At 71.0% G+C, this 55,967-nt stretch carries 51 protein-coding genes, 1 tRNA gene and 2 pseudogenes (1 of these 54 cut by a window edge); 26 read left to right on the top strand and 28 right to left on the bottom strand.

Features of this window, described 5'->3' with window-relative positions; all coding sequences use genetic code 11:
- A protein-coding gene (locus ACZ4MF_RS05690; protein ID WP_467490099.1) for a cutinase family protein crosses the window boundary here: on the top strand, nt 1-685 show its 3' portion. Its footprint begins 128 nt before the window's first position; the window shows 685 of its 813 coding nt (coding positions 129-813); its start codon lies beyond the left edge, outside the window; it ends in the stop codon at nt 683-685.
- A 124-nt stretch (nt 686-809) separates the two neighbouring features.
- Here ACZ4MF_RS05690 and ACZ4MF_RS05695 read toward each other — a convergent pair whose 3' ends face one another.
- From ACZ4MF_RS05695 to ACZ4MF_RS05715, 5 genes and pseudogenes are all read right to left on the bottom strand, one after another.
- On the bottom strand, nt 810-3,815 hold the full coding sequence (locus tag ACZ4MF_RS05695; protein WP_467490101.1) for an AfsR/SARP family transcriptional regulator: 3,006 nt from the start codon (nt 3,813-3,815) through the stop codon (nt 810-812).
- Between the two features lie 164 nt (nt 3,816-3,979).
- Nucleotides 3,980-5,797: a glycoside hydrolase family 15 protein gene (locus tag ACZ4MF_RS05700; protein ID WP_467490103.1), complete on the bottom strand. Its 1,818-nt coding sequence runs from the start codon at nt 5,795-5,797 to the stop codon at nt 3,980-3,982.
- A gap of 202 nt (nt 5,798-5,999) precedes the next feature.
- Nucleotides 6,000-6,293 (bottom strand): hypothetical protein, encoded by a 294-nt coding sequence (locus ACZ4MF_RS05705; RefSeq protein WP_467490105.1) that lies wholly within the window; start codon nt 6,291-6,293, stop codon nt 6,000-6,002.
- Between the two features lie 254 nt (nt 6,294-6,547).
- A pseudogene (locus ACZ4MF_RS05710) lies at nt 6,548-6,658 on the bottom strand (arsenite S-adenosylmethyltransferase); the annotation flags it as partial.
- A gap of 71 nt (nt 6,659-6,729) precedes the next feature.
- Nucleotides 6,730-8,811, bottom strand: a complete 2,082-nt coding sequence (locus ACZ4MF_RS05715) for a protein kinase domain-containing protein (protein WP_467490107.1) — start codon at nt 8,809-8,811, stop codon at nt 6,730-6,732.
- 178 nt (nt 8,812-8,989) lie between these two features.
- Here ACZ4MF_RS05715 and ACZ4MF_RS05720 point away from each other — a divergent pair.
- Together ACZ4MF_RS05720 and ACZ4MF_RS05725 are read left to right on the top strand one after the other, a co-directional pair.
- Nucleotides 8,990-9,154, top strand: a pseudogene (locus tag ACZ4MF_RS05720) (hypothetical protein); the annotation flags it as partial.
- Nucleotides 9,155-9,273: 119 nt separating this feature from the next.
- Nucleotides 9,274-9,558, top strand: a complete 285-nt coding sequence (locus tag ACZ4MF_RS05725; protein WP_467490109.1) for a CopG family transcriptional regulator — start codon at nt 9,274-9,276, stop codon at nt 9,556-9,558.
- 36 nt (nt 9,559-9,594) lie between these two features.
- Here the strand turns inward: ACZ4MF_RS05725 and ACZ4MF_RS05730 are convergent, their stop codons facing one another.
- Nucleotides 9,595-10,176 (bottom strand): KUP/HAK/KT family potassium transporter, encoded by a 582-nt coding sequence (locus tag ACZ4MF_RS05730; RefSeq protein ID WP_467490111.1) that lies wholly within the window; start codon nt 10,174-10,176, stop codon nt 9,595-9,597.
- On the opposite strand from ACZ4MF_RS05730, the gene ACZ4MF_RS05735 reads away from it, so the two are divergent.
- Complete coding sequence (locus ACZ4MF_RS05735; RefSeq protein ID WP_467490113.1) at nt 10,142-10,504, top strand: DUF1304 domain-containing protein; 363 nt, start codon at nt 10,142-10,144, stop codon at nt 10,502-10,504. The genes ACZ4MF_RS05730 and ACZ4MF_RS05735 overlap by 35 nt on opposite strands.
- A gap of 36 nt (nt 10,505-10,540) precedes the next feature.
- Here ACZ4MF_RS05735 and ACZ4MF_RS05740 read toward each other — a convergent pair whose 3' ends face one another.
- The 3 genes from ACZ4MF_RS05740 to ACZ4MF_RS05750 form a co-directional block, all read right to left on the bottom strand.
- Nucleotides 10,541-10,774, bottom strand: a complete 234-nt coding sequence (locus tag ACZ4MF_RS05740; protein ID WP_467490115.1) for a hypothetical protein — start codon at nt 10,772-10,774, stop codon at nt 10,541-10,543.
- 207 nt (nt 10,775-10,981) lie between these two features.
- Entirely contained in the window at nt 10,982-11,335 is a 354-nt protein-coding gene (locus ACZ4MF_RS05745) for a methyltransferase domain-containing protein (RefSeq protein WP_467490117.1), read from the bottom strand.
- Between the two features lie 62 nt (nt 11,336-11,397).
- Nucleotides 11,398-12,759: a S53 family peptidase gene (locus ACZ4MF_RS05750; protein WP_467490119.1), complete on the bottom strand. Its 1,362-nt coding sequence runs from the start codon at nt 12,757-12,759 to the stop codon at nt 11,398-11,400.
- Between the two features lie 489 nt (nt 12,760-13,248).
- On the opposite strand from ACZ4MF_RS05750, the gene ACZ4MF_RS05755 reads away from it, so the two are divergent.
- Entirely contained in the window at nt 13,249-13,779 is a 531-nt protein-coding gene (locus ACZ4MF_RS05755) for a hypothetical protein (protein ID WP_467490121.1), read from the top strand.
- A 223-nt stretch (nt 13,780-14,002) separates the two neighbouring features.
- Here ACZ4MF_RS05755 and ACZ4MF_RS05760 read toward each other — a convergent pair whose 3' ends face one another.
- The gene (locus tag ACZ4MF_RS05760; RefSeq protein ID WP_467490123.1) at nt 14,003-14,365 is read right to left on the bottom strand and encodes an AbfB domain-containing protein; all 363 of its coding nucleotides are present in this window, start codon (nt 14,363-14,365) and stop codon (nt 14,003-14,005) included.
- A gap of 308 nt (nt 14,366-14,673) precedes the next feature.
- Here ACZ4MF_RS05760 and ACZ4MF_RS05765 point away from each other — a divergent pair, with 308 nt between their 5' ends.
- From ACZ4MF_RS05765 to ACZ4MF_RS05775, 3 genes are all read left to right on the top strand, one after another.
- The gene (locus ACZ4MF_RS05765) at nt 14,674-15,204 is read left to right on the top strand and encodes a SigE family RNA polymerase sigma factor (RefSeq protein ID WP_467490125.1); all 531 of its coding nucleotides are present in this window, start codon (nt 14,674-14,676) and stop codon (nt 15,202-15,204) included.
- Nucleotides 15,201-15,986, top strand: a complete 786-nt coding sequence (locus ACZ4MF_RS05770; protein ID WP_467490127.1) for a hypothetical protein — start codon at nt 15,201-15,203, stop codon at nt 15,984-15,986. Before ACZ4MF_RS05765 ends, ACZ4MF_RS05770 begins: the two co-directional genes overlap by 4 nt.
- Before the next feature lie 147 nt (nt 15,987-16,133).
- On the top strand, nt 16,134-18,557 hold the full coding sequence (locus tag ACZ4MF_RS05775; protein ID WP_467490129.1) for a non-reducing end alpha-L-arabinofuranosidase family hydrolase: 2,424 nt from the start codon (nt 16,134-16,136) through the stop codon (nt 18,555-18,557).
- Nucleotides 18,558-18,736: 179 nt separating this feature from the next.
- On the opposite strand, the gene ACZ4MF_RS05780 is transcribed toward ACZ4MF_RS05775, so the two are convergent.
- The 11 genes from ACZ4MF_RS05780 to ACZ4MF_RS05830 form a co-directional block, all read right to left on the bottom strand.
- The gene (locus ACZ4MF_RS05780) at nt 18,737-20,581 is read right to left on the bottom strand and encodes an RICIN domain-containing protein (protein ID WP_467490131.1); all 1,845 of its coding nucleotides are present in this window, start codon (nt 20,579-20,581) and stop codon (nt 18,737-18,739) included.
- Between the two features lie 765 nt (nt 20,582-21,346).
- Nucleotides 21,347-21,634 carry an SCO5918 family protein gene (locus ACZ4MF_RS05785; RefSeq protein ID WP_467490133.1) on the bottom strand — a complete coding sequence of 96 codons (288 nt, stop codon included), beginning with the start codon at nt 21,632-21,634 and terminating at the stop codon, nt 21,347-21,349.
- Nucleotides 21,635-21,668: 34 nt separating this feature from the next.
- On the bottom strand, nt 21,669-22,004 hold the full coding sequence (locus ACZ4MF_RS05790; RefSeq protein WP_467490662.1) for a CBS domain-containing protein: 336 nt from the start codon (nt 22,002-22,004) through the stop codon (nt 21,669-21,671).
- Nucleotides 22,005-22,155: 151 nt separating this feature from the next.
- Entirely contained in the window at nt 22,156-23,661 is a 1,506-nt protein-coding gene (locus ACZ4MF_RS05795) for a DEAD/DEAH box helicase (protein ID WP_467490135.1), read from the bottom strand.
- A gap of 218 nt (nt 23,662-23,879) precedes the next feature.
- Nucleotides 23,880-24,086 (bottom strand): cold-shock protein, encoded by a 207-nt coding sequence (locus ACZ4MF_RS05800; protein WP_020943091.1) that lies wholly within the window; start codon nt 24,084-24,086, stop codon nt 23,880-23,882.
- A 231-nt stretch (nt 24,087-24,317) separates the two neighbouring features.
- A complete protein-coding gene (locus tag ACZ4MF_RS05805) occupies nt 24,318-24,656 on the bottom strand; it encodes a MerR family transcriptional regulator (RefSeq protein WP_467490137.1) in 339 nt (112 codons plus the stop codon).
- Between the two features lie 173 nt (nt 24,657-24,829).
- On the bottom strand, nt 24,830-25,204 hold the full coding sequence (locus tag ACZ4MF_RS05810) for a DUF5994 family protein (protein WP_467490664.1): 375 nt from the start codon (nt 25,202-25,204) through the stop codon (nt 24,830-24,832).
- Nucleotides 25,205-25,358: 154 nt separating this feature from the next.
- Nucleotides 25,359-25,730 carry an STAS domain-containing protein gene (locus ACZ4MF_RS05815; RefSeq protein ID WP_467490139.1) on the bottom strand — a complete coding sequence of 124 codons (372 nt, stop codon included), beginning with the start codon at nt 25,728-25,730 and terminating at the stop codon, nt 25,359-25,361.
- 88 nt (nt 25,731-25,818) lie between these two features.
- A complete protein-coding gene (locus tag ACZ4MF_RS05820) occupies nt 25,819-26,313 on the bottom strand; it encodes a DUF5994 family protein (protein WP_467490141.1) in 495 nt (164 codons plus the stop codon).
- Between the two features lie 44 nt (nt 26,314-26,357).
- Nucleotides 26,358-26,729 carry a hypothetical protein gene (locus ACZ4MF_RS05825; RefSeq protein WP_467490143.1) on the bottom strand — a complete coding sequence of 124 codons (372 nt, stop codon included), beginning with the start codon at nt 26,727-26,729 and terminating at the stop codon, nt 26,358-26,360.
- Nucleotides 26,730-26,807: 78 nt separating this feature from the next.
- Nucleotides 26,808-27,068 carry a hypothetical protein gene (locus ACZ4MF_RS05830; RefSeq protein WP_467490145.1) on the bottom strand — a complete coding sequence of 87 codons (261 nt, stop codon included), beginning with the start codon at nt 27,066-27,068 and terminating at the stop codon, nt 26,808-26,810.
- Between the two features lie 290 nt (nt 27,069-27,358).
- Between ACZ4MF_RS05830 and ACZ4MF_RS05835 the strand changes: the two genes are divergently transcribed.
- From ACZ4MF_RS05835 to ACZ4MF_RS05845, 3 genes are all read left to right on the top strand, one after another.
- Nucleotides 27,359-28,060 carry a hypothetical protein gene (locus ACZ4MF_RS05835; RefSeq protein ID WP_467490147.1) on the top strand — a complete coding sequence of 234 codons (702 nt, stop codon included), beginning with the start codon at nt 27,359-27,361 and terminating at the stop codon, nt 28,058-28,060.
- 753 nt (nt 28,061-28,813) lie between these two features.
- Entirely contained in the window at nt 28,814-30,325 is a 1,512-nt protein-coding gene (locus ACZ4MF_RS05840; RefSeq protein WP_467490666.1) for an SDR family oxidoreductase, read from the top strand.
- 15 nt (nt 30,326-30,340) lie between these two features.
- Nucleotides 30,341-31,708 (top strand): cryptochrome/photolyase family protein, encoded by a 1,368-nt coding sequence (locus tag ACZ4MF_RS05845; RefSeq protein ID WP_467490149.1) that lies wholly within the window; start codon nt 30,341-30,343, stop codon nt 31,706-31,708.
- 45 nt (nt 31,709-31,753) lie between these two features.
- Here the strand turns inward: ACZ4MF_RS05845 and ACZ4MF_RS05850 are convergent.
- Nucleotides 31,754-31,827: transfer RNA gene (locus tag ACZ4MF_RS05850), tRNA-Gly, on the bottom strand.
- A gap of 561 nt (nt 31,828-32,388) precedes the next feature.
- Between ACZ4MF_RS05850 and dcd the strand changes: the two genes are divergently transcribed.
- The 3 genes from dcd to ACZ4MF_RS05865 all read left to right on the top strand — a co-directional run bounded on the left by dcd (nt 32,389) and on the right by ACZ4MF_RS05865 (nt 34,917).
- Nucleotides 32,389-32,964 carry a dCTP deaminase gene (gene dcd, locus ACZ4MF_RS05855; RefSeq protein WP_071375215.1) on the top strand — a complete coding sequence of 192 codons (576 nt, stop codon included), beginning with the start codon at nt 32,389-32,391 and terminating at the stop codon, nt 32,962-32,964.
- Between the two features lie 13 nt (nt 32,965-32,977).
- Complete coding sequence (locus ACZ4MF_RS05860; protein WP_467490152.1) at nt 32,978-33,511, top strand: phosphoribosyltransferase; 534 nt, start codon at nt 32,978-32,980, stop codon at nt 33,509-33,511.
- Between the two features lie 365 nt (nt 33,512-33,876).
- On the top strand, nt 33,877-34,917 hold the full coding sequence (locus ACZ4MF_RS05865) for a GAF domain-containing protein (protein WP_467490153.1): 1,041 nt from the start codon (nt 33,877-33,879) through the stop codon (nt 34,915-34,917).
- Between the two features lie 315 nt (nt 34,918-35,232).
- Here the strand turns inward: ACZ4MF_RS05865 and ACZ4MF_RS05870 are convergent, their stop codons facing one another.
- Nucleotides 35,233-36,270 carry a Yip1 family protein gene (locus ACZ4MF_RS05870; protein ID WP_467490154.1) on the bottom strand — a complete coding sequence of 346 codons (1,038 nt, stop codon included), beginning with the start codon at nt 36,268-36,270 and terminating at the stop codon, nt 35,233-35,235.
- Nucleotides 36,271-36,420: 150 nt separating this feature from the next.
- On the opposite strand from ACZ4MF_RS05870, the gene ACZ4MF_RS05875 reads away from it, so the two are divergent.
- Entirely contained in the window at nt 36,421-36,747 is a 327-nt protein-coding gene (locus ACZ4MF_RS05875; RefSeq protein ID WP_467490156.1) for an antibiotic biosynthesis monooxygenase family protein, read from the top strand.
- Between the two features lie 54 nt (nt 36,748-36,801).
- On the opposite strand, the gene ACZ4MF_RS05880 is transcribed toward ACZ4MF_RS05875, so the two are convergent.
- Entirely contained in the window at nt 36,802-37,623 is an 822-nt protein-coding gene (locus ACZ4MF_RS05880) for an SDR family NAD(P)-dependent oxidoreductase (RefSeq protein ID WP_467490158.1), read from the bottom strand.
- On the bottom strand, nt 37,620-38,315 hold the full coding sequence (locus ACZ4MF_RS05885) for a VC0807 family protein (RefSeq protein WP_467490160.1): 696 nt from the start codon (nt 38,313-38,315) through the stop codon (nt 37,620-37,622). The genes ACZ4MF_RS05880 and ACZ4MF_RS05885 overlap by 4 nt, the downstream gene beginning before the upstream one ends.
- A 171-nt stretch (nt 38,316-38,486) precedes the next feature.
- Between ACZ4MF_RS05885 and ACZ4MF_RS05890 the strand changes: the two genes are divergently transcribed.
- Together ACZ4MF_RS05890 and ACZ4MF_RS05895 are read left to right on the top strand one after the other, a co-directional pair.
- Nucleotides 38,487-39,788: a sensor histidine kinase gene (locus ACZ4MF_RS05890; RefSeq protein WP_467490162.1), complete on the top strand. Its 1,302-nt coding sequence runs from the start codon at nt 38,487-38,489 to the stop codon at nt 39,786-39,788.
- Nucleotides 39,752-40,408 carry a response regulator transcription factor gene (locus ACZ4MF_RS05895; protein WP_467490164.1) on the top strand — a complete coding sequence of 219 codons (657 nt, stop codon included), beginning with the start codon at nt 39,752-39,754 and terminating at the stop codon, nt 40,406-40,408. The genes ACZ4MF_RS05890 and ACZ4MF_RS05895 overlap by 37 nt, the downstream gene beginning before the upstream one ends.
- 59 nt (nt 40,409-40,467) lie before the next feature.
- Here the strand turns inward: ACZ4MF_RS05895 and ACZ4MF_RS05900 are convergent, their stop codons facing one another.
- Nucleotides 40,468-42,750 (bottom strand): (Fe-S)-binding protein, encoded by a 2,283-nt coding sequence (locus ACZ4MF_RS05900; protein ID WP_467490166.1) that lies wholly within the window; start codon nt 42,748-42,750, stop codon nt 40,468-40,470.
- Between the two features lie 185 nt (nt 42,751-42,935).
- Here ACZ4MF_RS05900 and ACZ4MF_RS05905 point away from each other — a divergent pair, with 185 nt between their 5' ends.
- The 7 genes from ACZ4MF_RS05905 (at nt 42,936) to ACZ4MF_RS05935 (ending at nt 50,846) form a co-directional block, all read left to right on the top strand.
- Nucleotides 42,936-43,955: an MraY family glycosyltransferase gene (locus tag ACZ4MF_RS05905; RefSeq protein WP_467490168.1), complete on the top strand. Its 1,020-nt coding sequence runs from the start codon at nt 42,936-42,938 to the stop codon at nt 43,953-43,955.
- A 94-nt stretch (nt 43,956-44,049) separates the two neighbouring features.
- The gene (gene dnaK, locus ACZ4MF_RS05910; RefSeq protein WP_356029833.1) at nt 44,050-45,891 is read left to right on the top strand and encodes a molecular chaperone DnaK; all 1,842 of its coding nucleotides are present in this window, start codon (nt 44,050-44,052) and stop codon (nt 45,889-45,891) included.
- Entirely contained in the window at nt 45,891-46,562 is a 672-nt protein-coding gene (gene grpE, locus ACZ4MF_RS05915) for a nucleotide exchange factor GrpE (protein WP_467490170.1), read from the top strand. Before dnaK ends, grpE begins: the two co-directional genes overlap by 1 nt.
- Nucleotides 46,563-46,598: 36 nt before the next feature.
- Nucleotides 46,599-47,774: a molecular chaperone DnaJ gene (dnaJ, locus tag ACZ4MF_RS05920; protein ID WP_467490172.1), complete on the top strand. Its 1,176-nt coding sequence runs from the start codon at nt 46,599-46,601 to the stop codon at nt 47,772-47,774.
- Nucleotides 47,775-47,779: 5 nt separating this feature from the next.
- Nucleotides 47,780-48,229 (top strand): heat shock protein transcriptional repressor HspR, encoded by a 450-nt coding sequence (locus tag ACZ4MF_RS05925; protein ID WP_362822377.1) that lies wholly within the window; start codon nt 47,780-47,782, stop codon nt 48,227-48,229.
- 240 nt (nt 48,230-48,469) lie between these two features.
- A complete protein-coding gene (locus ACZ4MF_RS05930; RefSeq protein WP_467490174.1) occupies nt 48,470-49,576 on the top strand; it encodes a sugar ABC transporter substrate-binding protein in 1,107 nt (368 codons plus the stop codon).
- A 220-nt stretch (nt 49,577-49,796) separates the two neighbouring features.
- Nucleotides 49,797-50,846: a helix-turn-helix transcriptional regulator gene (locus tag ACZ4MF_RS05935; protein WP_467490176.1), complete on the top strand. Its 1,050-nt coding sequence runs from the start codon at nt 49,797-49,799 to the stop codon at nt 50,844-50,846.
- A 28-nt stretch (nt 50,847-50,874) separates the two neighbouring features.
- On the opposite strand, the gene ACZ4MF_RS05940 is transcribed toward ACZ4MF_RS05935, so the two are convergent.
- Nucleotides 50,875-51,885, bottom strand: coding sequence for a helix-turn-helix transcriptional regulator (locus ACZ4MF_RS05940; protein WP_467490178.1), 1,011 nt, complete (start codon nt 51,883-51,885; stop codon nt 50,875-50,877).
- Between the two features lie 321 nt (nt 51,886-52,206).
- Here ACZ4MF_RS05940 and ACZ4MF_RS05945 point away from each other — a divergent pair, with 321 nt between their 5' ends.
- The gene (locus ACZ4MF_RS05945; protein ID WP_079172852.1) at nt 52,207-52,542 is read left to right on the top strand and encodes a Rieske (2Fe-2S) protein; all 336 of its coding nucleotides are present in this window, start codon (nt 52,207-52,209) and stop codon (nt 52,540-52,542) included.
- Between the two features lie 216 nt (nt 52,543-52,758).
- Here the strand turns inward: ACZ4MF_RS05945 and ACZ4MF_RS05950 are convergent, their stop codons facing one another.
- Complete coding sequence (locus ACZ4MF_RS05950; protein ID WP_467490180.1) at nt 52,759-53,151, bottom strand: pyridoxamine 5'-phosphate oxidase family protein; 393 nt, start codon at nt 53,149-53,151, stop codon at nt 52,759-52,761.
- Nucleotides 53,152-53,269: 118 nt separating this feature from the next.
- On the opposite strand from ACZ4MF_RS05950, the gene clpB reads away from it, so the two are divergent.
- Nucleotides 53,270-55,867: an ATP-dependent chaperone ClpB gene (gene clpB, locus ACZ4MF_RS05955; protein ID WP_467490182.1), complete on the top strand. Its 2,598-nt coding sequence runs from the start codon at nt 53,270-53,272 to the stop codon at nt 55,865-55,867.
- The last annotated feature ends 100 nt before the right edge of the window (nt 55,868-55,967 follow it).

Raw genomic sequence — 55,967 nt, forward strand, 5'->3', positions numbered from 1 at the left:
GATCGGCGGCACCGGCCCCACGGACAACAAGGACGGCTGCCCCACCACCACGCGCTCCTACACCACCGCGAACGACCGTCTCGGCCTCGGCTCCTTCGCGATCGAGGTGTGCTACCCGGCCACCGCCGGCCCGGTCATCGGCCCCACCGGCGGACTCGTCGAGCTCCCCTTGAAGGTCAACCCCGAGGCCCTCACCGCACCGACCTACGACGCCAGCGTCGAACTCGGCTACCAGCGGGGGCTGCAGGCGGCGCAGGACACCCACCGGGCGCACCCCGGGGCCCGCATCACGATCACCGGCTACTCCCAGGGCGCACAGGCCGCGGACCGGGTGCTCCAGACGATCGCGAGCGGCAGCACCGGCATCCCGCTGTCCCAGGTCGACGGCATGCTCTACGCCGACCCGATGCAGCCCGACACCGGCTTCGGGGCGCACCTGCCCAAGGGGCTGGGCATCCCCGGGGTGGCCACCGCCCCCGGCGCCGGACCGGTGCAGTTCAACGGCATCCCGGTCAGGCGGTACTGCATCGTCGGCGACCCGGTCTGCGACCTGAGGTCCCTCACGAACGCGCCCGGCTACGTCAACCTGCACTGGAAGTACCCGGACTTCGTCATCCCCAAGAACCTCACCCAGGACGGCCGGGACGGCGTCCAGTGGCTGAACGAGAACGGAGACCCCGTGTAGGACCCCTGAGCGAACGGGGGCAACGGGGGCAGGGGAGGACACGGGGGAAGAAGGGCCCGGCCGGCACGTCCCGGCCGGGCCCGGCCCCGCTCGTACCCGGCCCCGCACGTGCCCACCCGGGCCGCTACGGCTCGTCCCCGTCCGGCCGGCGGCGTGCGCGGCGGCCGAGGTCGTCCAGCACCCGGGAGATGCGCGCGCGGTTGGCGTCGGTGGCGGGCAGGGCGGTGCCCCGCTCGAAGAAGTCGCGCGCCCCGGCCAGGTCTTCCGCCACGGGGCTCGGCCGGATCAGTCGATGTCGTACCGCGATCTCCGACGCGCTGCCGGTCTGTTCGTCCAGTAACTCCTGTGACCGGCGGCGGAGTTCGGCCGCCGCCCGCGGGTTGCCCAGGTCGGCCTCCGCCGCGGACAGCCGGCCGAGGACGGCGGAGTGCAGGGGAATGTCCCCGAGACGCCTCGCCAGGTCCTCGGCCTTGCCGAGCGTGCCCACGGCCTCGGCCGGCCGCCCGAGGTCGAGCTGGAGACCACCGAGGCGGAGCAGCGTCTTGCCGAGGAGCCGGGGGCTGCCCGCCCGCTCGGCAAGGGCGATCGCCTCCAGGTAGCGGTCGTACGCCTTGTCGTACTCCCCGAGTTGGTGGTGCACATCGCCGGCGCGCGTCATGACGGAGCCCATGAGCCAGTCGTCGTGCGTCAACTCCCCTACGAGACCCAGGACTTCGGCGAAATGGGCCATGGACTCGGCGATCCGTCCCTCCAGGTTGGCGAAGGTGCCCAGACCGGCCGCGGCCTTGGCCTGCTCATGCCGGTCACCGGCCCGGCGGCTGATGTCCAGCGCTTCCGTGAACCAGGTGCGGGCCTGCCGGTAACGGCCCTGGAGCCCGAACAGGATGCCCAGGCCCGTGCGCAGCGCGGAGTCCATCCGCCGGTCGCCGGCCCGGCCGACCAGCGGCAGCAGTGTCTCCAGCGCGGTGCGGCACTCGTGGAACCGGCCCTGCCGGGTGAGGTAGTCGACCAGGCCCTCGGCGATCCAGCAGGCCTCGTCCAGCCGGCCCGCGGCCGCCGCCCGGCCGATCACGTCGACCAGTTCACCGCCCGCCTCGTCCAGCCAGGCCGCGGCCTCCTCCCAGTCCGCGAAGGGGCCGATGCCCCGCGGGCCGGTCGGGAAGGACGTGGTGCCCCAGTCACCGGCACAGCGGGCGGCGACCACGTACAGCCGGAACACACCCTCCTGGGCCGTCGCGACCTCGTGGGGCGACGCGGCGGCGACGCGCCGGGCATATACCGCCACCAGGTCGTGCAGCCGGTAGCGGTCGGCGGTCACCCGCTGCACCAGACTCGCGTCGGCCAGGCTCTCCAGGGTGCGTGCCGCGTCGGGGGGCGGGCAGCCGAGCAGGGCCGCCAGCGTCAGCCGGTCCAGCCGTACGGTGGGCGACAGGCCCAGGGCGCGGAAGGCGCGCTGCTCGGCGGCCGGCAGCCGGTCGTAGGAGATCCGGAACGCGGCCTCGACGCTGCGGTCCTCCACCGTCAGCTCGTCGAGCCGGTGCTCGTCGTCGGTCAGCCGCGCCACCAGGGCTGCCACCGCCCACGACGGGCGGTCCTGGACGCGCGCCCCGACGATACGCAACGCCAGCGGAAGCCGGCCGCACAGCACGGCCAGTTCCCGGACGGACCGGGCCTCGCCCGGCCCGTCGGCGTCCTCGCCGCCGACGATACGGGTCAGCAGCCTCGCGGCCTCGTCGATGCCGAGCGGGGACAGCGAGACCCTGCGGTCCGCGTCCAGCCCGGTCAGGCGCCGGCGGCTGGTCACCATCACCATGCTGCCGGCACCGGCGGGTATCAGCGGGCGCACCTGCTCGGCGCGGGAGGCGTCGTCGAGCACGAGGAGCAGCCGGAGGGAGGCGGTCGCCGCCCGCCAGGACGCGGCCAGCTCGTCCAGGTCCTCGGAGTCCTCCCCCTCGCCGGCCCCCACCGCCCGCAGCAGCCGGCGCAGTACGCGCTGCCGCCCCGCCGTCTCACGGTCCGCGCGATGCCCGTGCAGCTCGATGAACAGGCAGCCGTCGGGGTACCGGTCCCGCAGCGCCCGCGCCGCGCGCACCACCAGGGCGGTCTTCCCGACCCCGGCCATGCCGTCGACCGCCCGGACGGTGACCACCCGCGCGTCGGCGGGCGCGACGAGCAGCCGGTGCTCCCGGTCCCGGCCCGTGAAGCTGCCTGTCTCGACGGGCAGTTCATGGCGTATCCGGCGGGTGGCGGCAGCGGGTTCCGGACGCCGGGGCCCGGTCGGCCGTCGCGTCGCCCGCCCTCGCCGTACGGCGGTGTCGGCGGCGTCGCCGAGCAGGAACGCGTCGTCGCCGCGGAGGACCGCCTCGTGCACCCGGCGCAGTTCGGCGCCGGGCTCCACCCCCTGCTCGTCCACCAGCCGGCGGCGCACCGCGGCGTAGACGTCCAGCGCGTCGGCCTGCCGGTTGGCGGCGTGCAGGGCGCGCATGAGCAGGGCGGCCAGCGCCTCGTTGTGGGGGTGGGCCGTCGTCAGGGAGAACAGTTCTCCCACGGCCTCGGCGTGCCGTCCCGACCGGAGCCGGCAGTCCACTTTGTCCTGCGTCAGCAGGAGCCGCTGCTCCGCCAGCCGCAGCCGCTCCCCTTCCGCGAAGGGCCCGGGAATCCCGGCCAGGGGCTCGCCGCGGAACAGGGCCAGCGCCCGGGACCACGTGTCCGCCGCGGCGTCCAGGTCCCCCGAGTCCCTCGCCGCACGCCCCTCGGCGGCGAGCTCCGCCCACCGCGCCACGTCCACACCCGTGGTCCCCGGGGCGAAGCGATAGCCGCCGCGAACGGTGTCGATCACGGAGGTCGCCGAGCCCTCGCCAGGAGCGCCCAGGCGCCGCCGTAACCGGTGCACATAGACCGGGATCACTCGGTCGCCCGTGCCGGGGGGCTCCGCACCCCACACCCCGTCGAGCAGCTGCCGCCGGCCGACCGTCCTGCCCGGTCGCAGCAACAGGGCCACGAGCAGGGCCTGTTCACGAACCGGCCCGAGCTCCAGACCCGCCTCGCCACGCCAGGCCTGGAGCGGCCCGAGCAGAGCGAATCGAAGTTGCTGATTTGCGTTCGTGGACAACTCGCGCGGAATCGGCACGCGGGGAGCCTATCCAGCCCCGGCCCACCCCACGGCGGCCCCCACAAGACCTGCCCCTATCGCGTACGACGGCACCACACCACCCCTGCGCACCGGACGGCCCACGGACCACGCATCGCAGACCTCAGACCGCATACCGCAGATCACTGCGCGTTCCGTGGTTCTCAGACGCGCTGCTGGTCGAGGGCGTCGTCCAGGGTGGTGGCGGCCATGATCAGCGACAGATGCGTGAAAGCCTGCGGGAAGTTGCCCAACTGCTCGCCGCTGGGGCCGATCTCCTCGGCGAACAGGCCGACGTGGTTGGCGTAGGTCTGCATCTTCTCGAACGCGTAGCGCGCCGGACGGATACGGCCGGCACGGGCGAGAGCGTCCACGTAAAGGAAGGTGCAGAGGCTGAACGTGCCCTCGGAGCCCCGCAGACCGTCCGGCGAGGCCGCGGGGTCGTAGCGGTAGACGAGGCTGTCCGACACCAGCGTGCGCTCCATCGCGTCCAGGGTCGACAGCCAGCTCACCGTCCTCGGCGCCAGGAACCCGACGCGCGGAATGAGCAGCAGCGAGGCGTCGAGGACGTCGCTGCCGTAGTGCTGGACGAGGGCCTGCTCCTGCGCGTTCCAGCCCCGCTCCATCACCTGTTCGAGGATGGCGTCGCGCGCCGCGGTCCACCGAGGAGCGTCCGCCGGACGGCTGTGCTCCCACGCCAGACGCAGCCCCCGGTCGAAGGCCACCCACGCCATCACCCGGCTGAAGGTGAAGTCCCGGCGCCCGCCGCGGGTCTCCCAGATGCCCTCGTCGGGGCGGTCCCAGGAGTCGGCGAGCCAGTCCAGCGTGCGCGCGACGTTCTTCCAGCCGTGGTAGCTGCCTCCCGTCGTGACCTCGCGCGCCTCCGACAGGGCGTAGAGCGCCTCCCCATAGATGTCCAGCTGCAACTGGCCGGCCGCCGCGTTCCCCAGCCGTACCGGATACGAGCCCCGATAGCCCTCGAAGTGCGAGAGCACCTCTTCCGGCACCTCGGGGTCGCCGTCGACGCGGTACATGATCTGCAACGGCTCGCCGCCGGCGCCCTCCCGGGCCTGGAGGCGGTCTCCCAGCCAGCGCGTGAACCGCGCCGCCTCCTCGGCGAACCCCAGGTCGAGCAGGGCACGCACGGACAGGGAGCCGTCGCGGACCCAGGTGTAGCGGTAGTCCCAGTTGCGCTCACCCCCGATCTGCTCGGGCAGCCCCATGGTCGCGGCGGCGACGGGCGCGCCGGTGGGCGCGTAGGTGAGCAGCTTGAGCGTGATGGCCGAGCGGTGCACCACCCCAGGCCACCGGCCGTGGTACCGCGAGGAGCGCACCCAGTCCTGCCAGAAGTCCACCACCTCCCAGAACCGCTCCATCGCCCGCTCCGCGGTGACGGGCGGCGGGGGATCGCCATCGGGCCCGCCGACGGTGAACACCGCCGCGGCCACCTCGTCCGTCCGCAGGGTCACCTCGCCCCGCACGTCCGTGCCGTCCTGTCGCAGCGGGAAGGTGCTCTGCAACCAGGCGGCGGCGTCGGGTGCCCGGAACGCGGCGGTGCCGTCCCGCAGGTCGAGCCGGTGGGCGGCCCTGCCGTAGTCGAAGCGCGGACGGCACTCCAGGGTGAAGCGCACCGTGCCGCGGACCGCCCGCACGCCGCGTATCAGAACGTGCCGGTCGGTGGGGGTTCCGGTGCGGTCCGGCGGCATGCAGTCGAAGACCTCGCCGACTCCGTCGGGCGACATGAACCGTGTCACCAGGACCGCGGTGTCGGGGTAGTAGAGCTGCTTGCAGGTGGTGTTCCGGCTCTCCGGGGCGAACAGGAAGGAGCCGCCGCGGTCGTGGTCGAGCAGGGAGGCGAAGACGCTGGGCGAGTCGAACCGGGGAGCCGTGAACCAGTCGACGACCCCCTGGGACGACACCAGGGCGGCGGTCTGGAGGTCACCGACGAGGCCGTGATCGGCGATGGGCGGGTAACGGTCCATGATCACCCCGATTTCCTGACGCCCCTGACGCCCCTGCCCCCTTTGATGCCCTGAGGCTCCCGTTTCCACTGTCCGCCCTGTGGGGCGAAGCCGCCACGGCATGCGGGACGGGGCGCGCGACCGCCGCACGGTGCGGAACACGGCCGGAGGGCCGAGGGCCGCGTGGAACGGCCCTCGGCCCTCGGCCCTCCGGCGGGGCGGGCTAGCGACGGCCGCGGTGGCTCTCGTGACCCCGGTACCGGTCGTCGTACCGGCCGTGGTCCCGGTGCCAGCCCCGGCCCCGGTCCCGGCCCCGGTCCCAGCCGTGGCCCCGGCCCCGGTCGCCGAATCGGCCGTCGTGGTCGTCGCCGCCCCTGTGACTGCGCGAGTAGTTCCTTCCGTGGTCGCGGTCATGGCCGCCCCCGGCGGCCAGGGCCGGCATGGCGGCCGCGCCGATGAGAGCGCCCGAGGCCAGACAGGTGGCGATCAGGCGGATCGTCGTACGAGAAACAGACATGAATCGGTCACCTCACGTTCGTGCGTACCGGCCCCTGGCCGGGGCCGGGCGTGCCATCCGAGATTCCCGGCTCTGCGCCGAGGCCCCACACTGTGGCCCGCCGGCACGGGACCGGATCGCCGCAAGGATGCGCGTTACAAAGAACGGATATATCCGTGACTGTCCCTTGTAGGGGCCATCCGTCGCGTTCTCGGTGGCGCCGCCGCCCCGCCTCCTCCGAAAGGCCCAATTGCCTCCGTAACGAGGGGAGGCCCCTGTTCGGGGCCGAGGGTGTCGTCGGCGACGATGTCCGAGACGCCGATCCGGCCGCCCGGCTCGATCACCCGGAAGGTCTCGAAGGTCTCGGCGAAGACGGCCCGCTCGTCGGACGACACCGCCGGGCAGGGCGTCGACGCCGTGCGCCCCATCCGTGACGCGACCGGGGACCGTGTCCGGGTCAGGTGGGCCCGTGCGGGCTTCGGGAGAAGGCCGTGTCTCCGGCCGTCGCCACGATCGCGTCCTCGACGAGCAGTACGCGCGGCGGACAGTCCTGCGCTTTGTCCCCGGGGTCGTCCAGCGCGGAGGTGCGCCAGACCTCCGCTCCGGTGCGGCTGTCCAGCGCCAGCAGACGGCCGAAGCGGTTGGAGAAATAGACCCGCCCGTACGTCGCTGACATCGCGGGCGCGGACAGACTCTCCACGTCCGTCACCTTCTGCCACAGCTGTTTGCCGCTGTCCGCCGACACCGCGGTGACCGACCCGTCGGACCGGACGAAGTAGACGACGCCGTCCACAAGGGTGGCCGCGCCGGTCAGCGGACGTGCCAGCGGTATCCGTCTGACCCGCCCGGTCGGGGCCACCCGCAGCAGCGCGTTGTACGGCCGTTCGTACCCGGCTTCGTACACGTCCTTCGCGGTCTGGGGGGCGAGGAACAGGGGTTGCCCGCCGACAGCGCCCAGCGCTTGCGCCTTCGTGGGCAGTGTGGCGGTTCCGGTCAGGCTGCCGGGGCCGGCCTTCATCAGCTCGACCGGGGCCCGGCCGGGCTCGGTGCCCTTCGAGCACAGGGCACGGGGGACGCCTCCCAGCGCCGACGGAGTGCAGTACTCGGCCGGCGAGGGCGCCCGCCACAGTTCCTTGCCGGAAGGCCCGTAGGCCACGAACGACGCGTGGTCGGGAGACAGGGTCAGCAACCCGCCGTCGTACAGGACCGCGTCCTCGGCCTTGTCGATGTCGCGTTGCCACCGCCGGTGCCCGGTGGCGGCGTCGAGGGCCACCACGCGCCGGGTTCTGTCGTCCGGATCCTCGTACACATAGACCAGCCCGTCGCGAACGCCGATCGGCTGCGCCCCCTGAGGGCGGGTGCCGGCCCGCCACAGCATGCGGCCGGAGGCCGCGTCGATCCTGGCGACCGTGAAGCCCGTACCGCCGCAGAACAGGGCGCTTCCCGCCGCCACGCATCCGGGGCTGTCGTAGTCGAGAGGGACACTCTTCACGTCGTACCGCAGCTCCGTGCGCCACGGCCGCCAGCCGTCGGGCAGTGACGCGGCACGGGCGGTGGCCGTGGCGGTGGCCCGGGAGGCGCCGGTGGTGTCCGGACCGGACACGAAGACCCCCACCCCGACACACAGCCCCGTGACGGCCAGCGCCGCGCCGAGGCCGGTGAGCAGCATCCGTGCCCGGCGCCGCCGGGGCCGCGCGGACCGCCCGGTCCTCGGGGACGCGGTGACGTCGGACTCCGGCAGCGCCCGGAGCATGCGGTGTATGTCCGTCAGTTCCGGCCGCGCGGCCGGGTCCTTGTCCAGACAGCGCTCGACGATGCCCAGGAGTGCTTCGGGCACCCCGTCGAGGTCCGGGGTCCCGTGCACCACCTGATAGCCGGTGATGTACGGGCTGTCGCTGTCGAACGGCCCCGTGCCGACGGCCGCGAACACCAGCAGGGACCCCAGCGAGAACACGTCCGAGGCCGGGGTGACGTCTCGGGGAGCGGACAGTTGTTCCGGCGACATGAAGGGCGGAGTGCCGATCATCCGGCCGGTCGTGGTGAGGCTCTGGTTGTCGGAGGCGCGCGATATGCCGAAGTCGATGACGCGCGGCCCGTCCTCGGTCATCAGGACGTTGCGCGGTTTGAGGTCCCGGTGCACCAGGCCCGCCCGGTGGATGTCGCGCAGCGCCTCGGTGAGCCCCAGCCCCAGCGCGCGCAGTTCCCGCTGGCTCAACGGGCCGTCCTGCTCCACGACTTCGGCGAGGTTGAGCCCCGGGACGTAGAGCGTCGCCATCCACGGCCGGTCGGCGTCCGGGTCGGCGTCCACGACAGGCGCGGTGAAGGCGCCGCTCACTCTGCGCGCTGCCGCGACCTCCTGCCGAAAGCGCGTCCGGAACTCCTCTTCCTGGGCATACGGCCCGTGCGCGAGCTTGACCGCGACCTGCCGTCCCGAGGCGGAGACTCCGAGGTAGACGACTCCCATACCGCCCGCCCCGAGCCGGCCGAGAAGGGTGTACCCGCCTATGGACTCCGGGTCCCCGGTGCTCAGGGGCGTCATCGCCGATCGTCCTTCCCAGCGCCTGCCTGCCTCACGGGGATCAGAGTAGGTCCTGCCGCCCCGGAGACGGAGCCGCTCACATCCCGCGTGGTGTCGGATACTTCGCCGGACGTGACATCCGTCCTCGCTCGACTCCACGTCCGTGGCCCGCACTTCGGGCGCGCCCACGGCCGTCGCCGTGCGGCCCTGTGTTCGCGAGGGCGAGGCAGGCCTGGACGACCTGGGCCCGGACCCCGCTCGGCGGTGCCGGTGCGGAAGCGCTGCGGGTCTTCGGCGACTGGCCTCCGGCCGCTGGCGGACCCGCTCCATCGGCCCCGACGGCGAGCGGTACACCGCGCCGGAGACGTCCGAGACCACGTCCGACGCCCAGGACCGGCTCAACCTCACCCGCGCTGACAACGAGCGCGACCACTGGCGCGCCCCGGACGCCGGTGCGGTCAACTTCGAGGCGTACGCACCGCGTTGGACGGAGGCGCGCGGCCCCGCCCACGATCGACCGTTACGACGGCCTGCTGCGCCTGCACATCCTGCCGACCTTCGGCGGCGAGGACTGGACGACAGCGGGGTGGCAAGCGGGGCGCCTCGGCGTACCTGGAGGCGGCGGCGCAGCGGCAGAACGAGCGGGACGACCTGGACGAGTTGATCGGCGACTTCGGCAAGGTGCACGGCTCGGCCGACCCGGAGGCGGTGGCGGCCAAGCGGGCTCGGCTCACCGGCGGGGCCTCGGATGCCGGGGCGGCCGTATGAGCGGAGTGGGGCATCTGTCCTCGGTGACCCACGCGTCTACACCTCGACGTGGGAGCCCATGATGACGGTGCGGTCGCGGGGCAGGCCGAAGTACTCGGCGGCGTCGGCGGTGATGTAGGAGGTGGCGATGAACAGCCGCTTGCGCCAGGGCGCCATCGTCGGTGACGTGCCGCGCCGTAGCTCGATCTTCGACAGGAAGTAGGACGCCTGGTCGGGGTCCAGCGGCCCCTCGGTCTGTGCCGGGGCGAGCATGGCCAGGGTGCCGGGCACGTCCGGTGTCTCCATGTAGCCGAACCTTGCGGTGACGTGGATGATCCCGTCGTCGGTGTGGCCGAGGTCGTCGACGACGATCCGCCGGTCGGCCGGTACGCGGGGCATGGGTTCGGTCGCCAGGGAGAGGATGACGACCTGGTCGTGGCGCACGTGGTTGTGCTCGACGTTGGCCCGCATGGCCAGGGGCGCGGTCTGCTTGCCCCGGTTGAGGAAAAAGGTTGTGGCCCGCGGCCTTGCCCGAGGGCAGCGCCGCGCAGCGACATGTCGGGTGCCGAGCTCAGTGCGGGAGCGTCGTGTGAACCTGTTCCTCATGTCGATCATTGCAACCGCCGTGGTACTGCTCATCGCCGCTCTGCACGTCTACATCCTGGTCCTGGAGATGTTCCTGTGGACCGGCCCCAGGGCTCGGGCAGCCTTCGGGACCAGTGCCGAGTTCGCCTCCGGGACGAAGGCACTCGCGGCCAATCAAGGGCTGTACAACGGCTTCCTCGCCGCCGGTCTGGTGTGGGGTGCGGTGGCATCCGGTCCGGTGGGTTTCCAGGTGAAGGTGTTCTTCCTGGTGTGCGTGGCCGTGGCCGGCGCGTACGGTGGCGCCACGGCCAGCCGAAAGATCGTCTTCGTGCAGACCGTTCCCGCGCTGATCGGACTGGCGCTGGTGCTGGCCGCCCGCTGAGCGTCGCCGGCAAGTCGAACGGGACCGACGGAACCGTCAGTGGTGGGAAGTCCTGCTGCGGCGTACGCGAAGTACCGGCACGCAGCCGGCGGCGGTGGCCGGCAGGGCGCCGGCGGCGCTGTAGGTGACAGCCCTGCTCATCCCGGTGGAAGCCAGGTCCTCCCGGTACTTCACGCCCTGGCCTTTGCCGGCGTTGGCGCACTTGACCCGGTCGGCGGCCTCCTGGGGTGTGCCGGAACCGTGGCGCAGCCGGTGGACTCCCGCGACCATGCGGCGGCGCGTTCGGCTACGGCGGTGCGTACGGTCCCGAGGCATCGGCTGCTCGGCGCTCGTCGGGACGTCAGGTGACACGTGGGGCTCCCGATCGGAGTGCGCGGATTCGGGTGGCGTGGCGCCGCTGACTGCGGCTCGCCGTGGTCGGTGCACCCCTGGGTGGCCGGGCGGAGCGGAAAGGTTGCCGCTTCAATCGATCTTCATTCAGATCTCGTGTGCATCGGAGATCACAGGGTTTCCGCCAGGACGCAAGAGCCGTGCGAACTCGACGACTACAGGGGCCAGGTCGGGAACCTGCGTCAGGGCGAGCACGCGAACAACGGTGTCGGCCGCGCCATCGGGAAGCGGCGGTCGGTGCCGGTCGTCTTCGCGGAAGCCGGCATCCGGCAGGCACAGCGCGATGGTGCCGCCCCATCTCCCGGCGGCCGGGAACTCCGCGCGATCAGCGTCCCTCAACCCGAGCCGAACCGAGGCAGAACAGGGAAAACGGGCCCCGGCCGGCTGCCGTGGCCCGTTTTCCTTCTCCGTGCCGCCGAGGGGACCCCACGTCCCCCTCACGCTGGCGGCTCCCCGTGACCCGACGGGGCGGTCCTCGCATGCGTGATGTGTGCCGGTGTCACTCAGCCAGCGCTGAAGGCGGACGTGCCTTCCGGGGTGCCCCAGCCGGTCGGGCCGTCGTAGCCGGGCCCTGCGGTGCAGAAGTACGACGTGGAGCAGGAGCCGTTGCTGCCGCTGGTCACGTCGTTGAGGGCGGCGGTGCCGGCCTTGGCGTACGGGTACTGCGCCGGGTAGTCGCTGCTGCCCGGGGTGCCGGCCAGCGCGTAGACGGACGCGATGATCGGTGCGGAGGCGCTGGTGCCGCCGTAGGTGTTCCAGCCGCTCGCCTGGTAGGTGTCGTAGACCGAGACGCCCGTGGCGGGGTCGGCCACGGCCGAGACGTCGGCGATCATGCGGGTGGAGCAGCCGCTGTCGGTCTGCCAGCTGGGCTTGGGGTCATTGGCCGAGCAGCCGGAGCCGGTGCCCTCGGTGCTGGAGGTGTGCCAGACGGACTCGGTCCAGCCGCGGCTGTTGGAGGCGGCCTTGAGGGCGGTGCCGCCGACGGCGGTCACGTACTGCGAGGCGGCCGGGTACTCGGCGCCGTAGGCGCTGTCGCCCGCGCTGGCGGTGATGGCGACGCCCGGGTGGTTGTAGTACTCGGAGTCGTACGTCGTGTCGGAGGAGGACTCCGAGCCGCCGTAGCTGTTGGAGACGAACTTCGCGCCGAGGTAGACGGCCTCGTTCACCGCGGTGCCGAGGTCGGCCTCGGACGCCGACTTGGCCTCGACGAGGAGGATGTTGCAGTTCGGGCAGGTCGCGCTGACCATGTCGAGGTCGAGGGACTCCTCACCGGCCCAGCCGCTGTCGGCGGTGGGGAGGTTGGACGACGAGCCGTCCTGGCCGACCTTGCTGAAGCAGCCGCTGTCGCTGGTGCAGGCCGGGAGGCCGTACTGCGAGCGGTAGGTCGCGAGGTCCGACTCGGCGTTCGGGTCGTCGAAGGCGTCGACGATGGCGACGGTCTCGCCCGAGCCGTTGGAGGAGGCCGCGGAGGTCAGGCCGTACGCCGACTGGAGGTCCGACGGACCGAATCCGGTGGGGGAATCGGAGGCGGCGTTCGGCCTGATGGTCTTGGGCGTGGTGCCCTTCAGGGCGGCCTGCTTCTCCATGAAGGCGGTGGTGCCGCCGGTGACACGGAGCGCGTTGCAGGCGGCGTAGCCCTTCTTCGGGGTGGCGCCGCACGCCCGTGCGTACTGCACGTGGGCCTTGGCGACCTGGGCGGCGATCGCCTTGGAGCTCACCTTGTGGCTCGTGATGGCGGTGGCCGCGCTGGCGTGGCCGGCGGTGCCGAGTCCGGCGAGGGCGAGCGCGGCGGTGGCCGCCGCTGCCGAGCCGACGCGGCGCCATCTGCCGCGTATGTGGGGGGAGCTGGGGGTGGTCGTACGCAAGGTACAGCCTCCTGGAAATGGTGGACAGAGGCCTGCGGGTGTGGGGGTCCACCGATGGGGTGACCGGTGGGGGCGGCGGCCCGCGACGACCCTCGCTTTGTTGAGTACGCAACAACAAGAAGTCTTGCGGAATCCTGACCGCCGCATTGCTCAAGGGGGTTGGGTGCTTACTGATCAATGGGTGGGGGATGGGTGTTGCCTGGCTGAAACTTGACCCTGCGCACGGCATGCGCGCGGGCCCGCGCTACGCGCGTTGACCAGCGTGCTCGAGTCCGTTTGTGTGACCGGGGGCCGAGGTGTGCCCGAGGGTGTCCGCGTGGCGAGTTCCTTTGCGTCTGCGGGGTGGTCGGGTGCCCCGGGGGAATCTCACCCCCGCGCCGCCCGACCAAATCCGCTGGTCTGGGCGGCGTCAGCGGGCGGAGGATGTCCGTCATGCGATATGCAGGGTCGCCCAGCTGGCAGGTCCGAAGCGGGACCTCGCAGGAGCTCGTGATCGGGTTGTTCGTGCGGGATGCGGCTGGTCTGCGTCCGCGCGCCGGCATCGACGTGCCGCCGCTGGTGCCGGCGGTCGAGACGCGGGCGAGCCTCGCGCCTCTTGCGGTTCCGGAGGCGTCGGCGCAGTGGGTTCGATGGTGGGATCGCGAACTGACGCGGCACGAGGGGCCCGATCGCGGGTTACCTGCGCCGGAGTCCGGGTTCGGGGACGGCGGGGAACTCGGGGTGCTGGTGCGCGAGTGCTTCGATGACGCCGTGCGGTGGAGTTCTGCCCGGGGCCGCGAGTACGCGGAGGCCATGATGCGCGGTGATCGCCGTGGCCATGAAGGAGACCTCGTTCGTGCGGTGGAGACGGAGTTGGGGCGCAAGGCCCGCCCGTTCGAGCTGCACGTGCTGGAGTTGCCAGTCGTCGGCGCGGTCGGCTGGCGTGTCTCGGAGAGGCATGTGGTGGTGAGCCGGGCTCTGCGGGAGGACACGGCGGCGTACCGCCGATGGCTTACCCCAGTGATCCGCAAGCTGGCCTGACGGGTGACGCACGGGGAACCGGCGTCGTGGGACAGCACGGCCCCCGTACCGGACTCCGGGGACGTCGTGTCTCCCGGGCCCGTGGGGTAGCCGGTCAGGACACGTCGGCGGTCCGCTGGAACCGAGATCATGAAAGAGACCCTCGGCGGTTTCTGCTTCGCCGACGCGCGGGCTGCCGGAAGACCGCGGTGCCATGGGCGGAGTATTCCGGTCCGACCTACGGTCAGGTACGGGGTGCGACGACGACGAAGGAGCGGCTGGCCGGGTACGCGGCGCTGCTCTCGGAAGGGTCGGGCCAGAGTTCGAGGTTGTCCCGGTGACGGAGGCAGCGGCCCGGGTAGTGGTACGACTCCAGGGAGAGCGACCCGTCGGCGGAGCCGGAGCGGGCGCAGAAGGTGGCGTCCTTCCGGAAGATGGCGGATCCGCCGTCGGCGTCCAGGCGGATACGGAAGGCGTCGGGGCGGCAACCTTCTCGTCTCCTGCGGCGACTGGGAGTCGGAAGGCCGAGTCGAACTACCGGATGGACGAGCATGAGGGCGACGAAGCACGCCGCGCCGCAACCGTGGCGCAGGCGCGAACTGGTCACGGGTATTGCCTTGGGGCTGCTGGTCGTCGGTGTGCTGGTGTGCCGTCCCCACCGGGAGCGGAACCGATGTCAGGATCACCGACATCCACGGGGAGCGGCTGACCGTCGACGGCATCGCCGTGCGGCCGGACGTCGCGCAGCCGACCGGAGTCCAGTTCGGCCGGCGTTGACCAGCCCGTCGGTCAGCCTTCACCGGCCCGCAGCCGAGCACGAGCGCTGTTCGAATCCCGGGCCGGGCACTGTTAGGCTGCGCCCCCATTGTTAAACGCGCAACTAATGCGCACATCATTGCCAGGAGAGGGCGGGGGATGCTCCTCGATGACGCGTCCGCGGAGTTCCACGAATTCTTCGAACGCCACTATGCCGAACTCGCCCGTCTGGCATACCTCCTGACCGGCGAGCCCGACGCGGCGGACGACCTCGCGGCAGATGCCCTGGTCGCCCTGTGGCAGCGCTGGGACCGGTTGCGGCAGGCCGACCACCCGCTCGCCTACGCCCGCGGTGTGGTGGCCAACCTGGCGCGCGGACGGATCCGCAGCGCGGTGCGCGAGCGACTCCGGATCACGCTGTTCTGGTCCCGCAGCCCCGAGAAGGTGGAGGGGCCGGACATGGCGGCCGTGCTGGACGTCCGCGCGGCGCTCGCCCGGCTGCCGTTCCGCAAGCGCGCCTGCGTGGTGCTGCGGCACGCCTTCGACCTGTCGGAGAAGGACACGGCGGTGGCGCTGGGCATATCGGTCGGTACGGTGAAGAGCCAGACCTCGAAGGCAATGGCCGAGCTGGAAAAGATTCTTGGCGCGCGAGCGGTCGGGGACCTGGTGGCAGGGAGGAGGAACCGGTGAACGAGGAGATCGCCCGTCGGCTGCGCGAGGCCGCCGAGGCCCACCGGCCCGACCGCGCGAGGATGCTGGCCCAGGTGCAACGCGGCATGGCCGGCCCCGCCGTCCGTCACCGCGCGCGGCCGTTCGCGAGGTCCGGGACCAGGGTCGCGCTCGCCGGGCTCGCCGCCACCGGCATCCTGGCGACCGGCGGCCTCGCCGTCGCCGCCATCGTCGCGCACTCGTCGCCGTCGGCCACCGTGACCACGCCTGCCACCCCGTCCCCGACCGCCGGCTCCCCGCACCCGACATCGGGCCGTCCCACCCCTGTCGCGCCGGCCCCGGTCACCACCCCGGGCGGCGCGCGATCGACTCCGCCGGCCACCAGTCCATCGCCGGCGGCCGGCGAGAGCCGGAACGGGCTGCTGTGGTCGGCCGGCTCGGTGGACCCGCGCAGCACCGTCTACTGGACGCAGAGCAACCTCGTCCTCAAGACGACCCGGCCGCTCACCTCGCTCACGGTCGAGATGCGGATCGTGCAGACCGGCGGGGTGAAGAACACCGGCACCTGGCAGACCCTGCCGAGTGCTGACTTCACCGTCACCGTCCAGGAGGCGGGCGGCACGCTGGTCTACCGCTGGGTCCTCAAGCCGGGCCTGACCGTGCCGGCCGGGAGCCATGAGTTCGCCGCCCAGTTCAACAACGGCACCGGCGTGCGCGGTGCCGCGGGCGACGGCTACCGCGTCGACGCGCAGGGTCCGGGCGGCTCCGCGTCGGTCCGGGGAGGGTTCGTCCCGACCCGGTGAACGCCGCTGTGCGGCAAGGCGACGAGTCCCCTTGCCGCACAGCTCGATGCCGTGAAAACTCTTCCCCCGATCGCGGCAACCTTTGTGTGCGTGGCGGCAACTGGCGGGTAACCGGGGCCGGATCAAGGCCCGTTGCTCCCAAAGGACATGCCGTTGTCAGATCAGAACCGCTCTCATCGCCGCCGTCCGGCTACCCGTCGCGTGCTCGCCGCCGCCGTGGTCCTCGCCGCCGCAGGTGCCGCCGTACCCCTGGTCGCCCAGGCCGCGCACACGCCGAATGCCCGCACGCCGACCCTGGCCGGTGCGGCGGCCGGCAGCGGCCGCTACTTCGGTACGGCCGTGGCTGCCGGAAGGCTCGGCGACTCGACGTACTCCACCGTTCTCGACCGGGAATTCAACATGATCACCCCGGAGAACGAGATGAAGTGGGACACCACCGAACCCTCCCGTGGAAACTTCAACTTCGCCCCCGCCGACTCGATCGTCAGCCACGCCACCGGGCAGGGGCAGCGGATGCGGGGCCACACGCTGGTCTGGCACTCGCAGCTGCCCGGCTGGGTCAAGTCCATCACCGACGCGAACACCCTGCGCAGCGTGATGGACAACCACATCACCACCGAGATGACCCACTACAAGGGCAAGATCTATGCCTGGGACGTGGTCAACGAGGCGTTCGCCGACGGCGGCAGCGGTCAGCACCGCAGCTCGGTGTTCCAGGACGTGCTGGGCAACGGCTTCATCGAGGAAGCCTTCCGCACCGCGCGGGCCGCCGATCCCTCGGCCAAGCTCTGCTACAACGACTACAACATCGAGAACTGGACCGACGCCAAGACGCAGGGTGTCTACGCGATGGTCAAGGACTTCAGGTCCGGCGGTGTACCGATCGACTGCGTCGGCTTCCAGAGCCACTTCGGCGCAGGCGGCCCGCCGGCCGGCTTCCAGACCACTCTGTCCAAGTTCGCCGCGCTCGGCGTGGACGTCCAGATCACCGAACTCGACATCGCCCAGGCGTCCCCGACCGCGTACGCAGGCGCCGTCCAGGCGTGCGTGAACGTCGCCCGCTGCACGGGCATCACGGTGTGGGGCATCCGCGACAGCGACTCGTGGCGCACCGGTGAGAACCCGCTGCTGTTCGACGCGGGCGGCGACAAGAAGCCCGCCTACAGCGCGGTGCTCACCGCCCTGGGCGGCAGCAGTGGCGGCACGCCGGGCGGGGGCATCACCTCCGGCACGGTCTACACGCTCTCCGACGTGGCCGCCGGACGCGTTCTCGACGAGCCCGCGGGATACAACGGAAACGGCACCCCGCTCCAGGTGTGGGACGCCAGCGGTGCCTCCAACCAGCAGTGGCGGGCCGGCCGGAACCGTGACGGCTCCTACACGCTGACCAACGTCGCCAGCGGCCGGGTACTGGACGAGCCCGGCAACCAGACCGGCAACGGGACGAGGGCGGAGGTCCGGGACTCGGGTGGCGGCGCCCACCAGCACTGGCGGGCCGGCCGGAACCGTGACGGCTCCTACACGCTGACCAACGTCGCCAGCGGCCGGGCACTGGAGATCCCCGGCGGTCGGACCGCCGACGGCACCCCCGTCCAGATCTCGGCCTCCAACGGCGGCGCCAACCAGCACTGGAACGTCAGGACTTCGGCGCCTGCTCCGGCGGGCAGCACGTGTGCTCTTCCGTCGACGTACCGGTGGACGTCGACGGGTGCGCTGGCGCAGCCGGCGAACGGGTGGGACGCGGTGAAGGACTTCACCGATGTGGTCTACAACGGCCAACACCTGGTCTACGCGTCGAGCGTGTCGGGATCGTCGTACGGCTCGATGATGTTCAAGCCCTTCACGAACTGGTCGGACATGGCGTCGGCCGGTCAGACCGGGATGAGCCAGTCCGCGGTGGCGCCCACGCTGTTCTACTTCGCGCCCAAGAAGATCTGGGTGCTGGCGTCCCAGTGGGGCACCTCGCCCTTCGTCTACCGCACGTCGAGCGACCCCACCAACCCCAAGGGCTGGTCCGCGCCGCAGCCGCTGTTCACCGGCAGCATCCCGGGCGCCGCCCCGATCGACCAGACCCTGATCGCCGACGACCAGAACATGTACCTGTTCTTCGCCGGTGACAACGGCAAGATCTACCGGGCGAGCATGCCGATCGGGAACTTCCCGGGCAACTTCGGCTCGTCGTACACGACGGTCATGAGCGACACGGTGAAGAACCTGTTCGAGGCGCCGCAGGTCTACAAGGTCCAGGGGCAGAACCAGTACCTCATGATCGTCGAGGCGCGGGGTGCGAACGAGCAGCGCTACTTCCGCTCGTTCACGGCCTCCAGTCTGAACGGCTCGTGGACCCCGCAGGCCGCCGACGAGAGCAACCCCTTCGCGGGCAAGGCCAACAGCGGCGCCACCTGGACCGACGACATCAGCCACGGTGACCTGGTCCGCAACAACCCCGACCAGACCATGACCATCGACCCCTGCAACCTGCAGTTCCTCTACCAGGGCAAGTCTCCCTCCGCGAGCGGCCCCTACGACCGACTGCCCTGGCGGCCGGGCCTCCTCACCCTGCAGCGCTGACCCGCCTGATCCACGGAGACCGCGATCGGGTGCAGTGCGCCGGCGCGTAGACGAGCGGCCACGGCGTGGGCACCTCCACCCGCTGACCGACACCCACCGCCGCAAGGAACCCCAGCCGTGTATCGGCTGGGGTTCCCGTCTTTTGTGGACCAGGCGGAGGCCCGGAGGGGCTTGTCCGCCTACTTGAGCGCGGTACCGCCCGAGTTGTGGTAGGCGATCGTCTTGCGGATCAGGTTTCCACCGTCGGACTCGGCCGTGGTCTGTTCCTGCTGCCCTGGACCGAAGAGCAGGCCGGCGACATGGGCGTTCGCGACCTGGTCCATGTGGGCGAAGAACCAGTCCACCTTGTCGTCCTTGTAGTGGTTGAGAGTGTTGTTCTGTGCCATGTTGCCCACGGGGATCTGCCAGAGGACCACCGGCTTGCCCACGGACTCGGCCATCGTCTTGTAGAACTTCAGCGCGTCGGCGGCCTTCTGGTCGGTCCAGAAGTGGTCACTGCCGCCGTGGGCCGGCTGTGCGTACCAGCCTGCGTCGCGGTCCGACACGTCGGTGACCAGGAAGTCGGCGTTCTGCGCCCCGAGGTTTGCGTAGTCCTTGACGCATGCCTGTGTGTTGGTCTGCCAGTCGAAGCAAGAAAGGTGCAGTCCCACGGCGGTGTTCGGCGCGTACTTGTGCGCCATCGAGATCAGGCAGCGGGAGAGTCCGGCGGCGCTGTTCTCCTGCGATCCGCAATCGGTCGGATTCGCGGCCGAGACCTGCGCGGGAACCTGGTGCGGATCGCCGAGCGACCGGACGTAGCCCCAGAAGTCGGGCTCAAGGTCGATCATGTCGTGCGATGTGCCGATCTTCTGGAGGAAGAATCGGTAGTCGTTCAGGTACCGGGTGAGCAGGTCAAGCCGGTTGATGGCCTTGACCTCGCCCGGACCGTCGCCCTCGCCTGCCGCATCCCCGAGGTCGCGCAACGAGTACCAGGTCCAGAGCATCTTCTGCGGACGCGGGCTGCCCTTGTACGTCGCCTGGGCCGCCACGGTGTCCCGATAGGTCACGTAAGTGCCCGGAGCTGTGGTGCTGCCGGTCCAGCAGCCCCACCAGCTCGACCACCCGTCCTGGCAGCGCGCTGCCGAATAGTAGGCCGACGAGGGCGCGGGCTGGCTGTGCACATAGGCGTAGCGCACGTCGAACGGCGCGGCGGCCGCCGAGGCGTCGGACATCGAACCGCCGATGAACACCCTGCTGCTGCCCATGAAACGTGTCGTCGAGCTGCCGCCACCGGCCGAGGGAGACGACGGCGACGACGGGCGCGAGCCGCTCGGAGCCTGGCTGGTGGGAACGCTGCCGCCCGGCGCGGTGGGCGTACCGGCGCTGCCGACACTCCCGGCCGGGACGAGTTGCCATTGCTGATCGGCGCCGCTCCGGTCGCGGTTCTGGACGACGTCGCCCCCATCGGCCTTGGCGGCGTTGTGGACCTCGACGGCCATGCCGCTGAAGCGATTGATCAAACGCACGTAGCCGTCCGGCGACTTGGCCAGTTTGAACTGCTGGTTGCTGCCGTTCAGGTCGCTCCACTGCACGAGGGCGGAGCCGGCGGTCTTCGACCAGCCGAGGTCGTCCAGCACCTTGCCGGAGTTCCGGTTCTGCAGCCGGTAGTACCCGTCACCCGCGTCGACGAACCGCCACTGCTGGTTGGCCCCGCCGTGGCGCGCCCACTGCACCACCGCCGCGCCGTCGTTCGTGGCGAAGGCGCGGTCGTCCAGCACCTTGCCGCTGTTGCGGTTGACCAGCACGTACCACTTCTTCAGATCCAGGGTTTGCTGCGCCGAAGCCTGGCTGACCACCACGGCGGAGCCGGCCACGACCACCATGACGAGGCCCGCCCAGAAACCCCGACGCGCGAGCAACCGACGGCCACGATGCCTCGGGCGACCACCGCGGGCGTGGCCGTCGGCGCGGCGGCCGCCGGCGCGGGCCGCCACCGATGACGTGGGCGGGCCGGGGACATGTCTGTGCTCTCGTTCAAGGGGCATGCCTTGTTCTCTTTCAGCCGTTCCATCTGACCGGACCACTTGGCCGGACAACACTGAGTGGTCCGAGAGGCCGAAAAGGTTGCCGCGAAGAGCCACAGATTTCTTTTTGCGCCCTGACCGCTTCCCGTCCGCCGCGGAGCGGGGCGCTCAGGGCGCCGGGGCCGGTCCGGATGACGTTCGGCAGCGCGGTCAGGGCGGCGTCGAGGGTGTCCGGCCAGCCCGCCCGTCCAGGAACCTGAGGATCATGAACGTGCCGCTGCCGACGCCGTCCAGGGCCGGTGAGGCAGAACCCGCGACCGCGCGGACGCGTTTCCGCCGGCTGGGCCACAACCTGCCTGCCGTGACCGCCAGTTCGATGCGCGGGCGCCCGTGACGGGTCCGTATGCCGTGGCCCGTGACCTCTCCTGGTACGCCGAGCATCGCCCCCGCCGCCTGCGAGGTCCTGGCTCCGCCGCGTCCCCGGCCATCACCACATCCGCGCCCCGCACCGACAACCCGGCTCCAGGTGCCCCGGCAGACGGAACAGCGCCGACCACCGGGTCTCGTGCGGCGCAGGTCACGTGAACTCAGGGCACGCGGAGGGCACGGAGTCATCGGTATGGGCAGTGTGAGGCGCCGGCAAGACCCGCCGAGGTGCTGTCGGTCCTTTGCGACGCCGCACCGAATGTCGCCGGGCAGCCCCGCGACGACAACCGGGGGAGCGGGCCACATCCGCGGCTTTCCGCCCTGCGCACCGCGTCTCACCTGCCGTCGAACCGGAAGACGTCACCAGTCGAACGCACGCTCGTCGGCTCGCGCGTCCCGGTCCGGCGTGACCGGGCGCGCGTCGTGGCAGGTGAAGCCGAGACGGGTCAGCGCCCGGTGCATCTCGACCGAGGTGAAGTCGCGGCGGTTCTGCCTGGTGATCACTTCCCCGACCTGCATCACGGGGTAGACGCGGCGTTCGACGGTCACGCACACGCCGGTGGCGGGTTCGGGCGTGATGCCGCTCATCGACTGCTCGACCTCGAACTTGGTCAGGTCGAAGGGGAACCGGGCGATGACACAGCGCATGGATGCCTCCACAGGGCGGTCAGGGGGTGATGGCTCAGGACGTGAGGGCGAGGATGCCCAGGGCGTAGCCGTGTTCGTCGATCACGGGAGACACGTCCAGGGTCCGGCCCCGCATGGCGGCCTCCGCCTCGCCGAGTGCGGCGACGGACGGGGTGAACGGTCCGCGGTCGAGCGGGATGTCCCGCAGCCGGGTCCGGTCGCTGTACCACGAGCCGCCGCGGTGCGCGGCGAGCTGGGCCCGGGTGACCAGTCCCGCGCACCGCCCGTCCTCGTCCCGGAGGAGCAGGTGCGGGACTCGGGCACCGATGAGCACGGACAGGGCCACGTCGACCGTCATGTGGTCGTCGACCTGGGGCCCGGGAGCGTGCATGGCGTCGCAGGCGGTCAGACCGACGCCGTCGGCGCTGCCGGCCTGCTGTGTTCGGGACGGGTACTGCGTCAAGGGCTTCTCCTCTTCGTCGGGGCGGGCGGGACGGGCGACGGATCTGCCTGACTGCTGGGAGCGCATCCCCGTACGGGGGCTACGGGGTGTTCCCCGGGGCGGGGCGACGGGCGCGGGCGGCGGCCCTGCCGCTCCCGCCGTGGCCGGCGGCCCGGCCCCTGCGATTCCGGCCGGCGGATCCCTTGCCCTCGCGCCTGCCCTCGGTTCGTCCGTCGACCGGGGCGGTGAGGGTGACGGGCGTGCCGGAGGGGGTCCGGGCGCCGGTGATGCGCTGCAGTTCTGCCTCGCCGGGACGGATCCGGACGGTGCCCGGAGTGATGCCGGCGTCGGCCATCAGACGGTCCACGGCGCGCCGCTGGTGCGGCAGGACGAGGGTGACGACGGTGCCGGACTCGCCGGCGCGTGCCGTACGGCCGCCGCGGTGCAGGTAGTCCTTGTGGTCGCCGGGAGGGTCGACGTTCACGACGAGGTCGAGGCCCGAGACGTGGATGCCGCGGGCGGCGACGTTGGTGGCCACCAGGGCTGTGACGTGGCCGTCCTTGAACTGGGCGAGCGTCCGGTTGCGCTGCTGCTGGGACTTGCCGCCGTGCAGGGCGGAGGCGCGCACCCCGACGGACAGCAGGTGCGTGGCGAGCCGGTCCACCGCGTGCTTGGTGTCCAGGAACATGATCACGCGTCCGTCGCGGGCGGCGATCTCGGTCGCGGCGGTGTCCTTGTCGGCGTCGCGCACGTGCAGCAGATGGTGCTCCATGGTGGTGACGGCTCCCGCGGACGGGTCGACCGAGTGCACGACGGGGTCGTGGAGGTAGCGGCGTACCAGGAGGTCGATGTTGCGGTCCAGGGTGGCCGAGAACAGCAACCGCTGGCCGCGGGCGGGGACTTGGCCGAGCAGCGCGGTCACCTGCGGCATGAAGCCCATGTCGGCCATCTGGTCGGCCTCGTCCAGGACGGTGACGGCGACCTGGTCCAGCCGGCAGGCTCCTCGCTCGATGAGGTCCTTGAGGCGGCCGGGCGTGGCGACGACGACCTCGGCGCCGCCGCGCAGCGCACTCGCCTGCCGGCCGATCGACATGCCGCCCACCACGGTGGCGAGCCGCAAACGCAGGGCACGGGCGTACGGGGTGAGCGCGTCGGTGACCTGCTGGGCCAGTTCCCGGGTGGGGACGAGGACGAGGGCGAGCGGCTGTTTGGGCTGGGCCCGCTGCCCGTCGAGGCGGGCCAGGACCGGCAGGCCGAAGGCGAGCGTCTTGCCCGAGCCCGTCCGACCCCGGCCCAGGACGTCCCGGCCCGCCAGCGTGTTCGGCAGGGTGGCCGCCTGGATCGGGAAGGGAACGGTCACGCCCTCGGCGCGGAGTGCGGCCAGCAGCCGTACGGGCATGTCCAGTTCGGCGAACGTCTCGACCGCGGGGAGCGGCTCGGTGAGGGTGACCGGCAGGGCGAACTCCTGGCGGCGTGCGGTGGGGCGTGCTCGTTGACCGCTCTTGTGCCGGGGGCCCGGACCGGAATTTCGACGGTGCGGTTCCTGCGCCCGGGAGCGGCTGGAACTGCTGGAGCTACTGGAACGAGCGGAACGGGTGCGGTCCACGACGGGGCCTTCCTCGATGCGGCACGTATCGAGGAATTCCTTGAGGAGGAATCACAGGACTGAGCCGAGTGAAATCCGAAGACCTTGGGTTGACGTTCCTTACGTTCCTTACGGCCTTGCGGGAGCAGAAAAGAAATGGGCTGGGGCCCGCACCCCGAGAGCGCGGGCCCCAGCCACATGACGCGCGAACCAGTGGCTCGCGACGGTTCGCGTCAGCGTCAGGCGGGAACGATGTTCTCGGCCTGCGGGCCCTTCTGGCCCTGCGTGACGTCGAAGCTAACCTTCTGGCCTTCCTGAAGCTCGCGGAAGCCACCGTTGCTGATGATGTTCGAGTAGTGGGCGAACACGTCGGCGCCGCCACCCTCCTGCTCGATGAAGCCGAAGCCCTTTTCCGCGTTGAACCACTTCACGGTGCCAGATGCCATATTGAATCTCCCTTGGAGGGGCAGTGTCGGACTCCGCACTTTGCGGAGCCGAGTCGCCGCGATGATCACACCTCCGGAAAGATCCCGGAAAGCTCTGCAAAGAAAAATCTCTGGCAATCAAAACCGCAACGGCTATCACGTTAACACAGGGCGAGTGGCAGCAGCCATGAGTTTTCGGACCGGTCCGGTAATTGTCACCCCGCTGGAGTGTGCATTTCTATATCGGCGGGACTAGGTATCCGCACCGGGCCCGTCCAGCTTCCGGCGCATTTCCCGGTTCAGCCGGAGGGTGTCGTCGAGCTGGCCCTCCAGGGTGATGATGCGGCATGCGGCCTCGACGGGGGTGCCCTGGCCGACCAGTTCCCGGGCGCGGGCGGCGATGCGCAACTGGCGGCGGGAGTACCGGCGGTGGCCGCCTTCCGAACGCAGCGGGGTGATCAGCCCGGCTTCGCCGACGGCCCGGAGGAAGGCGGGGGTGGTGCCGAGAACATCGGCGGCCCGCCCCATGGTGTAGGCGGGATAGTCGTCGTCGTCGAGGTTGCCGGCGACAGGGGTGTTCTCAGCGGGCATGGCACCTTCGTTTCGGGGGCGCGGCGAGGAACCCGGGCGTGCGTGGCACCCGTGCCGCGAAGGATTCGGCGCCGTCCGCCTTCGCGCCATCTGCCTCGTGCGACAACCCTAACTCCGGCGGGCACGGACATGTGGTCTCGCCGTGGCAGATATCCCCTCGCCGGCTGGCGTACTCAGCTCGCGAAGTCGCGCCGCTCCGGTGTCGGCCCGGCTGCGGGCATGAGCGACACGGCGGCCCGTTCGGTGGCCTCCGGCGGGACGACCGGCAGGTCCCCGCGCCCCTGGCCGGGTGCCATCAGGACGACGGTGCTCGGCGCGTGCGCCGTGGTGGCCCTGCGCAGCCGGACGACCTGGTCGCGGACGAGTATGAGGCCCGGTGCCCCGGTCCCCGCCGTGCCGTTCACCAGGACGCTGACGATCTGACCCCAGGCACGGGGCAGACCGGAGAGCCGCGGCGGAAGTTCCGCCGGGAGATCGAAGGTGCGTGGCCACCAGGCCCCGTCGATACGGCGTGGCACGGTGCTCTCGGGTGCGAGGTACAGGCGCAGGAGAGGCGGGCGGGCGGCGGGGGCCGTAGGCGGTCGCTCGTCATGAGGTGTCCTGTCGAGTGGTTCGGCGCGGTACGTCGGGTCCCGGCCGGACGGTGTGCCTCGGCCGCCGGGGGAGCGCAGGCGGAGGACGCAGTGGCTCGGATCGCCGCGGTCAGCTCTGCCGTCCGGGTGTCTTTGGCGCGCCGGCGCCGGCCGTGCGGCCCTCCCAGGCGTCCTGCGCGCCGGCGTAGGCGGGGAAGCGGTCGAGGAGACCGGTGCAGCGGAAGACCAGGTCGGTTGTGTGGTTGTCGTAGACGACGCGTATCCAGCCGCCCCGGCCACGGCAGTCGGACCACGCCTCGCACAGAGGCGCCAGGATGCTGCCGTCGGAGAAAGTCACCCGGCTCAGGTCCACGATGAGGCGGAGCCGTCCGGGCCGGGCGGCGCGGGCCTCGGCCAGGGCGCGGACCAGCGGCGCCACGGTCTGCGCGTCCAACTCGCCGTGGGCGCGGACGATACGGCACTCCTCGAAGGGCTCGGGCACTTCGCCCGGCCTGGTCAACGGCTCGTGAGGGGACGGCACGTGAGGCCGGCCGACGGTCGCTGCCCAGGTGCCCACGGGGAGGCGTGCCTCATGGTGTCTCCCCTGTCGTGCGCCCGAGGAGCCCGGTCTCGGCGAGCGTCAGCATGCGCCCGGCGGTCAGCGGATTCTCGGGATCGGCTGCCGCGGCCAGCAGCCGGGCGGCTGTTCCGGCGGGCTCCTCGGGCGGGACGACCAGCAGCACCCAGCGCCCCACGGTGCCGCAGTCCAGGGTGATGACGTGCGCGGCGCTCCCGGCGCCGGCCGGCTCCACGGCGATCTCCCGGCCGGGTGACATGACCGTGTGCGGCGCGTCGGGCCATTCGGCGGGGTCCATGGTGACCCGCACCGTGGTGTCCGGGTCCGGCTCCAACGAGCCGACCAACGAGGGCAGTTCGAGTTCCAGCGCGGCGCAGCGCGGCCACCAGGCCCCGTCCAGCGGGCCGTGGCTGACCTCCGGGGTGAGGGCCAGGCGCGGCGGGGGCATGCGGTACGTGCGCGCTCCGGCCGCGGGCGCGCCTCCGGCCGGCGTACTGCTCGGTTCCATCGTGCGGTCCCGTCCCGGGAGCCGTGGAGCGACTGCCCGTCTGGTCACTCGCCGGGAACGGCACCGCCGGAAGCGCTGCGCGAAGAGCTCTCGGTACGCTCAAGGCTACTCCTGGCCGACGAGAGGCGGCCGGGTCGGTCGTCCTGCTCCTCCTGCTCCTCCTCCAGCTCTTCCATCAGGCGGACGCCGACGTGTGTCAGCGAGACGGCGGCCGGGGTCCGGTGCGAGGTCCACTCCACGCTGATCAGGCCCTCGTCCGCCAGGTAGACGCACGCGGCGGAGAGGTCCTCGTCGGGCAGGTCCAGCTCGGCACGGAGCACCGATCCGCTGACCTCGGGGCGATTGTGTTCGACGGCCCCGTACAGGGATTCCAGGACCGCCTTCCGGATGTTCTTGCGTTCGCGGAGTTTCGTCATGGCTGTCGTTCTCCGAGGTGTTGACGGCCGCGTGGGGACGGATGCGACGGTGGATCTGCGTGGCCTCGGGGACCCGGATCACACCTCGTCGGTGTGTGCTCGTGCCTGCTGCGTCGATGTACTGGTCGAGAGCCAGGACCGTGCGGGTTCCGCGGCGTTCGCGGTGTCGAGGGTGAGGTGGAGCCGGGTCCCTCCTTCGCGGCCGGCGGGGTAGCTGCGCTGCTCGGTCGAGGCGAAGCAACGGCGGAGGACGTCGGCCACGCGCCGGGCGACCTCCGGGGTCGCGGCCACGATGCGGACCTCGGCATGACTCTCGGACGGCAAGGACTCGTGCTTCATACGGACCTCCTGGCGGGCGACGGGTACACACCAAGAACGCGGTCGCTGCCCGAGCCGTCGAGCGGCGGTGACGGGGGTGACGGGGCTGCGCCGTGTTTCCATGGGACCCCTCTTCTGAAGGGTATGCCGGGTGAGGGTGGCCGTGCGTACCGCGCCCGACCGGCGGTCCCGCCGGGAGTACGGTGGAGAAGCCGAGGGCACTCCGCGCACCGGCTCCGACACCGGCGCCGCCCTCGGCGATCGACGACACGGGGGCGGTCCTCGTCCGCGCCCGGAGCAGGGTCCGCCCCATGACCGCGCACATGTTCGTCCCGACGACCCCGACGCCGTGGAACGTCCCCGCGCCCCGGCCCACACCGGCCAAGCCGCACCCGCACCCGCACTCGCGCACGCCGGGCCGACCGCGGTGGGAGCGGGGAGCCTCACCGTACGAGGGAGAACGCCTCCGCCCGCTGACCCGCGGGCAGGTCGAGGATCGCCTGCAAGAGCTGGGCGATCTGTACGCGAAGGTGTCCGGTGACGGCCCATGGGCGTGGAACCAGGCGCGCGGCGCCTTCCTGCGGCATCTCGCGGCCGACGTACGACGACCGGGGTTCTCGCTGCTGATCGCGGAGACCACCGCCCTGACCGGATGCGCCTACGGCTTTCCCGCGGGCGGTGCCGGTCCGTGGTGGGAGGGCTTCGACGGACATCTGCCAGAGAGCCTGCTCCGCCGCGCCGCCTCCGGGCGGCTCTTCGTCGTCTCCGGGATCGTCGTCCCTCCCCGTGTGCGCCGGGAGCAGCCGGACCGCGCCTGGAATCTCGCCCGGCGCTTCCAGCGGCGACTGCTCGCCGACCACGGCGCCGTACTCGGCGTCACGCTGGTGGACGCCCGGGACCACAGGGCGGTTGAGACGTTGCGGTCCTGGGGGTGGCGGAGCGCCGGGGACGACACCCTCACGGCTGTGCCGCCCGGCCCGTTCCGGGTTCTGGTGCTGGGTCCGGGGACGTGAGCACCGCACGCGTCGCTTCGGCTTCGGCTTCGGGCAGGCACAGGGCGAGGAGGGCGATGTCGTCGCCGTGCGCCCGCTGGGCCCGCTACAAGGCGTTCCGGGCACTGCCCGACGGTCTGCCGCTTTGACGCGAACGTCCGGTCGCTGAAGTCACCAGCCGTAGAAGGGACTTGGGCAGCCGTAGCCTCCGGCAACAGGTAAACCCCAGGTCGCTGACCTGGTATTTCAGGTGGAGGCGGTGACGAGAATCGAACTCGCGCTCTCAGCTTGGGAAGCGATGGCGCTTGGCCGCTCGCATGGCTCCTGACCTGCGCATTCGTGCCACAGTCCTTGATCCAGAGGGGCGGACTCGCACTTCTGTTGACCGTGGTTGTCCGCTCTGAAGGGCACGCTATGGGCACGGCGCTGCGAGGTGGACGATGCCGTGCCCGCGTCGCCCTCTCCACGATCAGGACTCGTCGACACGTCGTCCTGAGCATGGCGGCGGGCGACCCTGGCCCTCATGGCCAGGAGCCCGGTGCCCAACGTGAGGAGGCACTCCGGTTGGGCCGGATCGTCGTGGCGGGTGCTCTCGGACGGGGACGGCGAGGTTGCGGAGCTCGTCCTCGGGCCCAAGCATGGGTTCAGGGAACAGCGACAGGGCACATCAGAAGGCACGTCCCGGGAGGACATGAGAGCCATGACGTTTCCCGCGCCCCGGTCCGCCGGCCGTCGCCGGACAAGGCGCACTCGACAGGCATGCGTGCGATCGGCATGACCGACGACGACCGGTCGCTGCGCTGTCTGGTCACCGGCGCCACCGGTTACATCGGCGGCAGGCTGGTGCCGGAGTTGCTGGCCGCCGGGCATTCCGTGCGCTGCCTGGCCCGATCGCCCGGCAAGCTGCGGGACCATCCGTGGGCTGAGCAGGCGGAGACCGTGCGCGGGGACGTGACGGACGAGGAGGCCGTGCGCGCGGCCATGCAGAGCATCGACGTCGCGTACTACCTGGTGCACGCGCTGGGCACCGGCCGGGGCTTCGAGGAGACCGACCGGCGCGCGGCCAGGATCTTCGGCGAGCAGGCGCGTGCTGCCGGAATCCGTCGGATTGTCTACCTCGGCGGTCTGAGCCCTTCCGGAGTGCCCGAGCACGCACTCTCGCCCCATCTGCGGTCCCGCGCCGAAGTGGGCCGCATCCTCCTGGCCTCGGGCGTACCGACCGCCGTACTGCGGGCAGCCGTGATCATCGGGTCGGGTTCGGCCTCGTTCGAGATGCTGCGGTATCTGACCGAGCGGCTGCCCTTGATGGTGACCCCGAGCTGGGTGCGCACCCGCATCCAGCCCATCGCCGTCCGCGACGTGCTGCGCTTCCTCGTAGGATGCGCGAGGCTGCCCTACGACGTGAACCGCGCCTTCGACATCGGCGGACCGGACATCGTCACGTACGAGGAGATGATGCGGCGGTACGCCGTCGTCGCCGGGCTACCGAAACGCGTCATCGTCCCCGTTCCGCTGCTCACCCCCCGACTGTCCAGTCTCTGGGTCGGTCTGGTCACTCCGGTGCCGGGCGCCCTCGCGCGCCCGCTGGTCGAGTCGCTGAAGCACGAGGTGATCTGCGCCGAGCGGGACATCGTCCGTTACGTGCCGGACCCGCCGGAGGGACCGGTCCCCCTCGACCGGGCGATCCGGCTGGCTCTCAGGCGCGTGCAGGACGCGGACGTCGCCACCAGATGGTCCTCGGCCTCGACTCCCCTCGCCCCCAGCGACCCGCTGCCCACCGACCCCGACTGGGCGGGCGGGAACCTCTACACGGATCACCGCGAGCGCACGGTCGCGGCGTCGCCACAGGCGCTGTGGCGGGTGGTGGAGGCGATCGGCGGTGAGAACGGCTGGTACTCCTCGCCGCTGGCCTGGTCCCTGCGGGGCTGGCTGGACACCCTCGCGGGCGGTGTCGGTCTGCGCCGGGGCCGCCGGGACGCGACCCGGCTGCGGGTCGGCGACAGCCTGGACTTCTGGCGCGTGGAGGAGATCGAGCCGGGCCGGCTGCTCCGGCTGCGCGCGGAGATGCGGCTGCCGGGCCTGGCCTGGCTGGAGATGGCCGTCGACCGGGACCCACAGGGACGCACGGTGTACCGGCAGCGGGCCCTGTTCCACCCTCACGGCCTGGCCGGGCACGCCTACTGGTGGGGCGTGGCCCCCTTCCATGCCGCGGTCTTCGGCGGCATGGCCCGCAACATCGCCGCCGCGGCCGAATCGGCCGCCCCCGAACCGGCCCGCACTCACTGAGGGGCTCGAGGAACCGTGCGCGTTTCGGTCGCCCTGTTCACCGCCGACCTTCGGGTGCACGACAACCCGGTCCTCCAGGCCGCGTTGAAGGATGCGGAACGTGTGGTCCCGCTCTTCGTCGTCGACACCGGCATCCGCCGCACCGGCTTCGCCGGACCCAACCGCGCGGCGTTCCTCGCCGACAGCCTGGCCGATCTCGACATGGCCCTGAGGGCTCGGGGCGGCCGGCTGGTGGTGCGCGTCGGCGACGTGGTCGAGGAGACCTGCCGGGTGGCGTCGGAGACCGGGGCCACCGTGGTGCACATCGCGGGCGGGGTGAGCCGCTACGCGGTACGGCGCGAGGACCGGCTGCGCGTGGAGCTGGCCGGCGACCGACGGGAACTACGTGTCCACGCCGCCTCGTTGACGGTCGTACCGCCGGGGGCACTGACACCGGCGGGCAAGAGCCACTTCGCCGTCTTCACCCCGTACTTCCGCCGATGGGAGAGCTTCTCCGTGCGCGGCGTCCTGCCGGCACCGGACGCCGTACGGCTACCGGACGTGGGCTCGGCCGGCCTTCCTCGCGCAGAGTCCCTCACGTCGGGTTCCACCTCGCCGGGCCTGGCCGTCGGCGGGGAATCCGAGGCCCGCCGCAGGATGTGGTCATGGCTGGCGGGTCCGCTGTCCGCATACGGCGACCGGCACGACGACCTGGCCGCCGACGCGACCTCCCGGCTCTCCCCCTACCTGCACTTCGGCTGCCTCTCGCCCACCGAACTGCTGCACCGGGCCCGCGCCCAGGACGATGCCGGTGCACACGCCTTCGTCCGCCAGCTCGCCTGGCGCGACTTCCACCACCAGGTCCTGGCGGCCCGCCCCGACGCGGCCGACCACGACTACCGGCCCCGGCACGACCGCTGGCGCCGCGCGACGAAGGAGTTCGAAGCCTGGCAGGACGGCCGCACGGGCTACCCCGTCGTCGACGCCGCCTTACGACAGCTTCGCCACGAGGGCTGGATGCCGGGCCGGGCCCGCCTGCTCGTGGCCGGCTTTCTCACCAAGACGCTGTACGTGGACTGGCGCGCGGGAGCCCGCCACTTCCTGGACCTCCTTGTCGACGGAGATGTGGCGAACAACCAGCTCAACTGGCAATGGGTCGCCGGGACCGGCACGGACACCCGCCCGAACCGGCTCCTCAACCCACTCGTCCAGGCACGCCGGTACGACCCTCGCGGGGAGTACGTACGCCGCTGGCTCCCCGAGCTCCGCCACCTCGACGCCACCGCGGTTCACCGTGTCCCCCACCTTGACGCAGCCACCCGTGCGGGCCTGGACTATCCCGCCCCGATCGTGGATCTCGGCGCGGCCGCCGCCCGTTTCAGGGAGCGGAGGAGAGCCTACTGACCGGACAAAAAACAAGCCCCAGGCTGCTGACCTGGGGCTTCATCCTGGAGCGGGTGACGAGAATCGAACTCGCGCTCTCAGCTTGGGAAGCTGATGTTCTACCATTAAACTACACCCGCGTAAGTACGGACGGTCGGCTCGGGGAGTCGAGGTCCGGACGATGCTCACTGTACAACATCGCAGACCCCTGGTGCCCGGGCCCAGGGGTCTGAGTCTGTTTCAGGGGTGGGATCCGGCTGCGGGTGGCCGGAGTTGGGGCGTACCGTGGAGGCTTGGAGGAGGGCGCGGGCGGGGCCGGAGCGCCGCCTGGAGAGTCGTCTCTTTGATCCCGTAATGTGCCTTTTGTCGTCGGGTCGGTCACGCTCGACGGGGCTCTTGGGGAAGGGACTTAAGGGACTTGATGGAACGCACCGTCGTCCGTTGTGCGGACGGGCACGTCTTCAGCGCCGCTTCGTTCCCGATGCAGCAGGCCGAGCGGCTCGGCCCCGGTCGGCTCATGAGGTGTCCTCGGTGCACCCGGCTCCGCAGTGTGGTGCCGGTCGCCCTGGAGAAGCAGCGGTAGCGAAGGAAAGCGACAGAAGAGGCAGGGGCGCCGTCGTGGAGGCGGCGCGGGCGGTAACCCTGGCGCGCGGAGTCGTCACGATTGTCACGGCTCCGCGCGCCTTGCGTATCCTCGCTACGTGCTTCTCTCAGACAAGGACATCCGGGCCGAGATCGACGCCGGGCGGGTACGGATCGATCCCTACGACCAATCCATGGTGCAGCCGTCGAGCGTTGACGTGCGGCTGGACCGGTACTTCCGGGTGTTCGAGAACCACCGGTACCCGCACATCGACCCCTCGGTCGAGCAGCCCGATCTGACCCGGCTGGTCGAGCCGGAGGGCGACGAGCCGTTCATCCTGCATCCCGGGGAGTTCGTGCTCGCCTCGACGTACGAGGTCATCTCCCTGCCCGACGATCTCGCGTCGCGACTTGAGGGGAAGTCCTCGCTGGGGCGGCTCGGGCTGGTCACGCACTCCACCGCCGGGTTCATCGACCCCGGCTTCAGCGGTCACGTCACGCTTGAGCTCTCCAACCTCGCCACGCTGCCGATCAAGCTCTGGCCGGGGATGAAGATCGGCCAGCTGTGCATGTTCCGGCTGACCTCGCCCGCCGAGTTCCCGTACGGCAGCGAGCGCTACGGCTCCCGCTACCAGGGGCAGCGCGGGCCGACCGCCTCGCGTTCCTACGTCAATTTCCATCGGACCCAGGTGTGAGGGCGGCAGAAGCATGAGTGAGACGCAGGGCGTGGAGACCCGGGGCGTGCGGGAGAACCTGACGTACGACGCGTTCGGCGGTGCCGTGCGGGAGCTGGCGCAGACCATCGCCGACGACGGGTACGAGCCCGACATCGTGCTCAGCATCGCCCGGGGCGGGGTGTTCGTCGCCGGTGGGCTGGCCTACGCGCTGGACTGCAAGAACATCCACCTCGTGAACGTGGAGTTCTACACCGGGGTGGGGACCACCCTGGAAATGCCGGTCATGCTCGCGCCCGTCCCCAACGTGATCGACTTCTCCGACAAGAAGGTGTTGATCACCGACGACGTCGCGGACACCGGCAAGACCCTGAAGCTCGTGCGCGACTTCTGCCTCGACACCGTCGCCGAGGTGCGCTCCGCGGTGATCTATGAGAAGTCCCACTCCCTCGTGAAGTGCGAGTACGTGTGGAAGCGGACGGATGACTGGATCAACTTCCCGTGGTCTGTGTTGCCTCCATGCCGTAAGTCCGGCACGCCGATCACGCCGTCGAAAGACGCTCTCTGAGCTCTTCGGGCCTGATCGAATCCGAGCGCCTGGTGCGTCCGCTGTCTGTGCAGCCGAGGCACCAGCGACCTTGTCTCGGTACGGGCAGGTGCCTGCGACCGGCATGGCCGATCGACCCACCGTGCAACGGGACGAAGGACACCCCCGCCGAGGGCCGGCGCCCCTGTTGACGCCGGGCCCGGCACATGACGCTCCTTGTGGGGCCGAGCGGGCTTTCCCACCTGAAGATGGGTGGGGGATCGTCGACCGGGCACCGTTGGTGCCATGGCATGCCAATCCCGGCGCAGGAGGGTCCGGACCACTGCCCCGAGCGGCCGAGTAGACGTAAATTAAGGGCATAGACCCCGATCGGGGGTGTGGTGCCCATGAACCACTCCAAAAACCTCATGAAGCCGCTTGAGCGGGTTACCGCCTCCTATCGCTCTGCGCGGCCACGGTCGGCGCGCAAGGTCGGCGTCACACAGAGAGCCGACCAGCTCGCCGCGTGGGTCGTTCTCAGCCTGGACGAGCCGTCCGCCTTCAAGAACCTGCAGGATGCGGTGACAGAGCTGCGTGACGCCCCTCATCTGACCGCTGTCCTTCCCCGGGTTGCTGAGGGAGCGATGGCGTTCATGGGCGCCGAGTTCGGGAACATCCAGTTTCTGGACCCTCGTGACGACTCGCTGGTGCTCGTCACCCAGTCCGGCTTCGGCCACGAGTTCCTCGACCACTTCGCGGTGGTCCACGACAACCGCTCCGTCTGCGGACGGGCAGCCTGGCAAGGCGCACAGGCAGTGACGGCCGACGTCCGCGATGAGCCTGCCTTCACCCCCCACCAGAAGATCTTCCGTACCGCAGCTGTCCGCTCGGTTCAGTCCACGCCGCTGGTCGATCGCGGCGGACAGCTCATCGGGATGATCTCGACTCACATGTCAGAGCCCGGTCTGCCGACCGAACGCGCGCTCCGGCTCATCGAGCTCTACGGGCAGCTCGCGGGGGAGGCCATCGCACGGCATCTTGTCGGCCGGGGCGTCGACGGCCATCCGGTCGGCCTTCCGCACAACGGCACCCCCCTCGACCAGCGCATGGCGCTCTTGGAGGAGACCGGGACCAGGAGCGCGGTGACGCACTGGGTGTACCGGGTGGACGAGCCGCACGGTTGCGGGTGCCGCAGCTTCGGATCCCACCCCAATCAGTGGCGCGGCAGGATCACCACTGAAAGCCCGGACCAGGGCGCCGAATACGTCGCGTCCCATGTCGCCCGCGAGCTGATCGCCGATTGGGACATCTGTGGCGTCCGGGGCGTGGGGCTCGTCCACGTGCATGTCTGGCGCGGTTGGGAGGGCTCCGCCCAGAACGCTGCCTTCACCTTGGAGGTCCAGCCCGGTATCAAACGAGGGTGGCGTCTGACGGTCGACCGCGCGTAGGGGCGGGGTGACGTCCGCTACCGCTTTGTGGCCGGACCTTTGCGACCTCGATCAGCCCTGGACATCGGGGACCTCGGCCTGAGCTGTAGCCCAGGCACTGCGGCATGACTCCGCCGCCGAGGACGCCAGCAGCGGGGCTCGGGTCGAGGCAGGTGGGACCGGAAGCGGTCGCCGTGCTCACTCGGCCTGGAGTGTCCTGCCGCCCGTCGTGAAGCGGGCCGGGCAGGTGCTCGACGCCTGAGCGCACGGCACCTGGAGTGTGGGAAAGGGCCCCGGCGATGGCGCCGGGGCCCTTTCCCATGCCGTACCCGGTGCCTAGAACGTGCCCAGCTTCACGATCGACAGCAGGGCGATCAGCTGGATCGCCGACGCGCCCAGTGCCTTCGGCCAGGGCAGGTCGTGGGAGCGGGAGACCATCAGGGTCAGCAGGGCGCCCGCGCCGATCCAGGTGGCCCAGCCGAGGAGCTGGACGAAGCTCGCGTCGCCGCCGACGAACATGGCGACCAGCAGGCGGGGCGCGTCCGTGACGGCCGTGATCAGCATGGACAGGCCGACCGTCGGCTGCCAGGCGCCGTCGCCGCCGAGCTGGCGGGCCAGGGTGTGGGTGACCACGCCCAGGACGAACAGGCCCAGCACCATCACGACCGCCGTGATCAGGACGATCGGCACCGTGGTGGAGAACGGGGAGTCGATCGCGTCCTTGCGTGCGGTGTCGAAGCCGAAGACGGCGAGCAGGCCGTAGAGGAACGTCGTGACGAGCGCCGGCGCCCACATCGTGTAGTCCCGCATGCGCAGGAAGGTCTGGTTGGGGGAGGTGATGATCCCCTTCAGCAGTTCCTTCCAGTGCAGGGGCGGGCCGAGCGGGGCCGCGGGCGCGGTGGCCGAGCCGGCCTGGTAGGTCGAGCCCCGGGTGTAGTCGGCGGCCTCGTCGACCGAGAACGCCTGGGTGTGGCCCGGGTTGTCGGCCGCGTACGGATCGTGCGGTGCCCCGCGGCCGGCACCGGGCGGGCTCTGGTAGCCGCCGTCGCCGAAGTACTCCGGGCCGTCCTCGGCCGGGCCGGCGTATCCGTGGGACGGGCCCGGGCGGCCGTACTGCTGCGCCTGCGGGTACGGCGGCTGCGGCGCCGACGGGTAGCCGTACGACGGCCCCGACGGCTGCCCGTACCGCGGTCCCGGGCGGCCGTGCGGCGGCCCCTGCGGTGCCTGCGGTACCTGCTGTCCTTGGGGGGTGCGGTTGTCCCGGCCCCCGCGTCCGATCCTGAATCCAGCCACGTCATCGAACGTACCTGGTCCCGGAGAGTGACGTGCCCGGCCCGGGCGTCCGGGCCCGCCTTTGCGGCCGACCTGTGACATCCCCTAAGGGGTCGTCAGCGGCCCGGTCCCGGGGTTCATCAGGGGTTCCCCCGGTTTTGCCCGGCCCCGACCCGCCGCGGGGTGCGCCGGCGGGGCCGAGAAGGGCGCCCCGGCCGGGCCGGGCGGGGCGGACTGGGCCAGGATGGTGCCATGAGCGTAGTGAAGATCAACGTGCTGACCGTGCCCGCCGAGCAGCGGGAGGTGCTGGAGAAGCGGTTCGCCTCGCGCGCCCACGCGGTGGAGAACTCCGACGGCTTCGAGTGGTTCGAGCTGCTGCGGCCCGTCGAGGGCACCGACACCTACCTCGTGTACACGCGCTGGCGGGACGAGGCGTCGTTCCAGGCCTGGATGGAGGGGCCCATGAAGGCCGCGCACCAGGGCGGCGGCGAGGGCGCCGAGCGGCCCCGGCCGGCTGCTTCCGGTTCCACCCTGTGGTCCTTCGAGGTGGTTCAGCAGGCGGGGCCCAAGCAGGACTAGCCGCACGCGACGAGCCGTATGCGACCAGTCGTAAGCGCCTGGCCGGGGCCCGGGTCAGTCGTCGGCCCGTGCCAGCTCCAGCTTCGGGAAGGTCACCGGCTCGGGAGGCCGGCCCGCTTGCAGGACGTAGGCCCGTCCCGTCTCCTCGCCCGCCGTGATCCCGGCGACCGACGCCGCGATCTCGGCGGGCTCGGCCAGGGCGAAACCCTGGCCGGTGACGTATGCGACGGCCTCCGGACGCAGGATCGGCGTGCGGACGAAGCCCGGGCAGATCGCGTTGATCCGCACGCCCCTGTCCTGCCAGGCCGGGGCGAGCGAGCGCACCAGCCCGATCACGCCGTACTTGGTCGCCGCGTAGACCGGGTCGAAGGGTGCCGCGCCGAGCCCGGCCATGCTGGAGGTCACCAGCAGCGAGCCCCCGCCGTGCGCGGCCAGCGCGGGCAGCGCCGCGTGCAGGCCGTACATCACGCCGTGCAGGTTGACCGCCAGCACCCGGTGCTGGCGTGCCAAGTCGTAGTCGTCCTCGCCGAATCCGCCGCCGTCGCCGATCCCGGCGTTCAGGTGCACCAGGTCCAGCCCGCCGTAGGCCGCCACGGCGGCGTCGATCAGCGCGAGGTTGTCGGCCTCCCGAGTGGTGTCGGTGCGGACGAACAGGCCGTCCACCTCGCGCGCCACGACCCTGCCGCCCGCCTCGTCGACGTCCGCGACGACCACGCGCGCCCCGAGCCCGCCGAAGTGCCGGGCGACCGCCGCGCCGATCCCGCTCGCCGCCCCGGTGACCACCACCACCTGGGCCATTTCCGCGGACCTCTCTCGTCGTTTGTCGCTCATGCCGCTCATGCCGCTCATGCCGCTCATGCCGCTCACGCCGCTCACGCCGCGGCCGCCTCGTCGCGGATGGCGGCGATGCGGGAAGGTGCCCGGCCGTAGCGCCTGCTGAAGATCTCCAGGCCCACGAACAGCGCCACGTACTGGAGCGTGGTGACCAGCATCACCGAGTCGACGGGCAGGGTGTAGGCGAGCACCACCCGTACGGCCGAGTCCAGCAGCAGGCCCGTGCCCCAGACCGCCGTCAGCCGCCGCATCAGACGGCGGAAGGTCGGTGACGTCCGCCAGTTGCGCTCCAGCCCGGCGCGCCGGTCCCCGCGGGCGACGGACGACAGGAGCCGGAAGATGACCGGCTGTCCGCGCAGCAGCGTGCCCAGGAACACCAGCCCGACGGCGCCCGTCATCCAGCCGTCCTTCGCGAACATGAACCGCGGGCTTCCCGTCACCGCCGACAGCACCGCGCCCAGGGCCACCATGCTGAGCACCAGGATGCCCAGCATCCCCACGCGCCGCTCGCGCACCACGGTCAGCAGCGCCTCCGCCGTGGGCGGTACGGCGCTCGCCAGGACCGCCCACCACAGGCCGGCGCCGGCGGCGCGCAGGCCGTAGAACAGGGCGAGCGGCGCGGCGACGTTCACCAGCAGGCTCTGCACCAGCAGCCCGTTCGGTGACCCCGCACCCGTGGAACCCGCGTGCTCGTTCACCGCCGTCTCCGCCGCGTTCATGCCCGTCGCGCTCATGTCCTTCCCCTCTCCTGCGAGTTCCTCGTTCGCGTCTTGGTGTCTTCGACGCTACGGAGCGGGAGGCGCGCGGACCTTGTGTCCAACCGCCGAACGGGGGTGGGGCCAGGCCCACCCCCCGCTGGGCCCGGGCACACCCCGTCCGGCCGCCGGGCACGCCACACTGGGCCCATGACCACCACAGCCGGACGCGTCGGTGCCGCCGCGCTGCGCCGTTTCGGCGGCCGTCACCGGCAGCTCGGGTACTGCTGGACGATCGGCTGGTGCGGCCTGGCGGCCCTCGCGGTGTTCTGCGTCGCCCTGCCGGTCCGGCTCCTCGGCGGCGACGACCCGGAGCGCGGGCCGCTGCGCGCCGTGCGCAGGCTCGTCGTCAACTACCGCCGGGTGCCCGGACGGTGGGGCGGTACGGCGGTGGCGAGCCCCTATCTCCCCGACCGCCCGCCGCGCGAGGACCCCGCGAACCGCCGTGACCTGATCTTCCTCGCGCTGGAGCCCTGGGTCGCGCTGGTGCTGCTGCTCGTGCCCTCCGCGATGGCCTGGTACGGCCTGTTCGGCCTGCTCGCCCCGGGCGTCGCCGCGCTCTTCGACAGCCATCGCGGCCTGTTCGACGGGCCCGTGCCCAGCCGGCCTGCCGTGGGGATCCCCGGTGGCCTGCTGCTGTACTACGCGGCGCTGCGACTGTCCGGTCCGGCCTCCCGGCTGCACGCGGACCGCTGGCTGCCCGTGCTGCTCGGCCCGGCCCCCTCCGTCGCCGCCGAGGTCGCCGCCGAGGCGGAGCGGCGCCGGCTGGCCGAGCGAGTCGCGGAGCTGACCGAGACCCGGCTGGCCGCCGTGGACAGCCGCGAGGCCGAACTGCGCCGTATCGAGCGGGACTTGCACGACGGCGCGCAGGCCCGGCTGGTCGCGATGGGCCTCGCCCTCGGCGCGCTGGAGACGCTGATGGAGACCGATCCGGAGCGGGCGCGCGAGCTGGTGCGGCAGACGCGCGAGAGTTCGGCGCGCGCCCTCACGGAACTCCGTGCGCTGGTACGGGGCATCCATCCGCCGGTGCTGGCCGAGCGCGGGCTGGTCGACGCGCTGCGGGCGCTCGCCCTGGACGCCCCGCTGGCGGCCGAGGTGGACGCCGACGGGCTGCCGGGGCGCCCGGAGGGGCCGATCGAGGCGGCGTTGTACTTCGCCGTCGCCGAACTGCTCACCAACGCCGCCCGGCACGGGGACGCGACGCACGCGCGCGTGGAACTCGCCCACACCGGCGGGGTGTTGCGCTGCGCGGTGTGGGACGACGGGAGCGGGGGCGCGCACGAGGAGGACGGGCCCGTGCTCGGGGCGGGCGGCAGCGGGCTGCGGGGCATCCGCCGCCGGTTGTCGGCCTTCGACGGTACGCTCGGCATCGACAGCCCGGACGGAGGGCCCACCCTGGTGACGATGGAGCTGCCGTGCGTGTTGTCCTCGCGGAAGACCTCTTCCTCCTGAGGGAAGGGCTCTGCACCCTCCTGACGGCCCATGGGTTCACCGTCGCCGCCGCCGTGGCCAGCGGGCCGGAGCTGCGGCGGGCGCTGGCCGAGGAGGAGCCGGACGTCGCGGTGGTGGACGTACGGCTGCCGCCCACCTTCACCGACGAGGGGCTGCAGGCCGCGCTGGAGGCCCGGCGCGGCCGCCCGGGGCTGCCCGTCCTCGTGCTGTCGCAGCACGTGGAGCAGTTGTACGCGCGCGAGTTGCTGGCGGACGGCACCGGCGGGGTCGGCTATCTGCTCAAGGACCGGGTGCTCGGCGCCGCGGAGTTCGTGGAGGCCGTACGACGCGTGGCGGACGGTGGTACGGCGATGGACCCGGAGGTCGTGGCCAAGCTGCTGGGCGGCCGGCGCCGCGACGATCCGCTGGCCACGCTCACCCCGCGCGAGCGGGAGGTGCTGGCGCTGATGGCCGAGGGCTACTCCAACGCGGCCGTCGCCGCCCGGCTGTTCGTCAGCGAGAGTGCCGTCGGCAAGCACTCGGCGAGCATCTTCGCCAAGCTCGGCATCACCGCCTCGGACGAGACCAACCGCCGGGTGCTGGCCGTCCTGGCCTACCTGAACGGCACACCGCGCGTGTGAGACAGGGCGCCCCCTGCCGGTGCGGGCAGGGGGCGCCGTAGGTCAGCGGGGACCGGGTGTCACTTCACCGGCTCGGGCTCCGGCTCGTTCTCGCTCTCCGGCTCGCCCGCCGGGTCGACCGGTGTCCTGACGGAGTCGAGGAGGAGCTGGGCGACGTCCACGACCTGGATGGACTCCTTGGCCTTGCCCTCGTTCTTCTTGCCGTTGACCGAGTCGGTCAGCATGACGAGGCAGAACGGGCAGGCGGTGGAGACGATGTCCGGGTTGAGGGAGAGGGCCTCGTCGACGCGCTCGTTGTTGATGCGCTTGCCGATGCGCTCTTCCATCCACATCCGGGCGCCGCCGGCGCCGCAGCAGAAGCCGCGCTCCTTGTGGCGGTGCATCTCCTCGTTCCGCAGGCCCGGGACCTTGCCGATGATCTCGCGCGGGGGCGTGTAGATCTTGTTGTGGCGGCCCAGGTAGCACGGGTCGTGGTAGGTGATGATGCCCTCGACCGGGGTGACGGGGACGAGCTTGCCCTCGTCGACCAGGTGCTGGAGCAGCTGGGTGTGGTGGATGACCTCGTAGTCGCCGCCGAGCTGCGGGTACTCGTTGCCGATGGTGTTCAGGCAGTGCGGGCAGGTCGCGACGATCTTCTTCGCCGACTTCGGCTTCCTCGACTCGGCGGTGACCTTGCCCTCGTCGTCCAGCTCCTCGCCGAACGCGGTGTTGAGGGCCATCACGTTCTCCATGCCGAGCTCCTGGAAGAGGGGCTCGTTGCCGAGGCGGCGGGCGGAGTCACCGGTGCACTTCTCGTCGCCGCCCATGATCGCGAACTTCACGCCCGCGATGTGCAGCAGCTCGGCGAAGGCCTTGGTGGTCTTCTTCGCGCGGTCCTCCAGGGCACCGGCGCAGCCGACCCAGTACAGGTACTCGACCTCGGTGAGGTCCTCGATGTCCTTGCCGACGACCGGGATCTCGAAGTCGACCTCCTTGGTCCACTCCAGGCGCTGCTTCTTCGCCAGGCCCCAGGGGTTGCCCTTCTTCTCCAGGTTCTTGAGCATCGTGCCCGCCTCGGACGGGAACGCGGACTCGATCATGACCTGGTAGCGGCGCATGTCGACGATGTGGTCGACGTGCTCGATGTCGACGGGGCACTGCTCGACGCAGGCGCCGCAGGTGGTGCAGGACCACAGCACGTCCGGGTCGATGACGCCGTTCTCCTCGGCGGTGCCGATCAGCGGCCGCTCGGCCTCGGCGAGCGCCGACGCGGGGACGTCCTTGAGCTGCTCCTCGGACGCCTTCTCCCCGCCCTCCGCGTTCTTGCCGCCGCCGGCCAGCAGGTACGGCGCCTTGGCGTGGGCGTGGTCCCGCAGGGACATGATCAGCAGCTTGGGGGAGAGCGGCTTGCCGGTGTTCCAGGCGGGGCACTGCGACTGGCAGCGGCCGCACTCGGTGCAGGTGGAGAAGTCCAGCAGGCCCTTCCAGGAGAAGTGCTCTATCTGGGAGACGCCGAAGACGTCGTCCTCGCCCGGGTCCTCGAAGTTGATCGGCTTGCCGCCGGAGGTCATCGGGAGCAGGGCGCCCAGTGAGGTCTCGCCGGTGGCGTTGCGCTTGAACCAGATGTTCGGGAACGCGAGGAAGCGGTGCCAGGCGACGCCCATGTCGGTCTTCAGGCCGACCACGATCATCCAGATGAAGGAGGTCGCGATCTTCAGGCCGGCGAAGAAGTAGGTGAGGTTCTGGAGCGTGGCGGCGTCCATGCCCTTCAGCCACGCCACGACCGGGTACGAGATGAAGAAGGAGGCCTCGTAGCCGTCGACGTGGTGCTGGGCGCCTTCGAGGGCGTGCAGCATGAAGATGCAGACGCCCACGATGAGGATGACGGTCTCGACGAAGTACGCCTGGCCGGTGTTGGAGCCGGCGAAGCGGGACTTGCGGCCCGGCTTGTTCGCCTTGCTCAGCTGGCGGACCACGACCAGGATCGCGATGCCGAGGATCGTCGTCGTGCCGATGAACTCGACGAAGACGTTGTACGGCGCCCAGTCGCCGATGACCGGCAGGATCCAGTCGGCCTTGAAGAGCTGGCCGATGGCGTTGACGATCGTCAGCAGCAGCGTATAGAAGCCGATCGCCACGAACCAGTGCGCCACGCCGATGACGCCCCAGCGGTTCATCCGGGTGTGGCCGAAGAACTCCCGGGCCACGGTGAGGGTGCGCTGAGCGGGGTCGTCGGTCCTCGTCCCGGCCGGTACCGGCTGGCCGAGCCGCATGAAGTTGTAGATCTGGAGGAGGGCGCGGCCGAACAGTGCCACGCCGACCACGATCAGGACCAGCGACACGATGATCGCGGCGAGTTGCATTGGGGCTCCTGAGGCGGCCTGAGTCAGCTGGGCAACATTACTAAGCGGTAACTTATGGAGTCCGTCCGAGACTACCTCCATCTTCCGCCGGGATGCAGTACAGCACGGGGTGATCTGGGTCGCCGAGCGGCAATCGGATCGTGTTATTCATACCGATTTGATACTTTCGCCCCTACCGTGGTGCAGTGCTCTACGGGATCGCCGCCGCCACCGCCGCCCTCCTGCTGACCGCCGTGCTCACGGCGCTGCTGCGGGGGGTCGCGCTGCGGGCGGGCATTGTCGACCGGCGTATGCAGCGCCGGATGCCGCTGCTCGGCGGGCTCGCCGTGGTGACCGTCACGTGTCTCGTCGCCTGGGTCGGGGAGTCGACCCGGATCGCCCCGCTCGGGGACGGGGTCGGCCGGCTGCTGGTCGTCGCCGCCGTGCTCGCCGCGCTCGGCCTGGTCGCCGACGTGTGGCGGCTGCGCGCGCGCGTGCTCGTCGCCGGTACGGCCGTGGCGGCGGTCTGTGTCGTGCCGTACGAGGAGACGGGCGCGGCGGGCGGGCTCCTCGCCATCGGCTGGATCGTCGCCGCCTCCCTCGCCTTCAAGGGCCTCGACCACGTGGACGGGCTGGCGGGAACCGTCGGGGTCATCACCGCCTTCGGGGCCGGGGCCTGTGCCGCCGCCGAGGTGCTGGACGGGCTCGCCGCGCTGCTGAGCGTGTTCGCCGCCGCCCTGACCGGCTTCCTGATGCACAACTGGCCGCCCGCGCGGATCGGGCTCGGCTCCTGCGGCGCGCTGTTCACCGGCTTCCTGCTGGCGTCGTCGCTCGTCCTCACGCGCGCGGGCTACGGCCTCGCGGCGAGCTCGGCCGTGACGGCGTGCTTCGGCGCCGTCGCCGTCGCCGACGCGCTGCTCGTCGCGCTCGCCCGGCTGCTGGCCCGCCGGCCGCTGCTGCGGCGCGGTCCCGACCATCTCGCACACCGGCTGCGCCGGCTCGGGCTCACTCCGGCGGGCGCCGTCGTGCTGCTGGGCGCCGGCTCCTTCTCCACGGTGCTCGTGGGGGTGCTCGTGCACACCGGGTGGACGGGGGAGGAGGCCGCGCTGTGGGTGGCCGGAGGGGCGTTGCTCGTCGTCGGCGTACTCCTTCGTATCCCTGTCCAGCGGTCCCGGGGGACGGAAACCATGCAGGTCAGCGGCCAGTTGCGTGTAAGGAACGGATAAGACTTGAGCCCTATCGACTCAGGTCTGTTGACCGTGCGCGGGGAGTCGTGCACACTTGAGTCCGTTCCACTCAAGTCAGCTGGAGGAATCAACCATGGCACGTGCGGTCGGCATCGACCTGGGCACGACTAACTCCGTCGTCAGCGTTCTGGAGGGCGGCGAGCCCACCGTCATCACCAACGCCGAGGGCGCCAGGACCACGCCGTCCGTCGTCGCCTTCGCCAAGAACGGCGAGGTGCTCGTCGGCGAGGTCGCCAAGCGCCAGGCGGTCACGAACGTGGACCGGACCATCCGCTCCGTGAAGCGCCACATGGGCACGGACTGGAAGATCGAGCTCGACGGCAAGCAGTTCAACCCGCAGCAGATGAGCGCCTTCATCCTGCAGAAGCTGAAGCGCGACGCCGAGGCCTACCTGGGCGAGAAGGTGACCGACGCGGTCATCACCGTCCCGGCGTACTTCAACGACTCCGAGCGTCAGGCGACCAAGGAGGCCGGCGAGATCGCGGGCCTGAACGTCCTGCGCATCGTCAACGAGCCGACCGCCGCCGCGCTGGCGTACGGCCTCGACAAGGACGACCAGACGATCCTCGTCTTCGACCTCGGCGGCGGCACCTTCGACGTGTCCCTGCTGGAGATCGGCGACGGCGTCGTCGAGGTGAAGGCCACCAACGGCGACAACCACCTCGGCGGTGACGACTGGGACCAGCGCGTCGTCGACTACCTGGTCAAGCAGTTCCAGTCCGGTCACGGCGTGGACCTGTCCAAGGACAAGATGGCCCTCCAGCGCCTGCGTGAGGCCGCCGAGAAGGCCAAGATCGAGCTGTCCTCGTCCACCGAGACCTCGATCAACCTGCCCTACATCACGGCGTCCGCCGAGGGCCCGCTGCACCTGGACGAGAAGCTCACCCGCGCCCAGTTCCAGCAGCTGACGGCCGACCTGCTGGAGCGCTGCAAGACGCCGTTCCACAACGTCATCAAGGACGCAGGCATCTCCATCAACGAGATCGACCACGTCGTTCTCGTCGGTGGCTCCACCCGTATGCCCGCCGTCGCCGAGCTCGTCAAGGAGCTGACCGGCGGCAAGGAGGCCAACAAGGGTGTGAACCCGGACGAGGTCGTCGCCATCGGCGCCTCGCTCCAGGCCGGTGTCCTCAAGGGTGAGGTCAAGGACGTCCTGCTCCTCGACGTGACCCCGCTGTCCCTCGGCATCGAGACCAAGGGCGGCATCATGACCAAGCTGATCGAGCGCAACACCACGATCCCGACGAAGCGTTCGGAGATCTTCACGACGGCCGAGGACAACCAGCCGTCGGTGCAGATCCAGGTCTACCAGGGCGAGCGCGAGATCGCGGCGTACAACAAGAAGCTCGGCATGTTCGAGCTGACCGGTCTGCCGCCGGCCCCGCGCGGTGTCCCGCAGATCGAGGTGTCCTTCGACATCGACGCCAACGGGATCATGCACGTGACCGCCAAGGACCTGGGCACGGGCAAGGAGCAGAAGATGACCGTCACCGGCGGCTCCTCGCTGCCGAAGGACGAGGTCGACCGGATGCGCCAGGAGGCCGAGCAGTACGCGGAGGAGGACCACCGCCGCCGCGAGGCCGCCGAGTCCCGCAACCAGGGCGAGCAGCTCGTCTACCAGACCGAGAAGTTCCTCAAGGACAACGAGGACAAGGTCCCGGGCGAGATCAAGACCGAGGTCGAGGCCGCCGTCGCCGAGCTGAAGGAGAAGCTCAAGGGCGACGACACCGCCGAGATCCGCACGGCCACCGAGAAGGTCGCGGCCGTCTCGCAGAAGCTGGGCCAGGCCATGTACGCCGACGCCCAGGCCGCGCAGGGTGCTGCGGGTGCCGAGGGCGCCCAGCAGGCCAAGGCCGAGGACGATGTTGTCGACGCCGAGATCGTGGACGACGAGAAGCCGAAGGGTGCCGCGTGATGTCGGAGGAGACCCCGGGCTTCGAGGAGAAGCCCGACGTCCCCTCCGGCGCGACCCCCGACGACGCCGAGTCGAAGGCCGCCCCCGAGAAGGGGGCGGCCCCGGCCGGGGACGGAACCGCAGACGTGGGCCTGGTGGCCCAGCTGGACCAGGTGCGCACGGCGCTCGGCGAGCGCACGGCGGACCTCCAGCGCCTCCAGGCCGAGTACCAGAACTACCGCCGCCGGGTCGAGCGGGACCGGATCACGGTCAAGGAGATCGCCGTCGCGAACCTCCTGACCGAGCTTCTGCCCGTGCTCGACGACATCGGCCGCGCGCGGGAACACGGCGAACTGGTCGGCGGCTTCAAGTCGGTCGGCGAGTCGCTGGAGACCGTGGCGGCCAAGCTGGGCCTCCAGCAGTTCGGCAAGGAGGGCGAGCCCTTCGACCCGACGATCCACGAGGCCCTGATGCACTCCTACGCGCCGGACGTCACCGAGACGACCTGCGTGGCGATTCTCCAGCCCGGGTACCGCATCGGCGAGCGCACCATCCGCCCCGCGCGGGTGGCCGTCGCCGAGCCGCAGCCCGGCGCGCAGACCGTCAAGGCCGACGGAGCCGAGGACACGTCCGAGGCGAAGAAGACCGGTGTCGGCGACGACAAGGAGAACGGTGGCCCGGAGGAGGGCTGACGTCATCACCGCAGACAGGAAGGAGGGACGTCGGGGATGAGCACCAAGGACTTCATCGAGAAGGACTTCTACAAGGTCCTCGGCGTCCCCAAGGACGCCACCGAGGCCGAGATCAAGAAGGCGTACCGGAAGCTCGCCCGCGAGTTCCACCCGGACGCCAACAAGGGCAACGCCAAGGCCGAGGAGCGCTTCAAGGAGATCTCCGAGGCGAACGACGTGCTCGGCGACCCCAAGAAGCGCAAGGAGTACGACGACGCGCGCGCCCTGTTCGGCAACGGCGGCTTCCGCCCCGGGCCGGGCGCCGGCGGCTCCTTCAACTTCGACCTGGGCGACCTCTTCGGGGGCGCGGGCAGCACCACCACCCAGGGCGGAGGCTTCGGCGGCGGGCTCGGTGACGTCTTCGGGGGTCTGTTCAACCGCGGCGGCACCGGTGCGACCCGCACCCAGCCGCGCCGCGGCCAGGACATCGACACCGAGGTGACGCTCAGCTTCACGGAGGCCATCGAGGGCGCCACGGTGCCGCTGCGGATGTCCTCCCAGGCCCCCTGCAAGGCCTGTTCGGGCACCGGCGACAAGAACGGCACACCGCGCGTGTGCCCGACCTGCGTCGGCACCGGCCAGGTCGCGCGGGGCTCGGGCGGCGGCTTCTCGCTCACCGACCCCTGCCCCGACTGCAAGGGCCGCGGCCTGATCGCCGAGCACCCCTGCGCGGAGTGCAAGGGCAGCGGGCGGGCGAAGTCGTCCCGCACGATGCAGGTCCGCATCCCGGCGGGTGTCACCGACGGGCAGCGGATCCGGCTGCGCGGCAAGGGCGCGCCCGGCGAGCGGGGCGGACCGGCGGGCGACCTCTACGTGGTCGTGCACGTCGGCGAGCACCCGGTGTTCGGGCGCAGGGACGACAACCTCACGGTCACCGTGCCGGTCACGTTCGCCGAGGCCGCTCTCGGCGGCGAGGTCCGGGTGCCGACCCTCGGCGGCCCGGCCGTCACCCTGAAACTGCCGCCCGGCACGCCCAACGGCCGGACGATGCGCGCCCGCGGCAAGGGTGCGGTCCGCAAGGACGGCACCCGCGGCGATCTGCTGGTCACCGTCGAGGTGCGTGTCCCGAAGGACGTGTCGGGGAAGGCTCGTGATGCGCTGGAGGCGTATCGCGAGGCGACCGCGGGCGAGGATCCGCGGGCGGAGCTGTTCGAGGCGGCGAAGGGAGACTGAGAGAGATGGACGGCCGTCGACGTAACCCGTATGAACTGACCGAGGAGACCCCGGTCTACGTCATCTCGGTGGCGGCCCAGCTCTCCGGACTCCACCCGCAGACGCTGCGCCAGTACGACCGGCTCGGCCTGGTCTCCCCGGACCGCACCGCGGGCCGGGGCCGCCGCTACTCGGCCCGCGACATCGAACTGCTCCGCCAGGTGCAGGCGTTGTCGCAGGACGAGGGCATCAACCTGGCCGGAATCAAGCGCATCATCGAACTGGAGAACCAGGTCGTCGCGCTCCAGTCCCGCGTCGCGGAGCTGGAGGCGGCCCTGGACGGCGCGGCGGCCGCGATGCAGCAGCGCGAGGCCGCCGTCCACGCCTCCTACCGCCGCGACCTGGTGCCGTACCAGGAGGTGCAGCAGACCAGCGCGCTGGTGGTGTGGCGGCCGAAGCGGCAGCGCAACGACTGACGCGTCCGCGCGCAGACACCTCCGAAAGGGGCCCGGATTCCGGGCCCCTTTCTTTGCCTTCTCATGAACTCCCGTTGGATGGAGGGTCCGTAAAGGGCGTTTGAAGGTGATTCCGCTGCTCCTTCACAGGTGCAGCGGAGCGTGGTGTTGCGCACTCGTTAAGTAGTTCTTCTTGACGCCGGGTATGCCCTCCGCGTTGTCTTTTCAGACACCTCAAACGCACCTGAAGTGAGCCCTCGCATGCGTCGTATCGCCATAACCGTGGCCGCGTCCACGATGACCCTCTCGCTTGCCGGCTGCGGCATGCTGAACGCGACGGGGAGCGGGGCGAGCGCGAGCCCGAGCAAGGGCAACGACCTGACCGTGGGCCTGCTGCTGCCGGAGACGACGAACACCCGCTACGACAAGTTCGACTACCCCATCATCAAGTCCCAGGTCGCCGAGCTCACCAACAAGCGGGGCAAGGTCGAGTACGCCAACGCCGGCGCGGACGCGTCCAGACAGGCCCAGCAGCTCCAGACGATGATCGACGACAAGGTCGACGTCGTCCTGCTCGACGCGGTCGACGCGCACGCGATCGCCCCCGAGGTGCAGAAGGCCAAGGACGCGGGCATCCCGGTCATCGCCTACGACCGGCTCGCCGAGGGCCCGATCGAGGCGTACGTCTCCTTCGACAACGAACTGGTCGGCGAGGTGCAGGGCCGCAGCCTGCTGGAGGCGCTGGGCTCGCACGCCGACACCTCCGACAAGATCGTCATGGTGAACGGCTCGCCGACCGACCCGAACGCCAAGCAGTTCAAGCAGGGCGCGCTCTCCGAGCTGAACGGCAAGGTGACGATCGCCGCGTCGTACGACACCACCGACTGGAAGCCGGAGAACGCCGAGGCCAACATGGCCAAGGCGATCGGCCAGATCGGCAAGAACAACATCGCCGCGGTCTACTCCGCCAACGACGACATGGCCGGCGGCGTCATCAAGGCCCTGGAGGCGGCCGGCGTCACCTCCCTGCCGCCGATCACCGGCCAGGACGCCTCGCTGGAGGGCGTCCAGCGGGTCGTGGCCGGCGAGCAGTACATGAGCGTCTACAAGTCCTACCCGGACGAGGCCCAGGCCGCGGCCCAGATGGCCGTCGCCAAGGTCCAGGGCAAGGACATCCAGTTCGACGCCCTCACCCAGGACAAGGCCGACAGCCCCACCACCAAGAACATCCCGGCCAAGCTGATCCAGCCGATCGCGCTGACCAAGAGCAACATCAAGTCCACGGTCATCTCGGACGGCATCTACACCGTGGGCGACATCTGCACGGTGAAGTTCAGGGCGGCGTGCACGGCGATCGGTCTGAGGTAGCGGTCACCGCCCCGGCGTTCATCCTCGGCCCGTTCACCTTCCGCCCGTTCGTCGTCCGCCCGTTCGTCTTCCTGCGCAGGCAAGAGCCGGAGCCCGGTCGATATACGGGCATAACAGCCGTTTCCGGCAGCCCTGTCGGGGAGAGCCGTGTTGCGGACCCGGTCGGCGCCGCGCATAGTTGCGCTGCGGAAGTGGCAGCACACCGGGGGTGAAATGGGCGATGGCCGGGCGCGGGGCGGAGGAGCATCCACACGGCGCCGACCGACTGTGCGCGGCCGGCGACCGGTTGTATTCCCGGGCCGTACGCCGCGGGCGGGTGCCCCGCGATGACGTCGAGACGGTGCCCTGCCTGCTGGAGCTGGCCCTGCTGCACCCGGACCCCGACGACATGGACTGGCTGGTGCCGACCTCCCCGCAGGAGGTCATGACCCGGCTGCTGCGCGGGGTCTACGACGAGGTCAGCGCGAGCCAGCGCCGGATGGGCTCGGCGGTGGCCGCGTTCGAGTGGTACGCCGGGCTGGGCCGTCAGTTGCACGCGCTGAGGGGCCCCGCCGAGGGCAGTGCGATCCGCGTGCTGGACGGCCTCTCCCGGATCCAGGCGGCGATGGACGAGGCGACCGAGGCGTGCACGGCCGAGGTGCTCACCGTGCAGCCCGGCGGCATCCGCCGTGAGGCGGAACTGACGGAGGGCCTGCACCGCGCCCTGGCCCTGCGCGGCCGGGGCGTGCGCATGCGCGATCTCTACACCCATGTGGCCCGCCACGGCCAGGGCCTGCTCAACTACCTGGAGCTGATGGGCGACACGGTGGAGGCCCGCACCCTGGACGAGGTCATCGACCGGCTGATCCTCTTCGACCGCACGGTGGCCTTCATCCCCGCCAACGCCGACCGCACGATGGCCCTGGAGCTGCGTCATCCCGCGCTGGTGGAATACCTGGTCACGGTCTTCGAACGGCTCTGGCGCCTCGCCATCCCCCTGACGGCCCCGCTCCCCGACACCGGCATCGAGGGCATCTCCCACCGCGAGCAGTCCATCGCGGCCCTGCTGGCGGAGGGGCACCAGGACGCGGTGATCGCCGAACGCCTCGGCATCAGCGTCCGCACCTGCCGCGCCCACATCGCCCGCCTCTCGGAGACCCTGGGCGCCGCCAGCCGGACCCAACTGGGTGTGCGCATCGCCCAGGTGGGCCTGGACGTCCACCGGCCCGGGCCGCCGTCGGCGCCCGCGGCCTTCACCACTCCCGACCAGGAGTCCCCGACCGTGCGCTGAACGGGCCGGGGCGTGCTCCTTTCGGCCGTCACCGCTCCCGGTCGAGGATGCCGGACTGGGCGATGAGGTAGCCGAGTTGGGCGCGGCTGCCGCTGCCGAGGGCCTGTGCGAGCTTGGCGATGTGGGCCCGGCAGGTGCGGACGTTCATGCCCAGGCGGCGGGCGATGGCCTCGTCCACGTGTCCCTCCACGAGGAGTTTGGCGATGGAGTGCTGGATCTCGGTGATGCCGTCGGGCGCCGTCTCGTAGCGGCCGCCGGCGCTCAGCGGGACCGCCCGGCCCCACATGAACTCGAACACCTTGATGAGGTAGCGGACCAGGCCCGGATGGCGCAGCTCCAGCGCGACCTGCTGGTCGTCCCGGGTCGGGATGAAGGCGACCGTCTCGTCGCAGATGATCAGGCGTTCCACCAGCTCGTCGATGGAGCGGTACTCCACCTTGCCGTCGGCGAGCTCCGCCGCGTAGGCCAGCTTCTCCGGGCTGTAGCGGGCCGTGTGCTGATACAGCGTCCGGATCCGCACGCCCCGCTCTATGAGCGGCCTGTCGCGTTCCAGCCCGCGCAGCACGCTGCGTTCGGAGACGCGGTCGCTCGGCTGGACGGTGAGCATCTCCGTGTGGCACTGGGCCGTGGCCAGGTTGAGCGCGGTGTTGATGCGCTCACCGCCCTCCAGCACCGTGATCGAGCCGCCGCCCGGCGCCGACTGGCCGTTGATGGACATGAACGGCTCGAAGGCGGTGGAGATGTCGGTGGCCAGCTGGCGGCGCTCGGTGATCTCGCGTTCGAGGGGGTTGAGGCGCTGGGCGAGGGCGAGGGCCGGCGGCACGGGGCGCAGCCAGTCCGGATCGTCCGGATCGGGATGCAGCAGGGCGAAGTCCATCAGGCAGGGAGCGGGCTCCGCTTCCGCGCGCGCGATCCGTCCCGCCCGCAGCGCGGCCGCATACAGGCGACTGCCTTCCTCACACAGCTCGTTCACGGGGTGGGGATGTGTCGCTTTTGAGTGATTCGTTGTCAAATCTCCACCCCCCAGGGTCCTGAACATGCAGGAACATGATGCACCGATTGTGTGGCCATGACGTGCCCGAATGAGCCATCGTCGTACGTGACGGGGGAAAAGGGGACCTTCAAGTGAGGACGAAGCCGATTATGCGTAACAGACTGCTTCGCTCGGTGCTTGTCGCCGCCTTCTCCGCCGTTGCAGCCCTCGGTGCGCTGAGTGGCTTCGCCGCCGCAGGAAAGAGCGAGGTTCGAGCGAACAGCACCTGGCCCGCGGTGGTTGCGAACCCCGCGAACAGTACGTGGCCCGTCGCGAGCTCCGCGACCAGCAGTACCGATTCCGTGACCGATGGAGCCGGGAGCTGACGTGACCACTCCACCCGACGACCGATCCTTTCGCCGCGAGATGGCCACGGCCTACCGCTCCGGCTGGCACTTCATCGACCTGGTCACCGCCATCCCCCACAGCGGTGACTCGTTGATGGTGACGGTGTTCGGAGAGCCGGTGGTCGTGACGCGGGACGAGGACGGGGATCTGCGGGCGTACCGGTGCCTGCGCAAGCCGCGTGGCGCGCCCCAGCCGGTGCGCTGCGCCATCCGGTACGGAATGATCTTTGTGAACCTGGACCAGCGGGACCACCGGCTTGCCGAGCCGGCGGAGCCTGACCTGCGAACCATCTCGGCCACCCCCCGCAGTGCCTGACGCGATTCCCCCGTCGTAAAAGATCGCTCAGGTGCTTCCCCCCGCAGCGGCGTCACCGTGACCTGAACACGGTGACGCCGCTGTAGTTTTTGGGGACATTTCGGGGTATGGGCGCGCTTCCACGGTGGCTGAAAATGCTCGGTCATCTCGCCCATTCCGTCCGAGCCCCGCGTCCCGCCGTCAAAGCCCCGCCGCTCACCGCCGGGGTCCCGCGTCTCACCCGTGCCCCAGTGCCCGCTCGATCTCGATCTCGATCACCACGCGCGCCGGATTCGGCCCCGGGGTCCGCTCGTAGCGCTCGGCGTAGCGCCGTACCGCCTCCGCGACCCGCTCCGGCTCCGTCCGGACCCGGGCCCGCCCCTCCAGGGTGGCCCAGCGCCGGCCGTCCACCTGGCACACCGCCACCCGGGCGCCCGCCGCGCCGGCCGCGCGCACATGCCGCACCTTCACGCTGGTCCCGTTGGTGATGATCCGGGCCAGCCCGGCCTCCGCGTCGTACGTGACACCGACCGGCACCACGTGCGGGCTCCCGTCGGGCCGGAGCGTGGTCAGGGTGCACAGGTGGCGTTCCCGCCAGAACGTCAGGTACTCCTCAGAGTGCTTCGCCATGCCCCGCAACCTAGTCCCCGCACGGTCTCCCCTCACCTTGAGCGGAATAGACTCAACTTTGTGTACGCTGACTAAGTCAGCACTGGAGAGAAGAGTCGCGCAGGAGGAGAACGGACACGTGGACGCCGAGCTGACCAACAGGAGCCGGGACGCGATCAACGCGGCGAGCAAGCGGGCCGTGACCGAGGGACACCCGGACCTCACCCCTGGCCATCTGCTGCTGGCGCTGCTCCAGGGCCAGGACAACGAGAACATCGTCGATCTGCTCGCGGCCGTCGACGCCGACCAGGCCGCCGTGCGCTCCGGTACCGAGAAGATCCTCGCCTCGCTGCCGAGTGTGGCCGGATCCACCGTTGCGCCGCCGCAGCCCGACCGTGAACTGCTGGCCGTGCTCGCCGACGCCGGCGAGCGCGCCAAGGAACTCGGCGACGAGTACCTGTCCACCGAGCACCTGCTCATCGGCATCGCCGCCAGGGGCGGCCGGGTGGCCGAGGTGCTCCGGGCGCAGGGCGCCGAGGCGAAGAAGCTGCTGGAGGCCTTCAGGAAGGCCAGGGGAGGACGCCGCGTGACCACCGCCGATCCCGAGGGCCAGTACAAGGCCCTGGAGAAGTTCGGCACCGACTTCACCGCCGCCGCCCGCGAGGGGCGGCTGGACCCGGTGATCGGCCGGGACCAGGAGATCCGGCGGGTCGTGCAGGTGCTCAGCCGCCGTACGAAGAACAACCCCGTCCTCATCGGCGAGCCCGGCGTCGGCAAGACCGCCGTGGTCGAGGGCCTCGCCCAGCGCATCGTCAAGGGCGACGTCCCCGAGTCCCTCAAGGACAAGCGGCTGGTCTCCCTCGACCTCGGCGCGATGGTCGCCGGCGCCAAGTACCGGGGCGAGTTCGAGGAGCGGCTGAAGTCCGTGCTCGCCGAGATCAAGGACTCCGACGGGCAGATCATCACCTTCATCGACGAGCTGCACACGGTGGTCGGCGCGGGCGCCGGCGGCGATTCGGCCATGGACGCGGGCAACATGCTCAAGCCCATGCTCGCCCGGGGCGAGCTGCGCATGGTCGGCGCCACGACGCTGGACGAGTACCGCGAGCGGATCGAGAAGGACCCGGCCCTGGAGCGCCGCTTCCAGCAGGTGCTGGTGGCGGAGCCGACCGTCGAGGACACCATCGCCATCCTGCGCGGCCTGAAGGGCCGTTACGAGGCCCACCACAAGGTGCAGATCGCGGACAGCGCGCTGGTGGCCGCCGCGACCCTCTCCGACCGCTACATCACCTCCCGCTTCCTGCCCGACAAGGCCATCGACCTCGTCGACGAGGCCGCCTCGCGCCTGCGCATGGAGATCGACTCGTCCCCCGTGGAGATCGACGAACTCCAGCGCGCCGTCGACCGGTTGAAGATGGAGGAGCTGGCGATCGCAAAGGAGACCGACCCGGCCTCCGTCGCCCGCCTGGACAAGCTGCGCCGCGACCTCGCCGACAAGGAGGAGGAACTGCGCGGCCTGACCGCCCGCTGGGAGAAGGAGAAGCAGTCCCTCAACCGGGTCGGCGAGCTGAAGGAGAAGCTGGACGACCTGCGCGGCCAGGCCGAACGCGCCCAGCGCGACGGCGACTTCGACCGCGCGGCCAAGCTGCTCTACGGCGAGATCCCGACGCTGGAGAAGGAGCTGGAGGAGGCCTCCGAGGCCGAGGAGGAAGCCGCCAGGGACACCATGGTCAAGGAGGAGGTCGGCTCCGACGACATCGCGGACGTCGTCGCCGCCTGGACCGGCATCCCGGCCGGCCGCCTGCTGGAGGGCGAGACGCAGAAGCTGCTGCGCATGGAGGACGAGATCGGCAAGCGCCTCATCGGCCAGAGCGAGGCCGTCCGCGCGGTCTCCGACGCCGTACGGCGCTCCCGCGCGGGCATCGCCGACCCGGACCGCCCCACCGGCTCCTTCCTCTTCCTCGGCCCGACGGGCGTGGGCAAGACGGAGCTCGCGAAGGCCCTCGCCGACTTCCTCTTCGACGACGAGCGGGCCATGGTCCGCATCGACATGTCGGAGTACGGCGAGAAGCACAGCGTGGCCCGCCTGGTCGGCGCGCCCCCCGGGTACGTCGGCTACGAGGAGGGCGGCCAGCTCACCGAGGCCGTCCGCCGCCGCCCGTACACCGTCGTCCTGCTGGACGAGGTGGAGAAGGCCCACCCCGAGGTCTTCGACATCCTGCTCCAGGTCCTGGACGACGGCCGGCTCACCGACGGGCAGGGCCGCACGGTCGACTTCCGCAACGCCCTCCTGGTGCTCACCTCCAACCTGGGCAGCCAGTACCTGGTCGAGCCGACGACGAGCGAGCAGGTGAAGAAGGAGCAGGTACTGGAGGCCGTCCGGGCCTCCTTCAAGCCCGAGTTCCTCAACCGGCTGGACGACCTGGTGGTCTTCTCCGCGCTCGACAAGTCCGAGCTGGAGCGGATCGCACAGCTCCAGATCGACCGCCTCGGCCGGCGGCTGGCCGAGCGCCGGCTCACCCTGGACGTCACGCCCGAGGCGCTGGCCTGGCTCGCGGAGGAGGGCAACGACCCGGCGTACGGCGCCCGGCCGCTGCGCCGCCTGGTGCAGAGCGCCATCGGCGACCGGCTCGCCCGCGAGATCCTGTCCGGCGAGGTCAAGGACGGTGACACGGTGCGGGTGGACCGCTTCGGCGAGGGCCTGCTGGTGGGCCCGGCCACCGGCAAGACGCTCTAAGGGAGGTGGATTGTCGGCCCTGGGCTGACACGGGGCGCCGGGGCTTGCCTCCCCCCTCCCCGGATGGGGGAGGATGGCGGAATCCAATGAAGGGAAATTC

This window comes from Streptomyces sp. NPDC025793 (genome assembly GCF_055558375.1).

What these genes read in the sequence shown, in the direction of transcription:
- ACZ4MF_RS05870 (WP_467490154.1), bottom strand. Translation starts at nt 36,270, where the DNA reads ATGTCACAGGTCGGCCGCAAAGGCGGGCCCGGACGCCCGGGCCGGGCA.
- ACZ4MF_RS05885 (WP_467490160.1), bottom strand. Translation starts at nt 38,315, where the DNA reads ATGAGCGCGACGGGCATGAACGCGGCGGAGACGGCGGTGAACGAGCAC.
- ACZ4MF_RS05835 (WP_467490147.1), top strand. Translation starts at nt 27,359, where the DNA reads ATGACCGCGCACATGTTCGTCCCGACGACCCCGACGCCGTGGAACGTC.
- ACZ4MF_RS05935 (WP_467490176.1), top strand. Translation starts at nt 49,797, where the DNA reads ATGGCCGGGCGCGGGGCGGAGGAGCATCCACACGGCGCCGACCGACTG.
- ACZ4MF_RS05730 (WP_467490111.1), bottom strand. Translation starts at nt 10,176, where the DNA reads ATGAGCAGTACCACGGCGGTTGCAATGATCGACATGAGGAACAGGTTC.
- ACZ4MF_RS05705 (WP_467490105.1), bottom strand. Translation starts at nt 6,293, where the DNA reads ATGTCTGTTTCTCGTACGACGATCCGCCTGATCGCCACCTGTCTGGCC.
- ACZ4MF_RS05715 (WP_467490107.1), bottom strand. Translation starts at nt 8,811, where the DNA reads ATGACGCCCCTGAGCACCGGGGACCCGGAGTCCATAGGCGGGTACACC.
- ACZ4MF_RS05765 (WP_467490125.1), top strand. Translation starts at nt 14,674, where the DNA reads ATGCTCCTCGATGACGCGTCCGCGGAGTTCCACGAATTCTTCGAACGC.
- ACZ4MF_RS05900 (WP_467490166.1), bottom strand. Translation starts at nt 42,750, where the DNA reads ATGCAACTCGCCGCGATCATCGTGTCGCTGGTCCTGATCGTGGTCGGC.
- ACZ4MF_RS05825 (WP_467490143.1), bottom strand. Translation starts at nt 26,729, where the DNA reads ATGACGAAACTCCGCGAACGCAAGAACATCCGGAAGGCGGTCCTGGAA.
- ACZ4MF_RS05805 (WP_467490137.1), bottom strand. Translation starts at nt 24,656, where the DNA reads ATGCCCGCTGAGAACACCCCTGTCGCCGGCAACCTCGACGACGACGAC.
- ACZ4MF_RS05860 (WP_467490152.1), top strand. Translation starts at nt 32,978, where the DNA reads ATGAGTGAGACGCAGGGCGTGGAGACCCGGGGCGTGCGGGAGAACCTG.
- dnaJ (WP_467490172.1), top strand. Translation starts at nt 46,599, where the DNA reads ATGAGCACCAAGGACTTCATCGAGAAGGACTTCTACAAGGTCCTCGGC.
- grpE (WP_467490170.1), top strand. Translation starts at nt 45,891, where the DNA reads ATGTCGGAGGAGACCCCGGGCTTCGAGGAGAAGCCCGACGTCCCCTCC.
- ACZ4MF_RS05950 (WP_467490180.1), bottom strand. Translation starts at nt 53,151, where the DNA reads ATGGCGAAGCACTCTGAGGAGTACCTGACGTTCTGGCGGGAACGCCAC.
- ACZ4MF_RS05775 (WP_467490129.1), top strand. Translation starts at nt 16,134, where the DNA reads ATGCCGTTGTCAGATCAGAACCGCTCTCATCGCCGCCGTCCGGCTACC.
- ACZ4MF_RS05780 (WP_467490131.1), bottom strand. Translation starts at nt 20,581, where the DNA reads ATGCCCCTTGAACGAGAGCACAGACATGTCCCCGGCCCGCCCACGTCA.
- ACZ4MF_RS05930 (WP_467490174.1), top strand. Translation starts at nt 48,470, where the DNA reads ATGCGTCGTATCGCCATAACCGTGGCCGCGTCCACGATGACCCTCTCG.
- ACZ4MF_RS05875 (WP_467490156.1), top strand. Translation starts at nt 36,421, where the DNA reads ATGAGCGTAGTGAAGATCAACGTGCTGACCGTGCCCGCCGAGCAGCGG.
- ACZ4MF_RS05735 (WP_467490113.1), top strand. Translation starts at nt 10,142, where the DNA reads ATGTCGATCATTGCAACCGCCGTGGTACTGCTCATCGCCGCTCTGCAC.
- ACZ4MF_RS05740 (WP_467490115.1), bottom strand. Translation starts at nt 10,774, where the DNA reads ATGGTCGCGGGAGTCCACCGGCTGCGCCACGGTTCCGGCACACCCCAG.
- ACZ4MF_RS05790 (WP_467490662.1), bottom strand. Translation starts at nt 22,004, where the DNA reads ATGCACGCTCCCGGGCCCCAGGTCGACGACCACATGACGGTCGACGTG.
- ACZ4MF_RS05925 (WP_362822377.1), top strand. Translation starts at nt 47,780, where the DNA reads ATGGACGGCCGTCGACGTAACCCGTATGAACTGACCGAGGAGACCCCG.
- ACZ4MF_RS05800 (WP_020943091.1), bottom strand. Translation starts at nt 24,086, where the DNA reads ATGGCATCTGGCACCGTGAAGTGGTTCAACGCGGAAAAGGGCTTCGGC.
- dnaK (WP_356029833.1), top strand. Translation starts at nt 44,050, where the DNA reads ATGGCACGTGCGGTCGGCATCGACCTGGGCACGACTAACTCCGTCGTC.
- ACZ4MF_RS05785 (WP_467490133.1), bottom strand. Translation starts at nt 21,634, where the DNA reads ATGCGCTGTGTCATCGCCCGGTTCCCCTTCGACCTGACCAAGTTCGAG.
- ACZ4MF_RS05700 (WP_467490103.1), bottom strand. Translation starts at nt 5,797, where the DNA reads ATGGACCGTTACCCGCCCATCGCCGATCACGGCCTCGTCGGTGACCTC.
- ACZ4MF_RS05865 (WP_467490153.1), top strand. Translation starts at nt 33,877, where the DNA reads ATGAACCACTCCAAAAACCTCATGAAGCCGCTTGAGCGGGTTACCGCC.
- ACZ4MF_RS05830 (WP_467490145.1), bottom strand. Translation starts at nt 27,068, where the DNA reads ATGAAGCACGAGTCCTTGCCGTCCGAGAGTCATGCCGAGGTCCGCATC.
- ACZ4MF_RS05840 (WP_467490666.1), top strand. Translation starts at nt 28,814, where the DNA reads ATGACCGACGACGACCGGTCGCTGCGCTGTCTGGTCACCGGCGCCACC.
- ACZ4MF_RS05820 (WP_467490141.1), bottom strand. Translation starts at nt 26,313, where the DNA reads ATGGAACCGAGCAGTACGCCGGCCGGAGGCGCGCCCGCGGCCGGAGCG.
- ACZ4MF_RS05890 (WP_467490162.1), top strand. Translation starts at nt 38,487, where the DNA reads ATGACCACCACAGCCGGACGCGTCGGTGCCGCCGCGCTGCGCCGTTTC.
- ACZ4MF_RS05940 (WP_467490178.1), bottom strand. Translation starts at nt 51,885, where the DNA reads ATGTTCAGGACCCTGGGGGGTGGAGATTTGACAACGAATCACTCAAAA.